We start from the raw sequence: 57671 nt of genomic DNA on the forward strand, positions 1-57671 counted from the left end.
CCTTAAAATCTCTTGCAAAATACTGTATTTCAATTAATTCAAAGAGCGATTAGTCCACTTTAACGGGACAGTAGTGACTTCAAGAGTAAAGAGGATATGTTCAAAAGTGTGGGAGACATGTTCTTCTTCAATCACATTTCTTCTTCAAGTGAAGGATCTCAATCAAAGTATTCCATTTCAGAAACACCTCTGAGAGACTTTATTGTAGAACAACTCTGTGCGATTAAGAACAGGATGGATTCCCTAAGTCAAATAAACAAAGGAGAGGCGAAGCATTTTCACTTCTATCGATTTATTCTTGAGCTCAAAGCTTTATATCCAAGTTTTGAAGATGAAATGAAAGCCTATGAGGAAAGAGAGTCCTCTTGCTGGATAAATATTATTGAATTGGCTAAGTCCAAAAAAGAGATATCGTCAAGTGAAACAAGCGAAGATATAGCTTCTTTGTTTAGGCATACTTATATAGGTCTTTCATTTAAAGACGCATTATTTTCAGGTTTGGATATTGAGCAACTGGACAAACTTTGGAATACTCTATACTCACAAATCAAAACACATTGATATGGAGAGGGGAGTACCTATACACGCTACACCGTATAAACTGAATCACTCTAACATATAGAGCAACCTAATACAGATCCTATAACACAATAAAGTTATGAAACGAATCCTATCAACCCTAACCGTACTGGTCATGCTACTCTCTTGTAGCCAAAACACTCCTGCACCTAACCAACAAGGTGATCAGAAGGGGACAGACAAAGAGCAGCAAGACCCTAACAAAAACAACGAGGGAGACCCTAGCGTAACCCCTCAAGGTGAGTATATCTGCTCTGGACATCAGATAAATCGCTACTACAAGATCAGTGACCTCTCCATCAAAGAGGATGCTCTCAAGAAAGATCAAAACGGGAGCTATACGATGACCGTGGAGTTTGTCACTAAGAACTTCTATGGCTATAGAAAGCCAGCAGCAGAGGTGAGCAAGTTTGCTCAGTGTGCCAAGAAGTTTGGAGATACCGCCTCTAGGATGACGTTTCCAGAAGCCATTGATCTAGGCTTTGCTTTATCGGCCTTTGTGAGCGATGTCACAATCACTACCGCAGAAGACTTTGACGCAACTCATTCCGCAGGCTCTTCACTATCAGACCTTGTCGAAATTGAGTATCTGACAGCCTATCCGAGTATCAAGCGTAACTATGCCCCAACAAGTCTAGAAGGGCTGATTGAGCCTAACGTGGACTACTCCGATCCTCGATATGGGGTGCAGCGCGTCAACAAGACTCTCAATAAGGTGTCGCAAGATGAGCTTGCGATGGTCTATCTAGCACCAGACAATGCAGTGATAGATCCACAGGATCCACAACACAAGAATATCCTCTATCGCCTGCGCTTCTCTAAAGCTCCTTCTAATAGCGTTCAAACAGTGACCATCAAGATCACAACGGACGAAGGTGTCTACACCGCAACAAAGAAAGTAGCCTTCTTGTAAAGGGCGAGCTACGTGTTACGCAACACATTAAAACTCGTGTAGGGGCGGATTTGTATCCGCCCCTACGTAACTCGGGTATCTTCTTGAAGTAAATATTTGACATCTCCTTTTCAAGTTGCGACTTTAAGGAGCTTTTCCTGATACACCCACTTTTGCTTTTGAATATGAGTGGAAGATTCTCGTTTGGAACAGCGCTTTTGTCTAACTGACAATCAAAAACTTGCACTTAATAATCACTTATAATACATAGAAGTATGAAAAAGAAATTACTGCTGTTTATGCTGTGTTTGAGCGTTGGAATGACTGCTCTTTCACAGAACAAGACTGATATCTATGGCCTATTGACGACCATGGATCATCCGTCAAAAGCCACTCAAGGAGCTATCCTTGCAATTATGACTGATGAAGCTTATATCCCGATACAAATTAAGGAGGGGGTGTATGCTACCGTGGCAAATCCGCAGTCCAATACACAAACACTATCGGGTAAGCCTATACAGCTAGACAGCATCTACCACTTTGTCTGTAGGCAAGATGGTGATGTCTACAGCTACGACTTCGAGCAACTCCATAAAGGGGCAAAATACGTCACTGTAGAGGAACTATTAGGGGGTAGGGTATTAGGGAGAGGATTGCGGGTAAGTAGGTGGAAATGAGAGCTGTTCGCACGATATCTCAGTGGTTTGCACTACGAGGTAAAGTGCAGAAAGCGTGGATTTGAGCAGAAGTTCCGTTACCAAATCGTTAGCCCATTCTCCGAATGGTAACGAAGAGGTAGGAGTAGGTAACTGACGGAAGTGTATTCGGTAAGGGAACTCTCTGCAATTCTGGCGCTGTTGCTCTGATATACAACGCTTTGCATAGCTGAGAACGCTTCGGTAACGGGTAACTTTGCCCATAAAAACAGAAGCGTATGCAAACAGACAAAATGAAGGTGTTGCTCTACCTCAAAAAGAGCGGATTGGACAGGTCGGGGCAAGCTCCGATTATGGGGCGGATAACCTACGGGCGAACGATAGCTCAATTCAGTTGCAAGCTGTCGTGCGACCCCAAGCTGTGGAATGCTCGTGAGAGCAGGCTGAACGGCAAGAGCCGTGAAGCTGTGGCAACGAATGGCAAGTTGGAGCGCTTGCTTCTCTCGGCGCAGTCGGCTTATCAAACCCTTTGTGAGCGAGGGATTGTCTTTACAGCGACCGACATCAAGGAGTTGCTGCAAGGCAGTATGCAAAGTCAAATCACTCTCTTGGAGCGATATGACCAAATGCTCGAAGAGATGAAGCAAAAGGTGGGGATAGAAATCAAGGGAACGACTTTAAGTAGTTACTTTACTATTCGAAAGCATCTGCGAGCCTTTATCGAGGAGAAGTTCCACACTTCAGATATTGCTTTCGGACTGATAGAGGAAGACTTCTTGGATTGCCTACAACACTACTCTGTCGGAAAGCTGGGGCATTCGCAAGGTCATTATCGTAAGATGGCATTAGCGGTGAAGAAGGTCTGCCGTCTGGCATATCGTGAAGGGTTGATAACGCGACAACTGTTTGCTCACGTAACGATCGAACGAGGGGAGAACAAACAACCTCGTGCATTGGATAGGGATTCGTTGGATAAGTTGCAGAGCCTCACCTTTGAGCCGTATGAAGTGGAGCTGGAAACTGCTCGAGACCTCTTTCTCTTCACCTGTTATACGGGTGTTGCCTACTGCGATATGGTTGCCCTTAGTCGGGAGCATCTCTTTACTGATGATGAGGGGGCATTATGGCTTAAGTTCCGCAGACAGAAGACCAATACGCTTTGTCGTGTGAAACTCTTATCTGAAGCGGTCCGTCTGATGGAGCGACATCAATCGGAAGAACGAACTACGCTCTTTGCTCCCATTGCTTATTCGGTTTACCTCTCCCAACTCAAAGCTATACAACTTCGAGCTGGCATCTCTATTCCCCTTTCGGCACACGTTGGTCGCCACACCTTTGCCACCTTGATTACGTTGGAGCGAGGAGTGCCGATCGAAACGGTGAGCCGCATGTTGGGGCATAGCAATATCCAAACGACCGAGCGATATGCTCATGTGACTCCGAAGAAGCTTTTCGATGAGTTTGAGCAATTTCTCTCTTTCACTGAAGAGCTAACCTTAACCTTGTAAGAGCTATGCGTAGTACATTCAGAATACTATTCTACATCAATAAGAGCAAGACCAAAGCAGATGGCACAACGGCAATCCTTTGCCGTATCACCATAGACGGAGAGAGCGTGGTGATAACCACAGGCGAAAGCACTACCCCTCACGATTGGAGCGTGAAGCGAGGGGAAACAAAGGAGAAGAAGACCAACCAACGCTTGCAAACCTTTCGGGAAAATGTCGAACAAGGCTACAATACCTTGCTTTACAAGTATGGAGCAGTAAGTGCCGAGTTGCTGAAGAACTACTTGCAGGGGGTCGGGAAAACTCCAACGACCCTGCTTGCTCTTAGTGCGGAAGAGCTCAAAGCCCAACGAGAGTGCAGTAGTGCGGGAACGTATAGGAACAATCGGTATGCCGATAGGCTGCTTAACTCTTTTGTTCGCAGTCGCAGTGAGCGGGATGTCCCCTTGTCGGCTCTTACGATTGAGTTCTTTGAGGATTATCGCTGCTATCTGAATATGGAGGGCTATGCACCCGCAACGATAAATAACCATCTCTGTTGGTTGAGTCGATTGATGTATCGAGCCGTCAGTCAGGGAACAATACGCTTCAATCCGTTTGAAGAGGTGAAGTATGAAGTCGTGGAGCGCAAACCTCGTTTTCTGAGTAAGGGCGATGTGGCAAAGCTCTTGGCATTCCCGTTGCAAGATGAAGGGGCAGAACTAAGCCGAAGAATGTTCCTTTTCTCCGTCTTTACAGGCTTGGCATTTGTTGATTTACAAGGGCTACGAGCTTCGCAAATCGAGACAAACAGCGAGGGGAAGCGGTATATTCGCAAGGCAAGACAGAAAACGGAGGTAGAAAGCTTGATCCCTTTGCATCCGATAGCGGAGCAGATACTCGCCCTTTACACGAAGGCGAAGAGCAGAGGAGACTACAAGATATTCCCCGATACAATGAGCGACTGGAAGCTACTTCGTCATCTCAAAGCCGTGGGGTTGGCTTGTGGCATCCGTACTCCGTTGACTTGGCACTGTGCAAGACACACGTTTGGGACGCTAACGCTAGAGGCTGGTGTGCCTATCGAGAGCATTGCTAAGATGATGGGGCATTCATCTATTGCCAGCACGCAAATCTACGCCCAAGTCACCGACAAGAAGATTTCAAAGGACATGGACAGAGTGACAAAAAAACAGTTGTCAAAGACTTCCTCTTTCTCACAAGAAAGATAGACATAGATAATAATATAGTCAATGATCCTTTTTGTAAAGGACCATTGACTATACCATCATTGGGAGACCTTTGCACAGAGGTCTCGGTCAGCTTTGAAAAGTTACTTAAAGCTGTATTTGGAATACACATCCGTGTCAGACTCTCTATGATATAGAGCCTTACAATCGTCTATGATATCCTCTGTATCAAATCCTTGAATGGCTCGGCCCATTAAGAAAGAGACCGTATAGTCGTTCCAGTCTTTGCCTAATGACGATGCTTTCACCGCTCCTTCATTGAGGTACTTCCACATTTCCGCTTCACTGATGTATTGCAACCAATAACACCATTTTGCCAAGCTCACCAGTCGGCATACGTCCCAAGCATACGTGGAGGTTGTGGTCCGGACTTGAGCCAAATCCGTTTTTAGCCCGTCTGCTATCAAAGTCTGCAGCTCAATAAGTTCCTCGGAAGAACCTCTTTGAGCAAGGACTTCGTCCAATTCCGTACTCCGCTCTAAATTAAGGAGAGCGTTTAGCGTCTCTAGAGCATCTTCCCGACCATTAATGCTCCATTGTTCTTGAAGCCCTGTCTTGTATACATTCATATTATCATCGGTGATAATACTAAGGATGTCCTCACTGCGATAACAAGACAAGATGGCTCCAAATACCAGTAACCTTTTCTTTTCCTCGGTGAGCGGTGTTTGAGGATGAGAAGCCAAAAAGGCTTTCAGGTTTTTCTTAGCAATGATGCGAGACACGATTTCAAACACGATAAAAGCAATAATCAAGACAGCGACTATTGCCACGATGATTTTCCAGATCATACAAGTATTATTTTGAAGTTGAACATAAGTCTATTATATCATATTTCCTACTTATCCACATGCTTCCCCATCATTTCTTCTACAGAAAGACAGAACCCGATCTCTTGGTAGATTTCAAGCAATAGGTCTTCGTTTAAAGATGTTTTCCCGCTAAGGCGAAGAAATCCTTTTGGCATATTGGAGGCATAATAAAATGTATCTCCGCTAAAGGAGAGCATCAAGTCATGAGTAAAGGAACAACGAAGAGCGGTAAGTTTCTTCATCATTGCCGGGGTCAAAATCATACGGGCTTCTACCTCGTCATCGGCATATACGGTAAAGAGACGTTCAAACTCGGGGTCTTCCAAATAAACAAACTTTGCTTTATGTCTCTCCCTCAGTTTTTGTATCGTCAGAGCGAAGTAGCCCAACTTATCCTCCAAATGGTCGGGAAGCAGCATAACAAATCCCCTGCAAGTTCTTGGAAGATGGCAGTAACCAAACATTCCCCTAAAGCTGAACATCGTACTCTCTACTTGTGCGCCCCACATCGGGCTGAAAATCGCCCGATAGAGGAGCCTAAAGGATCTCCATAGTTTAGTATTCTGTTCATTTGTTGCGGTTACTCCTATATCGGCTATTGTCAATGCTTGATGCTGAGTTGGGAAACTTAATGCACCGTAACTTGCCACTTGCAGAGTACCCTCCGACCTATTTGGGGTTCCGAATAGTCTGCTTGCCCGAATATCGGACACCTTTACTTCTTTTGTCGGAGAATAATTTGCATCCGGAAATAGCTGGTTGATAATTTGCCCCATTACTTTTTCCTCTTTCTGCTTCAGTACATTTAGGCATAAAGAGAACAGCGTATTGAGGACCACAAAGGCGACAAAGAATATGACGACATACGTTGCCGTTATTTGTGAGGTTTCATAATTGCCCGCATCGATGATATACCTTCCGAATATAGTGAATGCAAGCCAAAGCAGAGCCAAAGGGTAAACGGAATAAATGAGAAGCCTAACAATCTTACGCCACATAGCTATGTGGGTTAGTTGCCCACTCATTTGTTGAGCGACAATCTTGAAGTCAATCAAGTGGTCTTCTTTCATCAATTATTCGAAAATCTCCTTGATATGAATGTCGCCCAACTCACTTTCAGGAATTCGTATCAATGCTTCTTTCCCAAGATGTTTTCTTGATGCTATGTATGAAGACGGGAACATTTCTACGGCATTGTTGTAATCCGTTACGGTTGCGTTATAAGTTCGGCGTATAGCCTGCAATTCGTTCTCCATATCCGTTATCTGATATTGGAGATAGACAAACTGCTCATTGGCTTTGAGATCCGGATTACTCACAACAACGGCCTTAACTTGTTTGAGAAGAGCGGAGATTTCTGTCCCGTCCTTGATTTGTTCTGCTTCGGGGGCTCCGTCTGCTCGAGACCTTAGTTCGGCTATGCGGGTAAGGATTTCATTTTCGTGTCCCATATACGCTTTAAGAGATGCCACCAAATTGGGTATAAGGTCATTTCTCTGCTTGAGTGCCACACAAATGCCACTCCGGCATTGTTCCACCCTGTTTTTCTTGGCAATGAGATTATTAGAGGTGATTATACCCCAAATCAGTATAAGCACAGCTATTGCGATAAGGACACTCCCGGCAATTATTGATGCAGTCATACAAATTCGCTTGTCTCAATGATTATTTCTTAGTACTCTTGTCGTCTTCATAGTGGCGTCGTACTCTTTCCATACCCCCGAACGTTCTCCATCGGCATACTGTCCCTCTACAATCAAAATCGGATTTCCGTTGCGCAAAACTTCTTCTTTGTACGCCCCATGTAGCACGCCCATGCGATAAGTTCGTGTGACTTTGCTTTCAACGCCATCTCCCTGTTTCGTGAGTTTCCACTCGACCCCGTCTTTCTTCCCATTCACCCAACGGGTCTCAAGTATTTGAGCACCGTTTTGGCTGTCATACCGCTTCTCAAAGCCGTTTTCCACACTTTCCTGGTATTCTTTCTCCAAATCCAAACGACCGTCTTTGAAATAGGTTTTTACACAGCCATCGATTTTGCCCTTCTTCATAGGGGTAATCTTGCTGACAGTTTTGCCGTCTTGGTAGTACTCCGTGAACACCCCATTTCTTTTCCCCTGGTCGTACGCTCCCGTTTCTCTCAGTACACCATCCCGATAGCGGTGGTACTTGCCATCCATCAGTCCGTTAGAAAAGGAAATAGTCTCTTCGTCAAGCCCCCGCTTGATACGCCACTCTCCCTGCAAGGGTTTTCGGCTGTCCTTTTCGAAATAAACTGTCGTATTGTTTTCGCCCGATAGGGGTAAGAGTTCATCGCTTAGAATCACCTTTTGAGCCGATACCGAAAGGCTCAGCAACAGCGAGAAGAAAAAGAGAATATATCGATTCATATTATAATAGAATGCCCAATTATTTAATTGGTTACTTTTGCTTCATTGCCTGTTTAATAAACGTGAAACTATGTGCTTCGCTTCCTTTGTCCTTTGTTGCTTTAAGTTTCTCTGCTCTCGAGCATATAAGAAAATATCCTGCCTCTTTTATCAAGAGGCAAGAGCATACACAGATACTCAATGGCAAAGATAGAGTTTTTTGCGATACTCTGACCAAAACAATGGATAAAAACAAAGACCTACATCATTACCGATGAAGGTTTCTGTTGACATAGTTCTCACTCAGTATTCTGTTTATGTCTGAGAGCCGATAGAGAATCTTCCCTGCGATTTGGGTGTAAGGGATAATGCCCTTATCCCGATAGTCTTGCAGGGTACGAGGGGAAAGGAACAGTCTCTCGCAAACCTCCCGTCCTGTGAGATAGATTTCACCTTCAAAAAGAGGACGATGAGTTTGAGCGATACTTCTCACTCGATTCGTCAAACCTTTAATGCCAGAGATGAGTTTCTTCATCTCTGGTGTTTCTTTATTGATAGTTTCGTACTCCATAGTCGTTAACCTTTACGAGTGTTAGAGTTAGCGAGGAGAGCTTCCACATCCTCACGCTTGTAATAGCACTTATGTCCGATTTGGATAAAGGGCAGCACGGACGAGTCTCGATAATGCTGCAATGTTCGCTTGCTAATGTTCAGTATTCGGCATACATCCCCATTGTGTAATAAGTCAGGGAATTGAGCTGGTGGCGCAAACTGTTCATTGAAACTCTTTGTCAGCTCCTCGATGCACTCTTTCAGTTCCTCCCAAGCGGAAGTGTCAATGGCTGTAAATCTCATTTTGTTGTTGTGTTATTTGCGTTGTTATTACTTTCTGACGCAAAAGTAAGCAGGCTCTTCCATTATTCCTCCAAGCGCAGAGACAGCGGGATATACGAGGAAGTATTCGGAAGAGTGGCTCTTGCACACTCTCTAATTGTCCATACTTTATTCCATTGCGTCACTAGTTCAAGTAATCACTTCAATCCATCGAAGTAAAGCAACGCGATCCATAGCAAACAACACACTTTTCGTTAGTGCTATTTGCACACTCATAGAGCCTCTTTTCCTTCATTTGGATTGTGAAAAGGGGCTTTTCGTTGTGTCGTGTCAGAGAAAAGCGATGCACTCAGAAGCAAGAAAACCGTCCTTGTGCTTCTTGCGAAAAAACTCTTCTAACTTGGCTTTAGCTCTCGAAAAGGAGCTAATCATCAAAACAATGTAATACAAAGCAATCCGCACAATGAAAATAGAAGAAAAGGATAGCCCCTCCAAAAACGACCAAATAGAAGAGTATCTATCAGCTCTGTACGAGTTTCGGTACAACGCCGTGTTGCACCGAGCCGAGTATCGTCCACGAGGCAAGGGCGATTACACCTCCGTAGACCGCTATCGTATCAACACCCTCAAGCGAGCCTTGGACAAGGAGGCCAACATACAGACCTCAACAGATAATCTGTACAGCATTATTGAAAGCGATTTTTCCCCACGTATCAATCCCGTGCAAGACTATTTCCGAGCCTTACCGCTGACGAATGGTAATGCGGAAGCTATCACAGCTCTTGCCGACTGCGTGCAAGTAACCAATTCTGAGAAATGGGAGGAATACCTTACCAAGTGGCTCGTGGCTGTAGTAACCAATGCTATGGACGACAAGCAGTGTCGCAATCACACCTGCCTTGTGCTGACAGGCGAGCAAGGCAAGTTCAAAACGACCTTTCTAGACCTGCTCTGCCCTCCAGATCTATCCGACTACCGCTATACAGGAAAGATATATCCGCAGGAGAAAGATGTGCTGAGCCTTATCGGGCAAAACCTCATCATCAACATTGATGACCAACTCAAAGCTCTCAACAAGCGAGATGAAAACGAACTGAAGAACCTGATAACCTGTCCGCAGGTGAAGTACCGCATGCCTTACGAGAAGCACATTAAGGAGCGCCCCCACTTGGCAAGCTTCGTGGCATCGGTCAATGGCAACGACTTCCTCACAGACTCTACAGGGAGCAGGCATTTCCTCCCCTTTGGAGTATTGGCAATAGATATAGACAGTGCTAAAGCGATCCCGATGGATGCTGTTTACAGTGACGCTAAGCGACTACTGCATGAAGGCTTTCGCTATTGGTTCAATGATGAAGAGATTGTTGAGTTGCACAGAAACAGCGAAGCCTTCCAAGTCTATACAGCAGAGATGGAGCTGTTGCTCCGCTACTTCACATTTCCCTCGGAAGCTGAAATGGCTACGAAACGCTTCTATATGACCAATTCGGAGATTGTAGGGTATCTCTCCTGCTATACCCGACAACCCCTCTCTCCGAAACGAATGGGCGAAGCCCTGCGCAGGGCGGGCTATACGAGGGAGTGTCGCAGGATAAATGGCAATCCCGTATATGTCTATGCCGTCCGTAAGATTTACCCCGAGCAACCACCATAGCACTCTGTTGTTGCACTCCCTTTGTAATACCCCTTTCTCTTTTCTTTCCTATTCTCCTTACTACGTTACTACAACTAAGGATAATACAGTGAAAGAGAAAGGATTACAGAAGACATTCATCTTACGACAGATGTTACTACAATCCTTCTACGCTTCTACAGCTTGATAGAGAATAAGTGGTGTAGACAGATGGTGTAGTAGGATAAACCCCGATAAAGTGTTACACTTTTCTCTTTCACTGTCAATCACTTATCCTAGTGTAGAAAGGTAGTAAGATAAAAAGGGGAAAACTCCAAAAAGAGAAAATAGAATATGCGATGAGACTGCAAACAAAGAATACGAAGAATCCGTGAACAATGAATACGAACAATCCAAAGACAACAGCAATGAACAACGAATATTACGATCTACAACATCTTAAGGCAATACCAATAGCCGACTATCTGCATACTACCTATGGTATCGAACCTGCCAAGCGGTACAACGGTTATGCCCTTTATCATGCACCTTACCGAGAAGACTTCAATGCTAGTATGAAGGTAGACTTTCGGGAGAACTTGTGGCACGACTACGGCACAGGTCAAGGCGGAAGCCTCATAGACCTTGTGATGCGTATGCAAGGGTGTAGTGCTTATGAAGCGATGAAGCATCTTGCTGGAAAGCGAGATACAATCGTTGCACCCTCTTCCTTTCATCGTGAAGATCACATAGAGTACAGAAGAGATGAGCAGAGAGCAAATAATAGAAGGCATATCCTCTCCATTAGCGATGAGTTGCCCTCACATCTGCAACGCTATCTTCAAGAGGTTCGCAAGATAAATCTTCCAGTGGCAAGTGCTTATCTCCGTCACATTCACTACGAGGTAGGAGGACGAGAATACTCCACCATCGGATTTTCCAATCGTTCTGGCGGATATGAGCTTCGGGATGACAAAGCATTCAAGGGGACTATTGCGCCAAAGGATATATCTGTGATTGCAGGACGAGAGGAGAACGCCCCTCTCTGCATTTTTGAAGGCTTTATGGATTTCCTTTCCCTTCTTACGATAAATGGAAAAGAAACGGCTCCTTGCCTTGTATTGAACTCGGTCAGCAATATTTCGAGAGCCATCGCCTATCTCCATGAGCAAGACATTGACTTCGTTCGAGCGTTCCTCGATAATGACCCCGTAGGACGACAAGCACTCCTTACTATCCAATCATCAGGTGTGACGGTAGAGGATATGAGCAGGCACTATGCCCGATACAAAGACCTCAACGAGTTTCTTGTTGCACAACGAGAAGCGCAGAAGCCGAAAATAGCCCCTCGCAAAAAGGGGCTTAGACGATAACGCAAAAGAGAGAAATTTCAACAACAGAACCATCGGGTATTCGAAGAGACTAGAGCTGTAAAGCGTATAGATGTGAGCCTTTGTTTCAAGAGTTATGGCACCCCCTTGGAGTTGCAAGTTTGCTGGGGCAAACTTAGAAACAAAGACTCAGTGCATTCAGAGAATGCAAGCGCTTCAACGGCAGGCTGTGGGATAGGGCGGAGCGGGCATTTGGAGAAATGCCATAGCTTATTAGGGCATTTTCTTCACGCTCCACTTCGTTACCGCTAAAAAAGCCCTCCTGAGCCAAGGGGAAACAGCCCCTTTGGATACCCCTTAAAGCTATATTCAACTTATGGGCTACGCAGTATTACACATAGACAAAGCTCGGGGCAACGACTCGGCAATGAGTGCCCACATCGAGCGAACATTCGTGCCGAACAATGTCGATGCCTCTCGCACGCACCTCAATCGAGACTTGGTGCAATTCCCCGCAAATGTCACCAACCGTACAGAAGCTATTGCACATCGCATAGCAACGGCTGGTATCTACCGAAAGGTTGCGGACAATCAAGTTAAAGCACTTCGTTTCATCCTATCTGGATCACAAGAAGATATGCTCCAACTTGAAAGCGAAGGACGCTTAGAGGAGTGGTGCAATAGTACGATGCAGTGGCTTTATACCACCTTTGGCAAGGCAAACGTGGTGGCAGCCACACTTCATGCTGATGAAGAGACCCCGCACATACATGCGACAGTTGTCCCAATTGTCACGGGAGAAAGGAGAAAAGCCAAACAGGAAGCTGAGAATGGCAAGCGTAAGTACAAGACAAAGAAAAACAAGATACGGCTCTGTGCTGATGATTTGCTTACACCCAAGAAGCTCGAGGAGTATCAAACCTCCTACGCAGAGCAAATGCGACCATTTGGGCTGAGTAGAGGGGTACAAGGATCTGAAGCAAAGCATCGTACTAATATGGAGTATTACAAAGAGCTCCTCAAAGAGACCAAGCAGAAACAACTTGAGGAGGAAGAACTAATTCAAAAGGTCAGAGAGTTGGAAAAGCAGGCAGGCAAGCTCCGAGTAAAGGGTACGCTCTACTCGCTATTTGGCAACTCCGAACTTGACAAGGCGGAACGGCGTATCGAAGAGTTGGAGCAGGAAGTTGAACGGCAACGACATCTTTCGGAAAAGGAGAAAGCCGAAATCCGCAAGGAGGTCATTATCCTTCAGGACACCAATAGAGATAAGGACAAGACTATCTCTGAACAACACCGAGAAATCAAGGTGTACGAGGAGGAGCGGAGTTTTATCAAACGCTTCTTCCACAGCTTCTACCTCTTGCTCAACATTCGCTTGATGCTCCGCAAAATGGGCTTTGATGATGATACGGTGGTCAAGATGCACAAAGATCAAGAGATAGTCCGTGGTACGGCTACGGCATATTCGGGAATGTACAAACGAAACTTCACGGAGGAAAATGCCGAGCTACGCATTATAACCAACGAGAAGCGTCAGCCTATTCTTACCATCAATGGACTATCTGTTCCAGATTGGTGCGAAGAGAAGTGGAAACAGCTTGTCAATCGTAATCGCTCGCAACGACTGTAAGTGTAAAAAAAGAAGTGTATTTGCTGCAAAAGGCAAGACTGTCGTATTGGCATCGAGATTCGGCTTCGGTCATATACGATAAGTATACTCTCTTTACTTTCGTGCTTTTTCCTTTGTGTTTTATCCATTTCTAATATATTCAAAGAAGGTATCCCAAAACTTTGGGACACCTTCTTCAAAATTACATTGAAGGAGAAACTACTGTCCGTAATTCTCTTTCAACACCGTTTGCATCTTCTGCTTTTTTCTTTTTCGGAGTTCATTTAAAGATGTACTGTTAATACCATCGAAAAAATCTACTATAAATAATTTGCTCATATCCTGTTGTTTTTCACCAAACGCCAATAGTGTTGTCCTAAAGCAGTAAGTTTACAGCTTTTTGAATGCATTGCTGCAAAATACATAAACTCCTCACCAACAGGTTCCACAAAGCCAATACTTTGAAGTTTCTGCAATAGCTTAAATTGCTTTACGTGATCAGGCTTGGCAAATGGCTTTACAACCTTATGCTCAATTTTTGGAGCATTCGTATCTTCAAAAGATGGATCCAAAAAGAACTCTTCTTCAGCTGTTTTAAACAGATTTGTCAATTCGCGTATCACATCATTGGTAACCTTAGGACTTACGGTTCTGAGGGGAGAAAATTCACACACATTGGTTTTGAAGACTGGCCGTTGTTCCCAGCATCCAAAAGACCGATCAATGTAAGCATAGATGCCACCAATAGTTATATTCCCTGAAAAATCTGAAGCTCCTCCCCGTAAAGCATCACAAAGAAGTTCTGTAAAGACTCCATGACCTCCCATTTCCATTGCTAATTCATCTTTACGGCATGCGGTCAATATAGAAACACCTTCTCGTAATTCACTGTTCGCAGACTCTATATTCTCCGCAATATTACCCGCATGGCAACAGTCAAGAATTATAATCTTGTTTTTTACCTTAGACTTGTTTACTATATTCATAATGCTAGACATCTGCAACCCCGTATAATAACTACCACGATTATATCCGTCTGGTAAAACTAATTCCCCCCCCGTTGAATTAACAAAACCATGTCCGGAAAAATATAACAATGCTATTTCTTCATCTCCACTAAAGAGTTCTTCAATAGCGTGCATCGCTTCTCTAGAGGTTTGGACATTCAATAGGTCTTTGATATCAAAATTTTTAGAGCCATCCCCATTCCTTTCTAAGACGGAGTGGAGTGACTTTACATCTTCGACACATCCAGATAGAGCATCTCCACACGGATAATCGTTAATACCAATAAGTAGCGCTTTTTTCATAAGCTATTTAATTGCAAAGTTCTTAACAGCATTAGCTACAGAAGTTGCATTCCAACCAACTATAATAGTTGCAGCATCCCTTACAACTTTAGATATTTTTTCCGCTCCCCATGGTGCTACAGCAATAATTGGCTTATTGTATTTCTTGGCAATTTCAATTTCCTTGTTAATCCATTTGCTGTAAGAAGCATAAACACCTGCTAGGATAATAACACAACTACACCCTCTTACTTTAGCTTCTATTTTTTCATATAGTTCCTTGTCTGTCCCATTCGTATGAACGGGGTCATATTTGGGAACAGAGTGGTTGTAGAAAAGAACGCCTTTTCCCCTTAAAAATTCTTCGACCTTATCGTATTCTTTTGAGTAAGCCCACGAATGAGATATAAATATTCTGTACATATTAAAGCAAGCCAGTCCTTAGCTGGGGTCTTAAATTACTAATCTCTAGACATAGAGCAACAAGCATGCCAAACCACAACGAACTGTCAGATGAGACAAAATGTCTTGTAACTGTTTTTCTTGCAGACTAACTCCCTCTATTAAGAAAATACATTAGGGCAATCACATTTGAACTTTCAATAAGGCTATTTGCTTCATAGTTGTTATCTACATATGACAAAACACGTAACAACCTACGTGTTCTCTTGTAAAACATAGAGGGAAAGGACAAGAACTACACAAACATTCAAAGGCGTAAGCCATGAGAAACACACTCAAGAACGCTTACTTTTCCTCGCAAATATGTACCTTTGCAAGTGATAATAGTGAGCGTTCTTTGGCTATCCAAAACAATGTACTTCAAAGCACTCCGCTCATTTCTAAATCGTTACCTGTCTACATCGCGCCAAACGGTAACCTCTTACTTCTCAGCTAGATAACCCGAAACCGAAAAATTGTACAGGAGAAAGGGTAAAAATCAAACATCGGTGGATCCAAAGTGTACCGGCAGGCATTTTCGATGGTCGTGCTTTGTTGCGGATGTAGGTGCGAGCCGACAGAATACAAAAGAGTAGGGGGAAAACCACACACTTGGTTTTCCCCCTACTCGATCTTGTCTGATATCGTTGCTTTTTATCAGAAGCTCATGAAGGTGAGTAGCGTCACGAGCAGTGCGAGGATCGCATACAACTCTGGGAAGACAGCCATGACCATAGAGATCGCAAAGACGTTGTGCCCGTCGGCTGTTGCAGCGATACCATTGGCCAAAATCTGACCTTGCTTAAGTGCACTGGCAAGACCTACTGCACCAAGTAGAAGTCCACAGAGTAGGATAGCGGCGGCTACCTGGAAGGACATATCCGGGCTGATCAGCGTACTGGCAAAGTAGTACCCGATAAATCCATAAAGACCCTGTGACGAGGGTAGTGCGGAGAGACCGATGTACTGACCCATTTTGGAAGGGTCTTTTTTCATCGCGCCGATGGCCGCTTTTCCGCAAAAAGTAAGTCCTATGGCGCTACCGATACCTGCGGCTCCTACCATTAGAGCGACGCCCAAATAGGACATGATCATTGTTGTTTCCATAAAAATCTAGTCTTGTATACTCTTTAGTATGTTTTAGAATTGGTTTGTATGATTTCGTGATTTTTGAGGAGTCATTCATTGTCGTCCTCTACTGTGAGTTGCTTGAATGGCTCGTAGGGCTTGCCACCGCCCTCGTACTCTGAGTTGTTGAAGTACTCGACGTAAGTCAGTCGGATCGGGTGGACTAGGGCACTGATGATGGTGAGCCCAAAGTTGATGGTATGGCCTATCAGCAGGATGAGGAGCCCGACCGGTACGGCGATGTACCAAGCGACACCGTCGGTTACTTGAAGTGCCAGGCTATTGAATACTTGCCCCAAGATAGCTCCAGTAAGTCCGATTGCGAAGAGTCGAATGTAGGAGAGCGTGTCGCCGAGCAATCCGGACGCCACACTGTAGGTGTTCCACAGCCCGGTGCCGATGTTGGTGAATATATTTTTTCCGGGGCTGTTCCACGCTAGTGCGATGAGGATGCATACTCCAGCGATTCCCCACAGTACGTACTTAGCCCAAACGGGGACCGTGACTTGAACCATCGGAAGCCCGACCAGCAATAGCAACATCACGATGAGCGTGGGCCAAGCAAAGGTGGAGAGAGACTTGCTCAGTCCCTGCTGGGCTTTTAGCTTGAAAGCGGAGACGTATTTGGCAAAGACGATTTGGACCATCCCTAACGCCAAGGAGATGACCATCATGTTGTTGGAGTCTATGAAAAACGAGCGTATGGATGCCAAGAAGTGAACTTTCACTAGCTCAATCCCGAAGAATGATCCTGAGAAGAAGCCGATGATGGTGCCGGAGAGTCCGAGGTACTGCACGAGCTCGATAAGCGACTTTAGAGTGGGCTTTGCTTTTGCCTTGAAAATAGTGGACCCGATAAGCAAAAGGAGTCCGTATCCTGCATCGCCAAAACAGATTCCGAAGAAGAGCATGAAAAATGGCGCAATGAAGGGAGTCGGGTCAAACTCATTGTAGTTTGGCAGTGAAAACATCTTTACCAATGGCTCAAATGCACGGGTAAAGCGGTTGTTTTTTAGCTCAATGGGGACATCGTCCGTGTCGGAAAACTCAAGCTCGGTATAGGCAATGTCCAATTTGTCCAAGGTCTCTTCCAGAAGTTTGGCTTTTGGCTCGGGGATCCATCCTTCCAGGATTACCAGCTTGTCGTTGTACAATCTTTGCCCTTGATAGTAGGCGTTGTCGAGGTTGTACTCATTTTTGAGCCGTATCTCCTCCTCGTCCACTATATGGGATTGGAATGCAAGGTAGGCCAGCTTGTCCTGCTCTTTTTTGATCAGCGAGGTAGAGGTCTCAAGTGCTTCGTTGAGGGCCCCAAGGCTAATGGCCGGTATGGTGACCGCTTCGGCGAATTCCGGCACCGGTGCGACTCCGTCATTGTCAATGGTGACGAAGTAAATGGATCGTCCGACTGTGGTGATGACCAGTAAATCCTCACGTTGCTCCAGGTCTGCGGAAAATTGTGACTTGAGAGCCGTCCAAAAGCGGATGGTATGCCCGGACTCTGAAAGAGCCTTCAGTAACTCTGGGTCAAAGTCGCCCCATGCCAAAAGGTCTCTGTACTCTTGTTGCTGGTGCGTGTGCCTTTTTTGGAGGTCTCTGATATGGCTGTCAATCTCCCCTATGGTGGCGACAAACTTGTCGTAGTCCCGATAGGCGGATTGATCAATACCCTCATGCGGAATAGCCTCAAACGTCTGCTCGCGCTCCATCGGATAGTTGCTCCTGATTGTGGACAGCCGTGACTTTAGGCGCGTGAGGTCGCTCAGCTCTTCCCCAATGGTGCGTATTCGCTCGATCTCCTTGGGGTCAGTGTTGTTTTTGATATGCACGACCCCAAGGGCTTTTAGCTTTTGGAGAAAGGCTGTGTACTCGGGTTCAAAGATGAAGAACGAGTATTTTCGCATCTTTTCTATCATAGCTCTTGTACCTTAGTGGCCTTTTTTTCTAGGTTTTCTCTCATTATTTTTTGGGATGCCTTAGAGAGCGACTCTTCATCCTCGAGGTAGCGCTTGATCTTCCGGATAGCTTCTTGGAACCCGGGTATCTGTACTTTCTCAAAAAGGTTGACCTTTTGGGTCGTCTTTCGTCTTGCGTGATCCAGTATCTCTAGCTCCAGCCTACCTACTTCTGCGCGGATGCCTAGTGTGGCCATGTCGCGGATGAGCTGTGTTCCCTCCATGAACCATGAGGGGTTGGCCATCAGACTGAATGGCTTAACCTCAAACTCAATGTTTTTGAGCTCCGGTACAGGGGTCCCTGCTATTTTTCTCACCTCCATATGGACGTTGGTGACGCGAACCAAAGTGGGGTCAAATTCACTCCACAGAGCGACCAGACTGTCGTAGCTCTGTAGGCTTCTCTCCAGCTCATTTTCCAGCTCATCAACCTCCTTTCGGACTCGCTTTACCTCCATCCGAAGCGCACTTTCTTTGCTCTTGATGGTCGGTAAAGCTCGCTCTCGCATCCGCAGGGCTTTTTGTTGTTGCTGGAGCGAAGTCTTATTGTATTGAAACTTTATACCCATTCTATCTTTAGGATAAGACGGTTAGGCGTTGTTGGGCTCTGTCTTTGGAGCTTCTTGGGTTCCGACTTTTTTCGTCTCTTTCGGCCAGTATTTGTCGACAAATTCTTGGCGGATGTTTACCTCTGTGGGAGTGAAGTGGCGTGCGAACAACTTCCAGGCAGTATCCAGCATCTCCGTGGTATTGATGTTTACGTCAATAGCGAGTAGGTCGTTGGTGTACTCTTCTGCAAAGTCAAGGGCTCTTTGATCATAGTCCGTCAGATCAAAACCATTTTCCATCTTTGTCTGTGCATTTGCCGCATCGGCATAGAGACGCACTGCTGCATTCATCACCTGTGGGTGGTCTTCTCTGGTCTTTTTCCCAATGACTTGTTGCTTCAGACGAGATAGCGAGCGGAAGGGGTCGACAATGACTTTGCCAACATTGCTGTCGTGCCGGAGGTATAGCTGACCCTCTGTGATATACCCCGTATTGTCCGGTACTGCATGCGTGATATCCCCACCGGAGAGGGTAGTTACTGCAATGATGGTGATAGAACCTCCATCGGGGAACTGTACCGCCTTTTCGTAAATCTTGGCAAGATCGGAGTATAGGGATCCAGGCATCGAGTCCTTGGATGGGATCTGGTCCATCTTGTTGGACACAATGGCTAGGGCATCGGCATAGTTGGTCATGTCCGTAAGTAGCACTAGTACTTTTTCGTGCTTTTCGGTTGCAAAATACTCTGCCGCGGTGAGTGCCATATCTGGGATCAAGACGCGCTCAACTGAAGGGTCCTCTGTAGTGTTGATAAAGCTGATGATGCGACTAAGCGCTCCGGCGTTTGAGAAGGTTTTCTTGAAATAGAGGTAGTCATCGTTGGTCATACCCATACCTCCTAGGATAATCTTGTCGGACTCGGCTCGGAGAGCCACTGTCGCCATCACTTCATTGAAAGGCTGATCCGGGTCGGCGAAAAAGGGGATTTTCTGCCCGGTTACGAGGGTGTTGTTGAGGTCAATTCCGGAAATTCCGGTTGCGATGAGTTCTGATGGTTGCTCACGGCGAACTGGGTTAACGGATGGTCCGCCAATCTCCACCTCTTTTCCCTCTATGGCCGGCCCATTGTCTATGGGCTCGCCATAAGCATTCATGAACCGTCCGGCTAGACTTTCGCTGACTTTGAGACTAGGGGCTTTCCCCAAGAATACCACTTCGGCATTAGTGGGGATATTTTCGGTTCCACTAAACACTTGCAGGGTGATTTCGTCCCCAAAGATGCGGACAACTTGAGCCATTCGGCCGTCAATGATGGCCAGTTCTTCGTTACCCACACCTTGAGCATGGAGAGTGCAGGTAGCTTTCGTTATCTTGGAGATACGCGTATATATTTTTTGGAATGCTTTTGTCGTCATGGTCTAAATACTCTTATGCCTCTGATTTTGTACGCTTGCGTTCTTGGAGTTGGTTCTCCAGTTGCTTCTCATAGCCCTTGTATTGGTCACTTTCAAATTCAGAGTAGTTCATCTGCTTCATGGTGTTGATGATGTCCTTGAAAAACACTGATACTTCTGTAAAGTCGGCAAAGTCAAAGCTCTTGTTGCAGACATCCAGTACTTTTGTGAGCATCACCTGTTGCCGTTTCAGTGGGCAAAGCTGGTCTATTTTGTCAAAAGCATCTTGCTGGAAGATAATAAAATCAAGTAGCTCTGACTTCCAGAAGATCTCATGGTACTCTATCGGAACTCCGTCATCACCAAGAATGTTGATCTGCTCGGAAATCTCCTTGCCTTGTATCATTCTTCGTTTGGCCTCATTGACCATATCTAGCCAGCCCGGCTTGGTGATACCAGTGATGTACTCTTCAAACTCCGGGTACTCTAGGTATTTGGAGTAGCTCTCTATAGGGTTCACAGCTGGGTATCTCTTCCGATCTGCTCGATCTTGTTCAAGTGCATAAAAGCAACGTGCCACCTTTTGAGTATTTTCAGTCACAGGCTCTTTTAGGTTACCACCTGCAGGTGATACTGTTCCGATGAATGTGACAGATCCGGTTTTTCCATTCTTGAGATGGACGTACCCGGCACGTGCATAAAAATTGGCAATAATGGCTGATAGGTCCATCGGAAATGCATCAGGTCCTGGAAGCTCCTCCAATCGGTTGGACATTTCTCTCAATGCTTGTGCCCACCGTGATGTGGAGTCGGCCATGAGTAGCACTTTGAGCCCCATGCTCCTGTAATACTCTGCAATGGTCATTGCTGTATATACAGATGCTTCGCGAGCGGCAACGGGCATGTTGGAAGTATTGGCGATGATGATGGTTCGCTCCATCAATTTGCGTCCCGAGTGTGGGTCTTCCAGCTCTGGAAAGTCCTTGAATATCTCAACCACCTCATTGGCGCGTTCACCACATGCAGCCATAATCACGATATCTGCCTCTGCTTGTTTGGAGATAGCGTGTTGGAGGACAGTTTTGCCCGTTCCGAAGGCACCGGGGATAAATCCCGTCCCGCCCTCGACAATGGGATTCATGGTGTCGATGCACCGTACTCCGGTCTCTAGGATCTTGTAGGGTCGAGGTTTGTCTGCGTAGCACTTGATGGCTCGTTTCACAGGCCACTTTTGTACCATTGTCACTGAGTGATCGTTTCCCTGAGCGTCAGTTAGCGTGGCTATTTCATGATCAACTGTGTACGCACCGGCTTTTGCCAATGATTTTAGGATGTACTGTCCTTCAAAAACAAAGGGAACCATGATCCGGTGGGGCTGACCATTTTCATTCACTTCACCTAGCCAACTTCCGGCCTCTACAGTTTCGCCTTCCTGTGCTAGTGGGTGAAAATCCCATAATACACTACGATCAAGTGGGTCTGTGTACTGTCCGCGACTCAAAAAAACGCCTTCCATCTTGTCAAGGTCGTTTTGGAGACCATCGTAGTTTTTGGAGAGCATGCCTGGGCCTAACTGCACCTCAAGCATGTGTTGTTCAAAAACAGCCGTGTCTCCCACTTTCATACCGCGAGTGCTCTCAAAGACTTGAGCGTTGGCGTATTTACCATCTACTTTGATTACCTCGGCCATCAAACTCTTGCCTTGCACAGCAACGTAGCATATTTCATTTTGTGCTACCGGGCCATCGACCTCGATAGTGACGAGGTTTGATACGACACCTACTACTTTTCCCGTTGTTTTCATTATGTATATGTGTTGTCTTATCTGTCTTGCTTATTTCCTAAACCTGCTCTTTTTGCTTTTTGTCATCTCTTTGAAGGCCTCCAGGTCATTTTTCCCCTCCTTGTTTAGCTCTTCTATAATTGAGCGAAACGTCTTTTCACCTTGTTCCTTGTCTAGTTGGCTCCATCTGTGCAGTATCCGTAGCTTAAGGTAGTAGGCCATCATTGCGTTGATAGAGAAAGAGTCTGCAAATGTAAGGCTATCCAGAAAAGTCCACTTGAAGAGATCAATCTTACGCTCCTTGAGAGAAAGATCCTGCTCCTCACTGATCTGACTGATGGATTTGACCACATCCCCCTCCTCTAGATAGCTGACATCCCCCCAGCTCCCCGACCGAAGTAGCTTGACAAGCTCGCTCTCTCCTATGATCATTTTTTTTGCATCTAGGTCAAAGCGTTTCGCGGTAATAGCTGCAAGAATCAACGTGATATTCCTATCCAGAGTTGTCCACACTCTAAGAAAATCATTGCCCACTTTTTGTACGTGACGGTAGTACATGTATTGGAGCAGGTCTTCATAGAAAAAATCGGAGGGGTGATCTGTGGCCTGATCCATTAGGTATTCGTGAGCGAAATCAATCATGTATGCCGGGAAATCGCTCTTCCTGATACCCTCTTGCCCTTCAAATGGGTTAGGGGTATCTAGTTCTTTTTCTCGCAATAGTTTTACCAATGCCAATATCTTGTCCTTACCAATCGCCAAAGGTTCGTCAACACGATAGGCCTCCTTCCCGCCTAGTGCCGCAAGAAGTACCGCATTGTCGTGAGGTAACAAGAGTAGATTTATCTGTCTGGCATCCTCTCTTGTCGTTTGCCTCAGTACTTCACTCACGAAAGTTGAGGCAGTGTATTCAGTACCTTTGTGATCGTCTATTTTGAGTGTGGGTAGGGACGCACCAAGTGTATAGTACTGGGCCATATAGTGTTGGTCGTTCTTATCCCTCTTGCGAGGAGGTGTTGTCAAAAAGAAGTTTCCTCAGAGAGGGCCGCAAAAACTCCCTAAAATAGCTCAGAAAAGCCTCCTTGCTGATGCTGATCTTGTAGTTTCCGGATTTGGGTGCTATTTCAAATTCAGTCGGACATCCTTGGACCTCTTTTATGTTAATCCCTTTTTCTAACAAGTGACTTGCTTTGCTTTGAAAATATGCTGTGAGTTGTTGGGCATCCGAGGTGCTGATCGTAAGGCCATTGCTATTTTGCTCAATCATCTGCTCACTCATTCTTAGCACGATATCATAAAAGGCTTCTGCCGATGAAAAAGCCTCGTTGACTCCATCAGTAACAGCTTGATTTGCCAAGAGGTCTGTCAATTCTGTCTCCAGAGCTTCTCTTGCAGATGAAACACTCATCCTTATTTCTCCTTCTGCCTGCGCTTTTACTTTTTCTGCTTCCGCTTTAGCTTGAGCAATAATCTCCTTTGCTTTATCCTGGGCCTCGGCTATGATTTCTTTTTTTTCGGCTTGGGCAGATGAGATAATGCTTTCAGCCTCACTGGTTGCCTTCTCAACCCCATCTTTGTAAATTTTTTCAGCAAGTGCTTGGATTTTGTCGTTCATACTATGGTGTGTTGTTATGCTTATTCCTGATAAAGGCTCAGTTTGTTAGGTATATCTTTGGATGTAAGAAGTGGTTATGCAAACTTACAGAAAAATGAATGAACTTATGTGTCGGTTACGCTCCACGTTTGGCTTAATACCCTTTATAGGGCAGACGATATTTTTCCTCTCGATCTTCTTGAAGGATGTTGAGATAGCTTTGGAATCTAGACCAAGCTATTTCTCCTTTTTCCAAGGCTTCTTGGACTGAACACCCAGGCTCGTGAGTATGGGTACAGTTGTGAAACTTACACATCTTGCTTTTCTTAAAAATCTCGGGAAAGTAATGGCTGATATTCTCTTCATCAAAATCCAGTGTTCCAAATCCACGAATCCCAGGTGTGTCAATGATATAAGCATTGGGAGAGTAGGGTACCGGCATCATTTCAGAGTATGTGGTCGTGTGTACACCGGTATTGTGTGCATCAGAGATTGACCTAGTCGGAAGAGCTGCTCCGGGAATTAACCTATTGATGATAGTGGACTTGCCCACACCGGAGTGTCCGGTGAACAGAGATACACCATCCTTTAGGAATGTTTTGAGTTGCTCCATGCCGATGCCTTTCTTGGCTGAGATTTGAAAGCACGGGTAGCCGATCGCTGTATAGGTCTTGGTTAGGCTTTGAAGTTCTTCGGACTCGTCTGCTTTATATCTGTCAACTTTGTTGAAAACAATAGTGGCTTTGACATTGTAGGCCTCACAGGTAGCCAAAAAGCGATCAATGAAGGTCGTTGAGGTTACGGGATAATTAATTGTCGCAATGATCAGTGCTCGATCCAAATTGGCAGCTATCACGTGGGCTTGCCTAGATAGATTAGTGGCACGTCTGATGATATAGTTCTTTCTAGGCAGAATCTCAACGATCCAGTGATAGTCATTCTCACTGTGTCGCTCAATAGCTACGTGATCACCTATGACTACAGGGTTGGTGGTCCGAGTATTGTTTTGTTTGAAGTTCCCCTTCAGCTTTCCTTGCAGTGCACCTATGGTCGTTTGTACGACATAAATGTTGCCGGACGTATGTGTTACTAGCCCTTCAATGTGGCTTTTTTCATCATCGCTTGTCACGCCGGATCTGAATATATGTTTGGGTTGTAGTGACCTAGGACCAAAAACACACGGGGCAAAAGGGCTAGATTACCCTTGGCCTCGTGTGTTCGGTCTGTTTTTTATGTTGATTTTGAGGTGCCCATCACTCGTCTTATGAGTTTTAGACGGTCATGATTTCCTTTTCTTTCACATTGTAGACTTCGTCAACTTTTTTGATAAAGTCATCATGAATCTTTTGGATCTCTTTTTCTGTATCACGCGCTTGGTCTTCGGACAGTCCGTCCTCCTGAGCCTTTTTTATCCTGTCATTGGCATCACGACGGGCGTTGCGTATCGACACCTTGGCGGATTCACTTTCGGCCTTAACTTGTTTTGCAAGTTGCTTCCGTCGTTCTTCTGTCAGTGGAGGAAGGGTGATTCGGATGATCTCTCCATTGTTTTCCGGGGTAATCCCCAGCTCTGAGTCCATGATCGCTTTTTCGATATCGCGTAGGATCTTTTTTTCCCAGGGTGTGACAATGATTGTCTTGGCATCCGGTACCACTACGTTCGCAACATTGCTCAGTGGAGTAAGATTCCCATAGTACATTATGCGAATATCATCCAACAACTTCGGATTGGCTTTGCCTGCTCGGATCTTGCTTAGCTTCTCTTCGAGAAAGCTAATAGTGTCTTTCATGGCTGACTGAGTCGCCTTTAGTATCTGACTTATTTCATTCATGTTTTGAGCTGTGATTCTGTGAATGTCATCTATACAAGTAAAAATGGAGTCTTCCTATCTTACTTATCCCAAAGATAGATATATTCCCATCGTTCTCCAAATAGTACTCGGAAAAGCGTGAATAGTGCCGCTTTGGCCCCTCTGGCTTCCTCATTTACCGGGCTATATTTCTCCAGTCCTCATAATCAGACTTTTGTGTCTGCGTTGTTGTCAAGAAGACGCAGAAAAATTGATGCCCTTTCTTTCTTACCCTTTTTCTTTAGGAATCAATGAATTAGACTTACTGTATTCGGGCCTTTCGTGATTGCTCGCAAATGGCAGAGAATCAGCCTGTTTGTATGAGGCCTTTTTTGACGGATAATAGCAATCTGTTTCACGGATAGAAGCAAAAGTTTTCACGTATAGAAGCAAAAGTTTTCACGTATAGAAGTAAAAACGATATGAGACTAGTACGTTCGTGGTTGCTTTGCTTAGAGTAAACTAAAGTCGGTGATGCTAAGGTATTTGTGGCGTTGAAGTGGCATCCAGCTCTTTGACACTCCTTATGAGCTCTTGATAAATAGGAGATCTATACTCCGTTTGCAAGAGGTATGGTAAATCCGCTCCATCTCTCAGTAGGGCTCGGATTTTGGTTGATGAAATGTCAAAATAGGGAGTGTCTTTCAAAAAAATCACTTGTTTGTATTTTGATCGTTCTTTCGGTGTCGAATATCCCGGTCTGGCACAAACGTATATGGTCGTCATGGATAGTAGCTCGTTTGCCCGGTGCCATTTGGGAAAACTGATCCAGCTATCCATACCCATCAGAAGAGAAAAGCGATGGGCCGGGTATTTTTTTATCAGGTATTCGAGGGTATTAACCGTATAGTTGGGCTTGGGCAACTCTTGCTCGATAAGTGAAAGTTTTAGCTTAGGGTGCCTGCCAAGCACTTGTTGTGCCCATCTGATGCGAAGCTCATCAGGGAGTAGATAAGCATCATGTTTGAATGGACTTTTTGGAGTCAGGGTCATCCACAGTTCGTCCACTTCCGATCGTGTCTCTATGAGATAGTTGGCTAGACACAAGTGCCCAACATGCATCGGGTTAAAGGAGCCAGGGAAGAGGAGAATGTGTTGAGCTTTGCCCGCAAGAAAACTTTGCACAATGCTGTATGCTACTTGGCAGGCCTCCTCTAGGTCGTCGTTGATGACACGATGGTCAAACTTATCGGCAAAACTCAGCTCGTAGCTCGCTTTGTCGAGCCGCTCCTCAATTTTGTGTAGATCATCGGTATTCCTTTTTATCAGCCTATCCCTCAGAGCCTCAATGCTTGGTGGCTGTATGAAAAGTGTGCAAGCACGATCGCCATAGGTCTTTTTTACATTGAGAGCTCCCACCACATCTATATCCAGCAGGACATTCTGGCCATTGGCCAGTGCACGGTCTACTTCACTCCGCAGTGTGCCGTAATATATGCCTGGATAGACTTCTTCGTACTCTAGAAAATCTCCTTTTCGAATACGTTCTTGAAAATCATCTGTTGATAAAAAATAGTAATGGACTCCATCTTCCTCATTTCCTCTTGGTGGACGAGATGTGGCTGATATGGAAAAGGTTCCTTGGACTCCATAGTCATTTGTGAGTCGATCAATGATTGTACTTTTTCCTGATCCGCTGGGGGCCGAAAAAATGATTAGTTTGCCAGATTGACTCATAAGACGTTGAGGACTTGCTCTTTTATTTGTTCTAGGTGGTCCTTCATTTTTACCACGATTTTTTGGAGCTTTGCGTGGTTGCTCTTTGAGCCTAGAGTATTGATCTCTCTACCCATCTCTTGTGCAATAAATCCCAGCTTTCTACCTTGACCCGGTGTAGAAATGTCGAGTGTTTCGCAAAAATAGTGGAGGTGGTTGGCAAGGCGTGTCTTTTCTTCATTCACATCCAGCTTTTCTATGTAGTAGATCATCTCTTGCTCAAGTCTTCCATTGTCATAGTCGGTGTCCAGATATTTTTTTAGCCCATCTTGCAGACGTTGCTTGATATCAGATATCCTTTCTTCTTCGTACGGCTTGGTCTGCTCAAGGAGTTCCGAGATGGCATCAATATTTGCTCTAAATACCTTTTCGAGGGCCTTACCTTCTTGAATTCTAAATTCATTGAGGTTTTTAATTGCCTCATCTAGTGCGTTGAGTACCAGCTCCTCTATTGATCTTGTCTCTTCTTCCGAAGGATTGGGCACGGCTGTGGCCCCCGGCAATGACATTATTAGCCTAAAGGGGTCACTGGGGCAAGGAACACCAGACTCTTGACTTACCTTTTGAATTTCGGACCAATAGTTTTGGAATATGCTTGGGTTGAACTGTATGTGTGGGGTTTCTGAGAGTTCTTCAATGTTAATAGAGACGTCTAGTTTGCCACGCTCAAGTTCTTCAGCAAGCTTTTTTCGGATAAGCATCTCAACGTGCCTCAACTCATTGGGCATCCTAAGACTGATGTCGGCTTGTTTACTGTTTAGAGAACGAATCTCTATGCTGATTTTTCGAGATTCTGTTTTGGCTTCTGCTTTACCAAAGCCGGTCATCGAGTGTATCATAATATTTTGGGGCAGGGAGTATTAAGTGGTAGTTTTTACAGAGTTTGTGTCAGGTGATCATTTGATTTTGATACCAAAATCGGGAGGGTGTGTCAAAACTTTGATTTGACACACCCTCCTACTTTCAGTTTAGAGGTAGCGACCGTGGCAGTTTTTGAACTTTTTTCCACTACCGCAAGGGCAAGGGTCATTTCTACCAATCTTTTGTTCTGCCACATAGGGCTGTTGCTTTTGTTGAGGTCGCGAGGCATTTTGGCCTGCTTCATATCTAGCTTGTTGGGCTTCTTGGTATTCGTCCTTTTGTTCGTGATAACGGTGGCGATTTCTTGAGCTTGGATTATCACGTTGTTCACTCACTTGAAGGTTCTTTTGTCCTTCTTCTTGAGCCGGAGCTATATTTAGGTGCCCACGCATGATGATTTCGCACGCTTTTTGGTTCATTTCTTCCACCATTTCGCGGAATAGTTCGTAGGACTCGACCTTGAATATCACCAGCGGGTCTTTGTTCTCGTAGGATACATTCCGGACAGCTTGTTGGAGCTCGTCCATATTGAGGAGGTGTTTCTCCCATGCCTCATCAATAGTGTAGAGCAAGATCGTTTTTTGGAAGGCTTTGCCAAGGCTTTTTGAGTGTGAGTCTACCGCTTCTTTCAGGTTAACCGATATATTGTACATCAACTTCCCGTCTGATATGGGGACATAGATGTTCTCAACTTGGTTTCCATGTTGTTGGTAGAATGATTGGAGTATAGGATCTGCTAGTTCTGCCAATCGACTCATGCGTCGATCTAGGGCCTTAATGGCTTCCTCCAGTACAAGGGTAGTTATTTCTGCGGGAGACTTTGCTTTAAATACCTCTTTCGCTTCGTCCGGAAGCTCCATGGCAAAAGTCTTGTAGATATCTAGCGTGAAGTCTTCGTATGATCCACCTTGGTGTTTTTGGACAATGCACTCAGCGGTTTGGTAGAGGGTGTTTATTACGTCCATCCCTATACGTTCACCCATGAGGGCATGGTTGCGACGTGTGTAGATTACTTTTCTTTGTGCGTTTTTCACATCATCGTATTCAAGAAGATGCTTGCGGACACCAAAGTTGTTTTCCTCTACTTTTTTCTGCGCATTTTCAACAGTTTTGCTAAGTTGTCTGCTCTCCAGCATATCGTCGTCCTTGAACCCCATAGTGGATAGCCACTTGGCCATTCTGTCTGATCCAAAGAGTCGCATCAAACGGTCTTCCATGCTGATGAAGAATACGGAGCTACCCGGATCTCCTTGTCGACCGGCACGACCTCGTAGCTGACGGTCTACTCGCCTAGACTCATGCCGCTCGGTACCGATAATGGCCAAACCTCCGGCATCACGGACTTCTTTTGACAGCTTGATATCTGTACCACGACCCGCCATGTTTGTTGCAATCGTAACCGTACCTTTTTGTCCCGCCTGTGCTACAATCTCTGCCTCCTTTTGATGCAGTTTGGCATTCAGTACATTGTGGGGGATCTTTCTGAGGTTAAGCATCTTGCTAAGCAATTCGGAGATCTCGACCGAGGTGGTGCCGACAAGTACCGGACGTCCTTCGCCTATAAGCTTTTCAATCTCATCAATCACTGCCGCATATTTGGCTCGACTGGTCTTGTAGATACGGTCATTTTCATCAATACGCTTGATCGGTCGGTTGGTGGGGATGACGACTACATCGAGCTTGTAGATATCCCAAAACTCTTTGGCCTCTGTTTCGGCCGTTCCAGTCATTCCGGAGAGTTTGTGGTACATTCGGAAGTAGTTTTGTAGCGTGATGGTCGCTTTTGTCTGTGAGGCTTTTTCGACCTTGACATGCTCTTTCGCCTCAATCGCTTGATGGAGGCCATCAGAGTAGCGTCGCCCGTCCATAATACGTCCTGTCTGTTCATCAACAATCAGGACTTTGTTGTCCATGACTACATATTGGTCATCGATTTCAAAGAGCGTGTATGCTTTTAGAAGCTGTTGGATCGTATGTACTCGCTCACTTTTGATGGAGTATGCTGTCAGCATCTCATCTTTTTTTGCGGCTTTTTCCTCGGGCGAGAGATTTTGGTTCTCAAGATCCGACATTTCCGATGCGATGTCCGGCAATATGAAAAAATTAGGATCATCAGAGTTCCCCGTCAGTAGATCTATCCCTTTGTCAGTTAGTTCGATCTGGTTATTCTTTTCATCAATGACAAAGTAGAGTACATCTGTAGCGGTATGCATTTCACGGTTGTTGTCAGCCATGAAATACGCTTCTGTCTCCAGAAGTCTTTTCTTGATACCCTCTTCGCTTAAAAACTTGATTAGAGCCTTGTTTTTGGGCAATCCTTTGTAGCTCCTAAAGAGTTGTACATAGCCCTCATCCTGTATGGCTTTGTCATCACTTGCAATTTTTTGTCGTGCCTCTGTGAGAAGCTTGGCGGCTAATGTCTTTTGAGCATTGACTACAAGCTCCACATTCCCGCGAAATTCTTCAAACATCTGGTCACCTGTGCTTTCTACCGGACCAGATATGATAAGCGGGGTACGAGCATCATCTATCAAGACGGAGTCCACCTCATCCACAATGGCATAGTTGTGCTTGCGCTGGACAAGATCTGCAGGGCGTCTAGCCATATTGTCACGTAGATAGTCAAAACCGAACTCGTTATTTGTACCAAAAGTAATGTCGCAATTGTACGCAGCACGACGTTCGGGTGAGTTGGGCTCGGTCTTGTCAATGCATGCCACACTTAGCCCGTGGAACATGTATAGAGGACCCATCCATTCGGAGTCACGTTTTGCCAAATAGTCATTTACTGTGACCATGTGTACCCCATTCCCAGTTAGGGCATTTAGGAATACAGGTAAGGTAGCCACAAGTGTCTTTCCTTCTCCCGTGGCCATTTCTGCTATTTTCCCTTGGTGCAAGACCACACCACCGATGAGTTGCACATCGTAGTGGATCATGTCCCATACAATGGGGTTTCCTCCGGCTTCCCACGAGTTTTTGTAAATAGCTTTGTCGCCTTCAATGCGGACAAAGTCTTTTGTCACAGCTAGATCCTTGTCAAAATCTGTGGCTGTAACCTCGATGGTCTCATTTTCACAAAAACGACGTGCCGTATCTTTGACGATTGCAAAGGCCTCTGGTAGAAATTCATCAAGCTTGACTTCCATCTTGTCCATGATGGTGTTTTCCAGCCGATCTACTTCCTCCCAGATCTTTTCTCGATCTGCAAGGTCCTTGTCATCTACCGATGCTTTCAATTCGGCAATCTTATTGCGTTCTTCTTTTACATAGTCTTGGATCTCCTGACGCATTGCAACTGTGCGTGCACGAAGCTCGTCGTTGCTTAGTTGGCGGATCCGATCAAACTCATTGTTGATCTTTGTGACATAGGGCCTTAGCTCCTTGAGATCTCGCTGTGATTTGTTTCCAAAAAGTTTGGTGAGGATGTCGTTTAATCCCATTGTATATCAAGTGTATTTAAGTGTTCGTGTTCGTCTTGTCGTTTAATCTCTTGCGTTGGCTCATTGAACCAATATCCAGTAAGACTTTTAGGGAGTAGGGGGGCGGATGCGTAGTGTGTGACAGATCGTATTGGACACCAGCCTTAGGTCAAGTGGAGCTTCCTCCTTTCCTCCTGCAATCGTCTTTCCCCAAATCATCAGTGGACTAACCACCGGGGCATAGCGTCGACTAGTTGTTTGTGAAACGTTGTCCTTCGATGAGATAGCCCATCCCGGAAGAATCCCAAAGACGACATTTCCACGGTGCTTATGCGACGAGATATTGAGGCTGGTTTGCCAAGCTCTGTTGGACTCCTCGGTTAGGGATCTCCGTTTTAATTCGGTGTTGGTTAGCGCATACTGAACTCCACTAAACTCAAGTAGGAAGTTTGCTACTTTAGTCTCAAGTTCTTCCGTATTTACACCATCTACTTGATTCAAAAAGAGCTGACCATCTTCTGTGATTTCCTTTACGATCCCTTTTTGAGCGTATTCGGCGGCTAGATACATGTTTGTGAGAGCGAGGCAGCGATCGGTGTAAAAAGTTCGTTGCGCTTTCACTTCGTCCATGCGTTCCGAGGCCATGGCATCTCCACTGATGATTAAGACAGCTCCCTCAGGCATGTGTTCTTTCAGTTTTTCGATCTCTCTGTATAGCCGATAGTAGCTATCCACCACTTCCGGTGATAGGTCACTTTTACCTTTGGCTGGGTCGACAGTATAATGAAGGGCGAGAAAGTCTGTGCTTTTGTCATTACCAAGACTGGCACTCTTGATGACAGCAATGGCTAGTTTGGTCACCTCTTCATTGATGAGTGGCGTTTGCTTAAACTCGAGTATTCCGCCAAATTGTCGATTGAGAGGATAGGAAAAAGGTTGCTTGGTAGGGTATGGAGCGAGCGTTTCGTATTGTGCCGAGTAGTTTGCCTCATATAGAGGCGCCCAAATCAGACCCTTGTCCAGCATAGCTATCGGACTGACTAGCTTGTCCACATACCAGGGCTTACCACTCTTGTAGTAGTAGGCCGAGCTTGCCCATTTTCCGGAATTGTTGTCGATCCAGAACACTCCGTCTGCATTTTGCCCTCCGCCTACTATCGCTTCTTCTGCATTTGGTGCAATACTAAAGACCAAACCTAGACCAAGTGTGGTTGATTTTATTTTATCACTAATCGTTGCGGAGGTAAGTGTGAGTGGTGATAGGCGATCAGCCGTAGCGTAACCAATATAGTCGGGGTCTGAAAAAACTGACTGATGACTGCTTATACGTCCTTGAGCATCACGGATTACTGGGTTGCGAGCCGGTATACCATTTTGTGCGGCGGTTGTCCCGGTGTGAAGTATAGCGACAGAGGAGACTGCATCGGCTTTTAGAAGAGGATGCTGTATATTTGTGTACAGTAGAGTGTGATCTTTTTCCAGCACCTTTGACAGATGCTCCTCAGCAGTAGCTTCCAAAAGATCGGTCCTAAAGCCTTCTACTGTCAGCATTACGACAAGTCGCGGTGCCTGGGCAGATATTTTGGCTGCTGGGCATGCCACCATCAGTGCTACCAGTGGCACCAGAAGTCTATTCATATATTGGTCCTCTTCCTCTCTGCTAGGATTTGTAACAAAAGATCAACGCCCACCAATAGAGCCAATATCGGCACTCCCTGTGGCAACACTTGCTTGTATCCGAGCATTAGATAAATCACTATTGCGACAAAGTTAATCAAATACAACCAATAATTCATGTGTACATATTTTTGAGTCTTACACCATACCGATGCGGACAAAACGTACCACATAGGATGTAGTAGGAGCATATTTGCATTGGGGTAGGTATGCGGATGTGCACTTACTAGAGAAAGAAACCAAATGATCACTCCACCGGTTCCAAGGACAAAATATATCAGTGACCGTAGGGTGGTCAAGCCTACCTTGTGTTTGTCGCCAAAAAAGAAAAGTAACGCATATCCCAGTGCTAGAAGCATGAACGTCAGCATAGGCCATGCAATGGGAGAAATATCTCGATTGATGTCACGGGTTTGGGGCGCATGCTCTATTTTTGCCAAGATGATAGCTTCACCGTTGTCCTTGCGGTATGCATGGTCTAGCTCTTGTAGTAGTAGGTTTGGCAAAAATGCCGCGTCCTTGATGGTCATCCTTTGATCAGACTTCCATCCCAAGCAAAGATCAGTCCCTACGGTGTACCACTGCGCTGGACGGCTCTGGTTGCGGATTGCTTCTCTGAAAGTTGGGATTTTACCGGAATCAATGTTGTACACTAAGCCGTTTGCCGTCTGTTCTATGAGATCGCGTGGTCTTGTGGCGCAGTTGTCAAAGTAAAAATTGTATCTATAGTCTCTGTTTTCCGGAAGAGCATTCTTTTTGAGTTTGTTTTCCAGCTTGGCACACTCTTCTTCAGAAAAATTGAGTACCTGCTCGGTTACACTACGCCCTTGCAGAACATACTCCAATAGAAAGTCCTCAAAGGAGGTAACTCCAAGCGAATACATTGGCTTACCCAGCATAAAGTTTAGGAAAAAGTTGTCCTGTTGCATGGAGAAGTAGCCGTAGTTGTATACCAGATCTTGTGTCTCGGTCCTGACTCTGAGTGCAGTATGTCCATATAGCAAAAACACATATTCATCAGTTGGACCTGCAGTGAGTAGACTGATTTGGGTCTTTGCGTAGCAACTTAGCCCAATGGCTGAAAGCAGGAAGAGAAAAAAAATCCGTTTCATACACGGTTGAATAGATAAACGGTGTCGGGAATATCATCAACGGTTAGGTTGTTATTGACTATTGCCCACTCTTTTGGAAAAAGTGTGTTGACTCGGTTCCCAATGTTTTTTACGATACAAAAAGGGTACCCCTCATAGGTCAGCAGATGGTAGCCTCTCTCGTGCCACGGGGTAATGGAGTGTCTTTTTAGTATGGCTATTGCCTCTTTTTTGCCTATACGGAGGTTAGGGTAGGGAAGCTTGGATGAAATAGATCGACTACAAACCCAACCTTGATGAGGAACAAAATCGTTTCCTTTTTGAGCACCCAATGGAACACCGGCAAGCAATAGATGTATGTTTTTGCTTTGCAGGTGTCGTACAAGGTCTTGACCGCGTTCGCTAAGTTGGTGCCAGCAGTCTGCATATGCACATAGCGGCGTATCTTTTCCCAAGGCTTCTTTTAGAAAAGCCGGTTCCCCCATCTGAATCGGCTTTTTGTGGGTAAGGTGCATCTGTTGATGTTCACCCCCTAGTTTTCGTATGCCAAAGATCGTGAATCCTTCGCTTCTCGTGGTGCCCGGTGAGAATCGATAGCCCTCTTCTGATCTTCCCTCTGGAAAGTTGGCAACATCAGGCAATACGATCTCTGCTTCAGGATGGTGCGCTTTTAGCCAGTGGATTTGGCCCTCATTTTCCTCCTGGTTTAGTGTACAGGTGCTGTAGATCAGCATACCCTCGTCCTCTAGCATATCCCATGCGGCGTCAAGGATGATTCGTTGTCTGTCCACACACATCCGAACATTTCCCGGCGACCACTCCCTTATCGCATCTGGGTCTTTCCGAAACATTCCTTCACCCGAACAAGGTGCGTCCACAAGTATTAGGTCAGCTTTCAGACCGGCCGCCTTAAGTGCTTCTGGACTAGCACATGTGACAATGCACTCGTCTGCGCCCCAGCGCAGTAGATTTTCTCTAAGGATGCGAGCGCGCTTGATATCCGGCTCATTGCATATTAGTAGTGTGTCAAGTCCAAAGGTATCTCTCAAGAGTGTTGACTTCCCTCCAGGTGCTGCACATAGATCTACGACGATTTTGGAATGCCTGTTCGCCAAGTATTGGCCCAAAAACATTGATCCTGCTTCTTGTACATAGTACACGCCTGTATGCCAAAGGGGATCTGCCGCAAATACCGGTCGTCGGTCAAGGTATATCCCTTCATCGCACCACAATACTTTGTCAAGTGCAAGGTCACTGAATGTGGCTTTGGCTCTGTTAATTCGGATAGATACTGGCTGTGGAGCGGATAGTCCCTCTTGGAGAATCGCTAGTTTGTCTACTCCATAGACGTCAGCATACTGGCGCACAAAGGCTACTGGGAGGTCTATCATCGGATTCTCTGGTATGGGAGGAGGGTTTTAGAGCCTATAGGTTAGCCCAAAGCTAAACAGCTCATTGTACTGTAGCAGGTTTTTGAATGTCTTGGGTTGATTTTTCAATATCACGCTGTCATCGTACCTGAGGCTTAGGTTGATTTTGGTCGCAAGATATTTATTGAAGGAGTAGCTGATTGAGTTCTCAAACTCAGTCTCAATATGTTTGTACGAGGTGATGTATAGCACCCTAGATGTCCAGGTGAGGTAGCTTGTAAAGTCCCAGGACAAGTTCATTCGGGCAGAAGAACCAAGCCTAAATCTCATTTTTTGATCCTGTTTGAGGCCGATCCTATTTTTGTCAATGTTGTTGCACCATGTATACACTAGTTGTATAGATGCCGGTGCCATGTTTGCCGAAAAACGAAACCGGCTGAATGGACTCTCCAAGAATCGACGTTTGTCGACATCAAACTTGATACCCACACCAGCGTCTAGCATCATAGGGGCAAAGGCTTTGGTGGTGAGTGTCTGATTGGGAGAGTAGTTGTCCATAAGCTGTGACCGAAGACCAACGTCCAACGTATAGTACCAATTTTTCCACGCTTTTAGTCCGAGGTTGCTCCCTGCTCTAAATATGTCTTCACCAATCTGAAACTTCATACGATCTTGTTCCGTTTGGGTGAATACCCCCAATTTGTACTCTATGGTGTTGACCCACTTCACTTTTGAATGGTTGTAGGTGAGACTGTAATATGCTCTGCTGTTTAGATTTAGACTGCTGTGTCCTCCCTTATGCCAGTTGGACGAAATCTGATTTTGTGCGAAGTGGATGTCGGCCTGAATGTCATTGAACCAGTACTTTGGTGCCACTTCTTTTTTCGCAATGCCGACGTTACTCAAGATCCGGCTGTCATCCGTCTGTATCTGAAACTCACCATGATACTCACGTCTACTAATGCTCGTCGCCTCTTCTTTCTGAGGAAGGCCTAATGTTGTGCCTATGACAAGATCTGGCTGGGTCCGAAAAATATGTTCACGTAGAGCCATGCCGGCCCTGTACATCTCTTGGCTTTTTTCAAAAGGCGTGTTCTTTTGCCAATCTTTTGTCAACTCTTTTAGGGTGTCAATAGGTTTGGCTTGGTTGAATAGTGTCCGATTTTGCATCAAAACAATGCTACGGATCGTGTCTTCAGGTGCAGTCAGGCTCAGAAGTTTTTCAACATCAAAGACCAATGGAGCAAAGGTGGTGGCATTGAATGGACTATATCCAGCACGTTGGCCATATGCAAGTGGCATATGAGGTGCCGTATAGATTGAACGAAACTCAGGGGAAATCGTGTTTAGTATGGTGTCATTTTTGAACACTCGCCATGCAAAGTCTGCTTCTAGTGGTATTCCTGGTGTTATATTTTGTTGAGCTATGGACGGGGTCATCAGTGTGGCTCCAGCTAAAACAAAAATAACGGAAAGCTTTGCGAAAATAGTTGTTTTCATCCTGATTTCGTCAATCTTTTGGTCTAATGTTCAATTTATGGTCTCTATCCACAAAGGTACCGATTTTTTGCTCAATCATTCACCTTTCTTTTTTATCGGAAACAGTCTACATCCTAAAAAGTCCACTCAATAAGGAGAGAAATGTAGGTCAAATCGCGTAGGAACCCAGGTCGTGATTTGAGGAATAAGCTACTTGTATGTTGTGAAAGTTTTATGGGTAGCGGCATGTCGAGCTCTGGCTATGAGTGTTTGTCGCCACATCTACACGAAATCAAAAAAAAGTTGTTGTTTTTGATCTTTTTTCCTCTATTTTGGACGGCATTTTTCAAAAAGAATCTGTAGATTTGCACCAGAAATGCTCCTCTTTGTTTCGTGTGTTATCGAGGTTTTTAAAAGGAGGTTTCTTTTTCAAGGTGAAAATTATATTTTATCACAACCGAAGCAATATCGGAATATCATGTACTGCTCGCGATGAGAGTGCAGGAGTGTTTTTGCTTCGCCAATAAGAGCTATGTGCGAGAAACCGATAAACATACAGCGTCACATTGAGTGCGCAATGTATGCGGGCGACAAGTGCCCTGTGTTTAGTGACGAACTGTCCTATGGTGAAGTCTACCGGATCAGCAGTGGAGACAACTACATGCTTATTTTTGTGAATGGGCCTTCAGAGTATGTCTTTGAGGATTCTGTGCCGGTGGAGATGACTGAGCCTTATTTCCTATTTTTAGGGGTGGGGGAAAGCATCAACATAACGATAAAAGCAAACCACGTTCGCCTCAGCTCCATTTACTTTGACAAGCCTGCAAAACTTTGTTCAACGTTTGCTATCAGCAACCTAAAGCCCTATGTGCCGGCGGAGTATAAGTTTACATCACTCCCGATCAATGAACCGTTGAGGCGGACACTTGAGTCTGTGGTCGCTTTGTATGAAGATCGTTTGTGGTGTAAAAATATTATGGAGATGAAGCTCAAGGAGATCTTCTTCGTCATATCGGCATACTATGCACCAGAGGATATCAGTCAGTTGTTATCTCCTTTGTTACGCCGAGAGATTGACTTCAAGGAGTTTGTCCACCAAAACTTTTTGAGCTGTGACACTGTCCAAGAGCTTGCTGATCTTAGAGGACAGAATGTCCGGAAGTTTAAGAAAGAATTCATGGATGTTTTTGGCATGCCGCCGTACTCCTGGATGTTAATTGAGAAGGCGAAGTTCATCGATGAACGCTTGTCGGATCCGACTGTTTCTTTTGCGGAAATAATCAAGGACTTTCGATTTTCCTCTTCCAGCCATTTCACTGTCTTTTGTCGTCGGCAATTCGATATGACTCCTACGCAGCGTCGTAGGATGTTGATCAAGGATGAGGCCGAGAAGCGTGCTGCTGCCCGAAGGGCAAAATACGCTCACCTCATGGATACCCAGCAGGAAAAGAAGTAGTTTGTTACGGGAGCTTTCTGCTTAGTACTCACAAACCGGGAGTAGGGGTAAACTATTGCTGATAGCTTAGGCAGAAAAGTGGAGATACTTCTCGCCTTTTCAGCACGACAAGCTTGAGGTCTTCTCCTATCCGGACCCCTCTCTGTTCAAGTCTGTCACTCATCGTCTTTAGGGCCAGTGTTGGGTTGTTGTTTTCAGCCGACAGGTGACACATTGCCAAAAACTTTAGACCGGGGTGATAGTTCTGAGCGATGGTTTCAGCGGATACTTGGTTGCTGATATGCCCCAATTCCCCTGAGATCCTGTTTTTTAGTTCCAATGGGTATGGACCAGAGCGGAGCATCTCCTCATCGTAGTTACTCTCAAAAATCAAAAAGTTGCTACCCTTGATAGCTTCAATTACACGCTCTGTAACAGTCCCGATGTCGGTAATGAGAGAGAATATGCCGTCGGGAGTACTGATCGTATAACCAACATTCCGGATTGCATCGTGTGGAACATCAAATGCTTTGACCTCCATCTCACCGATCATGAAAGGTTTTTCGGCTTCTATGGGGCGTAGGTATGCTGTGATATCTCCATGGACTCTGCGACTTTCCCGAATAACTTGACACACTTCTGGGGTGGCGTATATAGGGATGCAATATTTTTGCGCTATGTGTGGGGCGGCTCTGAGGTGATCTGCGTGGTTGTGGGTGATCAGCAATCCTGTGAATTGTTGTGGGGATATACCTAGGTTCTTCACCTCTCGTTGGAACAATCGAACCCCAAGACCGGCATCTAGAATGAGGTACTTCCCTTTGTAGCCGAGAATACTACAGTTGCCACAGCTTCCACTTGTGAGACTCCTAAAGTGGAGGCTCTGTGGAGCTGTCGTATTCCCGACAAAAAGTGGGCCAAAATCTATCATGTCGGATGGATTGATCAATTGCTTAGCTCGCCACGAATGTTTTGCTCTAAATAATTGCAGATCTCTTGGTTGGAAAGCCCTGTGCCAAGCAAATACATTAACTTGGTGATAGCGGCTTCAAGTGTAAGGTCATGACCGCTAACCACTCCGGCCGCATCCAGTTTGATTCCGGTAGAGTAACGATTCATCACGACCGTTCCCACTTGGCATTGGGTCACATTTAGGACGATGATATTGTTTTTCACCGCTCTCCGAATTGTGGACAAGAATGTTTCGCTGAGAGGGGCATTTCCACTCCCAAATGTCTGCATGACTACAGCACGAAGCCCCGGAGTGTCAAATGCAGATGTTAGGACGGAGTCTGGGATTCCCGGAAAGATGGTCACGACTTCAATGTTTGTGTCTAGCCCTTTGTGTACTCTCAGCGGTGAGGATTTGGCGCTTCTCCACATCACTGACTGATCGAAATGAATCTGGATACCCACGTGTGCAAGTTTGGGATAATTGGGGGATGTGAACGCATCAAAGTGGTCTACACTAGATTTGGTACACCGATTTCCTCTTAGGAGAAGGTTGTTGAAGTATATACAAACCTCCTGAATCGCAGGCGTGCCATCATTCCTCCTAGCTGCGGCAATTTCGATGGAGGTAAGTAGGTTCTCTTTGCCATCTGTACGCATCATACCGATAGGGAGTTGTGAGCCGGTCAGCAGTACAGGCTTGCTCAGATTCTCAAGCATAAAGCTCAGTGCTGATGCAGTATAGGCCATTGTGTCTGTCCCGTGCAAAACTACGAAGCCATCGTAGCGGTCATAGTTCTTCTCGATTACTTCAACGATTCTAATCCAGTGCTTGGGCCCCATATCACTAGAGTCTATGACTGGGTCAAAGGAGTAGGATTCGATGCTGTAGTCAAAACGTTTTATCTCTGGTAAGTGCTCTTCTATATAGGTGAAGTCAATGGCTTCCAAGGCATTGGTCACGGGGTTCGCAATCATACCTATTGTTCCTCCGGTGTAGATTAGGAGGATTCTTGTATGTGGAGTTTTGAAGTCGGTCGTTGCGGTCATAGTCAAACGTGTAGGTGCTATTTCTGTTTCTGCCAAGTTACCCATAATTATTTTTGCAGAACTGGTATTTGCCTCTTATCTTTTCTCATGCCATTCATTGTAGAGACGACAGTCTAGCAACATCAGGGTTGCCCTGTGTCGTTTTTGTCAGTGGTATGCTTCAGAAAGCAATGTCTACAGAGAGGCTCATACTCTTTTTTTTCGCCCAGTACGATTTGTTCCTTGCCTGGAAGCAGACGATGGGAATACATGGCAGGAGCACCGCATGACACGCAGACCGCATGGACTTTGGTCACGGTGTCAGCAATAGCCATCAGTGCAGGCATGGGACCAAATGGCACTCTCTGAAAGTCCATATCCAATCCTGAAACAATGACTCGAATGCCGGTGTCGGCGAGCTCTTGGACAACTTTTATGATACTTTCGTCAAAAAACTGCGCCTCGTCTATGGCCACCACCTGTGCATCTGATGCCAAAAGGAGAATGTTTACCGACCCTTCTACCGGAGTGGCCGATATATTGTTTTGGTCATGGCTAACCACATTGTCGACAGAATACCGTATATCAATAGCCGGCTTGAACACCTCAACCCGTAGTTTTGCAAAAAGTGCTCGCCGAACACGTCGCAGAAGTTCTTCCGTTTTCCCGGAAAACATGGATCCCACAATGACTTCGATACTACCACGGTTTTTGAATCCGTTGTCATATCTACTGTGTTCTATCGTATATTCGTGATCAGTCATCTTGTTTTGGAGCTTCGGTCCAGTCGTTATTTTGTTTGATTAGTTCTACAAGGCTTTTTACCGCTTGTTCTTGCGGAATGTTTTTTGCGACTCGTTCTTTTGATTTGTAGAGGTCTACCTTACCGGGCGACGAACCCACATAACCATAGTCAGCATCAGCCATTTCTCCGGGACCGTTGACAATACATCCCATGATGCCTATCTTGAGACCATTCAGATGCCATGTAGCTGCCTTTACCCGTGCCACGGTGTCTTGCAGATCGAATAGTGTCCGGCCACATCCTGGGCACGAAATAAACTCCGTCTTGGATATTCGTCGTCTTGAGGCTTGGAGTATGCCGAAAGATATGTGTGCCAATTCTCTAGGCGTAAGCACATTGCTTTTTATCCAAATGCCGCTCGCTTGTCCGCGAAGCAATGCCCCTCCCAGGGAATACCCTAGGCGAACGGAGGCTTCAGAATGTGGTGCATTGCAGATTAGTTGGAGAATGTAGGGGGCGGTCATGTGTTCATCAAGTGCTTTGAGCATAATGGGGGTGGCAGGGTGCGTGAGACAAACTACAATGCGCTTATCCGTCGGGAAATCACTCATCCTGATAGCTTGCTCATCGCTTACTATAAAAAGCTCCTCCTCACAAAGTATCGGAAGGCCTGATTTGCCACCATTGGTTATCACGTAATCCGGCTGCTCCTCTCTACGCAGGTTGCTTAGCTCTGGAGCATCATCAAGAAGCACAAGTGGTGTCTCTGTACTGCGTATAGGGGTGCGATACGGGCCGGGGACTCTGATTTCAGGAGCCATTGATAGTCCTTCCGTCAGTTGCACCAAAAGTTTGGCCACCGGTATCTCCTCCTCCGGTGGTTCACTCAGAGACACACGTATCGTGTCACCGAGCCCATCAGCTAGTAATGATCCGATCCCCACGGCACTTTTTAGACGTCCATCCTCACCATCACCTGCCTCAGTAACCCCTAGGTGAAGCGGATAGGACATTCCTCTTTTGTCCATTTCTTCAACCAATAGCCGTACAGTATTCGTCATAGTGACGGTATTGGATGATTTGATTGAAAGGACCACATCTGAAAAGTTTTTAGCCTGACACACCTCGAGATATTCCAAGCAACTGGCCACCATACCCTCCGGAGTATCCCCATAGTGGCTCATGATCCGATCAGACAATGATCCATGGTTGACCCCGATGCGAATAGCTGTCTGGTGGGCTATACAGTGATCAAGAAAGTCGCCAAAGCTTTGTTGTAGGGCATCTACCTCTTTGGCATATTCACTGTCGGTGTAGTTGAGGTGCTGAAAGGTATGTTTTGGATCGTAAAAGTTGCCCGGGTTGATACGAACCTTTTCCACATACTTGGCTGCTTCATAGGCTGCTTTGGGATTGAAGTGGACATCAGCAACAAGAGGGAAGTGGTAGCCCTCGTCGCTCAGTCTGCTCCTAGTTGTGCCAAGGGCCTTGGCTTCGCGTACCCCTTGAGTTGTAAACCGAACCAATTCTCCACCAACGTTGGCAATTGATATTGCTTGTCGCACACTTTGATCAATATCATTGGTGTCCACATTTGCCATGGATTGCACAACTATGTGATGTGGGCCACCAATAGTCACCGGTCCTACGTGTACCGGAGTGGTTTGACGCCTGCTGTAGGAGTAAGTTTTGTAATTCATCGGTTACATGTCATACCTCGAGAAAATTCGGTCTAAAAATCCGGCAACCATCCATAGGGCAAGAGGTTCCCCCGATTGCTCATATTGGGCTCTACCCATGCCTGTGACGGAATCTTGAATTTCTCTACAATGTCTGTTTCTAATCAAAGAAAAGTGTGTCGCACTCACTTTTGATTGTGTAAAGATACTCATTTCTCTCATCCAATTTCTCTTCAGTGATACCCCTTGCGGAAAATTTCACAACGACCATTCGGGACTTCTGCCGAAATGAGGATAACACCGAAGCGGTAAGCACAATCAAAGCCGGTTGTACTTCATTATGGGTGACTATGGGCCGAAAATACCGACATCTCTCTCAACAACCTAGCCTCTCGGTTTTTCCCCGGTCCGTCCTCTGTGCATCAAATTCGCTGATAAAAAGGCCTGCAAACCCTACTGTTGCCACATAGGAGGATACCTCTTCATAAAAGACTAAAAAGGTGATTTTGTGGCTGAAAAAACACCCCTCTTGGACATTTTGATAATCAGGTGGTTATAGGTTGGGCTGAGTTTCACGGATAGAAACGTTCGCTTTCACGGATAGAAGCAAAACCTTTCACGGATAGAAGCGATCGCTTAGACGGATCAAGGATTTTTTGCCTGCGCAATCAGGGGGTAAAGTGATCGTTTGTGGGGGGCTTGGTTTTCAGGTCTGTTGATTTGGCTTGAGTCCGATTTGATCATATTGCCCAAGCCTTGTTTCTATGGGACTGTAGGGCTTTTTTAGAGGGGCTCGTGACCGGCTACTGGGAAGGTCTGTTTCTTGCAAGTATTTGTTATGGGTTTGATAGTAATCGAGTTATGTCAAAAGTATTTGGTACCTTTGCAGTCGCTTTCTAGATTTTGGAAGTCGTGTTTTTGGAGAATCGTACGTCCAAAGTTTAGTGAGTAGGTCACCCACAGAGGTGGGTGGGGCAAAAGGTTCCGAGACTCGGACGCCCGGGGCTGTGGACTCCATTACTTGGAGATCGGCTCAGGGAGATTGTCAACTAAATACATATTTATGAGATCAAGCACTTTCGTCCTTGGAATGCTTACTCTTGCTATTGCTTTGCCCCTGATGTCGGGAAAAGTGGTTTCTACTGCTGATGCTGACTATGGCTATGACAAAGGAGAGTTGCTTCCAAGTATTGAAGTAGGTGGTGTTAGGTGGCTCAATGATCTAAAAAACGAAGAACAAAGTATTGTCGTTTTTTGGTCGAGTGATGACCCGGAGTCCAGGGCGGTGAATGCCTGGGTTAGCCGGAGTGCCACAGACGATCAGGTGGTATACTCTGTGTGTACAGACCTGAGCACGAGCGAAGCCAGCCTCTTATTGGAGCTAGATAATGTTAATCCAAGAGTAGAGCTTATCGGGGGCCTTGGCTATAAGTCTAAAAAGGACAACCTGTGGTCACAAACAAATGGTTGGGCACACACTGTCTTTTATGCCCAGCGAGGTGTGATCCTAGATAAGGTGACTGCCAATGCACTCTGGCGATGTATAAGCTCAGGTGACTACCGATGGAAATGAATGGTCAGTCTTTTTTGAAATGAAGACCAATGACACTGACTTCACAACATGATGTGAAGTGTAGTGACCTAGATTAGAGAGGGTGGGTGTTGCTCATGCAACACCCACCCTCTCTAGGTATGTAGTAGGCTTTTTTTGGTACTTTTGTGTACGATATGGGCAGAGTAAATCTGCATAGGAATACAACTACCACATTCTGATAGTTTTAAGCAGTATGGAATATAACTTTACCGAAATAGAAAAAAAGTGGCAAAAGAAGTGGGAAGAAGAGGGAACCTATAAGGTCGTGGAGGACTCTTCACGCCCCAAGTTCTACGTTTTGGACATGTTCCCATATCCCTCCGGTGCCGGATTGCATGTGGGGCATCCACTGGGTTATATTGCATCTGACATCCTTAGTCGATATATGCGACACAAGGGCTACAATGTCCTGCACCCTATGGGGTATGATGCGTTTGGCCTACCGGCTGAGCAGTATGCCATCCAGACCGGACAACACCCTGGGGTTACGACGGATGAAAACACCAGACGATACACGAATCAACTCAAAAATATCGGATTTAGCTATGATTGGAGCCGGACGTTCAGAACGTCTGACCCCGATTACTTCAAGTGGACCCAGTGGGCATTCATCAAAATGTTTCACTCCTACTACAACAATTCGACCTCCAAGGCCGAACCGATAGAAAACCTAGTCGGGCACTTTGAGAAAAATGGAACAGCCCAACTGAATGTGGCCCAGACCGAACCGCTCTCATTTACTGCTGATGAGTGGAATAATTATTCGGAAGAGAAGAGGCAGGCCGTCTTGATGAACTATAGAATTGCCTACCTCGGTGAAACAATGGTCAATTGGTGTGCAGAGCTCGGTACTGTGCTTGCCAATGATGAGGTGAGTGAGGGGTTGTCTATACGTGGCGGATATCCTGTGACACAGCGTATGATGAAGCAATGGTGCTTGCGTGTGTCAGCCTACGCCGAGCGCTTGCTGGATGGACTGAAAAAACTTGAGTGGACCAATGCGCTAAAGGAAACCCAGCGTAACTGGATAGGACGATCAAGTGGAGCGGAGGTGAATTTTAGGATCAAAGGAGGAGAGGAGAGTGTAACCGTATTTACCACTCGTGCAGACACTTTGTATGGTGTTACATTCATGGTGTTGGCGCCGGAGAGTGAGTATGTCCAGCTTTTGACCTCTGAAGAGCAAAAAGATGCGGTGGATGATTATCTCCGTAGAACAACCCTCCGCACCGAGCGGGAGCGAATGATTGATCACTCGGTCAGTGGCGTCTTTTCCGGTGGGTATGTGATTCACCCTCTTACAGGAGAGGAAATACCGGTGTGGATCAGCGACTATGTGCTTATTGGCTATGGAACCGGAGCTGTGATGGCTGTGCCGGCACATGATGGTCGTGACTTTGCTTTTGCTCGCCACTTTGGCTTGCCTATACGGCAGGTTGTACAACCGAATAGTGGAGAGGTCGATCCGGATCCGGCTCAATGGCAACAAGCGGTGGACTCAACAGAGGGAACTGTGATAAACTCAGATTTCCTGAATGGTCTCTCTGTATCGGAAGCCATTGGCAAAATGAGACGCTACCTAGAGGAGAAAAATCTTGGAAAAACAAAGGTTAACTACCGTCTGCGTGACGCTATTTTCAGCCGTCAACGGTATTGGGGAGAGCCATTCCCGATATACTACAAAGATGGTATCCCGTATTGCCTAAGCGAGCAAGAGCTACCTCTAGAACTCCCCAAAGTAGATAAGTACCTGCCGACCGAGCAAGGAGAACCACCTCTGGGACGTGCAACCAACTGGCGGACCAAGGAGGGATATCCTCTGGAACTCAGCACCATGCCCGGGTTTGCAGGCAGCTCGGCCTACTATCTTCGCTTTATGGATCCCCATAACAACGATGTCCTCGTAGGTTCAGCCGCCAATAAGTATTGGCGTAATGTTGATCTCTATATCGGGGGAACGGAGCATGCCACAGGACACTTGATATATAGCAGGTTTTGGACCATGTTTTTATTTGACCTCGGCTATATTTGCGAGGACGAACCCTATCGCAAGCTAATCAACCAAGGTATGATCCAGGGAAGATCAAGCTTTGTATATAGGGTCAAGGGGACAGACTGCTATGTGACAGCGACAAAAAAGGATGAGTACGATGTTCAGCCAATTCACGTCAATATAGGGATTGTACACAATGATAGGTTGGATTTGGAGGCCTTCAAAAAGTCCCAGCCGGATCGTTTGAATGCTACTTTCGTACTAGATGAGGATGGAACCTATACATGTGGCTGGGCGATCGAGAAGATGAGCAAGTCGTACCACAATGTCGTCAATCCGGATGATATTATTCGGGACTATGGTGCTGATACACTGAGGATATATGAGATGTTTTTGGGCCCTCTGGAACAATCCAAACCATGGGATACGAATGGCATTGATGGTGTCTTCCGCTTCCTACGGAAAGTATTTGGCCTGTTTTATAACCAAGATGATCAATTTGAGGTCTTGGAGGAAAACCCAAGTAACGAGGAGTACAAGGTGTTGCACACGATGCTGAAAAAGGTAACCCAAAGTATTGAGACTGCGTCATTCAATACCAGTGTTAGTGGTTACATGGTATGTGTCAATGATTTGCAAGGCCTGAAGTGCAATAAGAGAAAAATCCTTGAACCATTGCTTGTCGCATTGTCTCCCTTTGCTCCACACCTTGCAGAGGAGCTTTGGAACAAGCTTGGACACAACACAAGTATCACCACGGAGCCATTTCCGGAGTATAATGAAGCTTTCCTTAAAGAGAGTGTGATCAACTATCCCGTCTCTTTTAATGGAAAAGTCAGACTTCAAATAAAGCTGGAGGCGAACCTTTCAAAAGAGGCCATTGAAGAGCGGGTGCTGGGAGATGAAAATGTCCAAAAGCAACTGGAGGGAAAGAGTGTGCTAAAAGTGATAGTGGTCCCGGGAAGAATTGTGAACATTGTTACATCCAAATAAAGAAAGGATTGCAGTACTTAATCTAAATAGAAAACCACCATGCTGAGCTTGAATGTCAACAAACAAATGCTTCGAAACGAAGTCAAAGACTACTTCATGATTATAGTAGGCATTACGCTTTATTCGTTTTGCTTTAGAGGGTTTATATATCCTCACAATATTACGACCGGAGGTTTAGCTGGTGTGGCTTCTGTGATAGGATGGGCACTCAATATTGATATGGCTATCCCATACAATATCATCAACCTGACCCTACTTATCCTCGCCATCATAATCCTAGGCTGGAGGTTTACGATACGTACCACATTTGGGGTGGTGATCGTTGGTGCTATGATTAAAGTAGTGGGTAACTTCTTTCCTGAGCCTTTGTTGCCACATGATCCTGCACTTGCTGTAGTCCTAGGGGCAATAGGTGTGGGTTGCTCGTTGGGTATTGTTTTTTCGGCCAATGGCTCCACCGGTGGTACTGATATCCTAGCCATGATTATCAACAAGTATCGTCCTATAACTATCGGACGAGCTCTGATGCTGATGGATGGAGTCATTTTGGCATCTTCATATTTCTTGTTTAGGGATCCGGATAAGTTACTCTACTCTATACTTCAGGTGGCGGTGGCCAATCTCACAGTCGATTTTTATCTAAATGGATACCGTCAATGCATGCAGTTCTTTATCATATCTGCATTGCATGATAAGATAAGCAAAAGGATACTTACTGAGGTAAATCGTGGATGTACCTTGCTCAATGGAGAGGGCGCATATACCAAGAATGAGGTGAAAATCATGATGGTCATTGCCAGACGGACGGAGGCCAACCAGATTTTCCGGATTGTCAAGGAAACTGATCCCAATGCCTTTATTACTCAGACGTTGGTGCGTGGCGTGTTCGGTCAGGGGTTTGATATAATCAAGGTAAACAACAATAAGCAAAAGATCAAAATAGAATCTCCTGATGGAGTGCCATCAAAGTCAAATATGACTACGACTGCGAAGGATTTGCCTACAAAAATAATGGATACTCATGAGGGATCAGAAGTAGAGGCCCCCGAAAATCATGGAAAATAATCTCCTTCTTGCTACGCATAATGAACACAAAGTTCATGAGATAAGTCTGCTTTTTTCTGAAGCATGCCTCCCGTATCATGTGCAATCTCTTTGTGACATTGACGACAGTGTGCCCATCCCGGAGGATGGAGCGACACTGGAGGAAAATGCGATTTTCAAGGCAAGGGAAGGGTATAAGCGCCATGGAGGTAATGTTTTGGCAGATGATACCGGCCTAGAGGTGCGTGCTCTTGGGGGGCGTCCTGGGGTCTATACAGCTCGGTATGCCGGTGAACAATGTACAGCAGACGAAAATATTACGAAACTTCTCCACGAACTACGTGATAGCAATGATCGTGATGCTACATTCAAGACGGTTCTTGCGCTTATTTTGAATGGGCAAGAGTACTTGTTTGTCGGTGAGGTACACGGACAAATCACATCATCCAGAAGGGGTGAACGAGGATTTGGGTACGATCCAATATTTCAACCAGAAGGCACTGACAAAACGTTTGCAGAGCTGTCGGAGCATGATAAAAACCAGATTAGTCACCGTGGACGTGCTATTATGAAACTCATTGCTTTTCTGCGTGAAAGGAGCAATATATGAGTCTTTTAGCGTCCAATATCTATACTGAACAGGTAAATGCCATACGCCTCAGTGATCTGCTAACCTATGTTCGCAACACTATCAAGGGGGCTTTCGGTGGTAGTTATTGGATAGTGGCTGAAGTAACAGGCCTTAGCATCAGGCGTCATTATTACTTCGATCTGGCAGAAGTGCAAAACGGCCAAGTAGTGGCCAAGGTAAGGGGAAATCTTTGGGAAAGCATCGCCGGTCGTATTATCCCAAAATTTGTCGAGGCCACGGGGCAAGCTCCTGATATTGGCATGGAGTTAATGCTCCTAGTGCAAGTAGAGATGCACCTACAGTATGGGATTAGCCTGACCATTTATGACATAAATGCTGACTACACGCTTGGAAACCTAGAGCGGAAGCGAAAAGAGACCATCCAAAAACTTCAGGCGGATGGGGTCATGGATCTAAATAAGCACAACCACTTACCTCTTTTGCTACAAAGGATTGCCGTCATAACATCAGAAAGTGCGGCAGGGTGGGGTGACTTTCAGAACCAGGTGTCTCAGAGTGGTCTTGGGTCCTTGTTTCAAATTGACCTATATCCCGCATTGATGCAAGGCGAAAAAACGACAGCATCAATCTATCAGGCAATGTTGCAAATCCTCAATCGAATATCCGATTACGATGCTTTGTTCATACTTCGAGGTGGCGGTAGCAAAATGGACTTGGCGGCTTTTGACGACTATGAGCTGTGTTCGTATATCGCCAATTTCCCTATCCCTGTCCTTACGGCAATAGGACACGAACAGGACACCTCCATTGCCGACATGGTGGCTCATACTAGGCTGAAAACCCCCACTGCCCTGGCAGAGTTTTTAGTGCAACGCATGTTGCTACAGTTGGGCAAGATCATCACTATTCAGAAACAAGTAAAGGCCCTCCTCTCTGACCAACTAAGAACTGTGGCACAAAGACAAGCCTATGCGGTTTCTCGCTTACAGCAACACCTATATCATTTGGAGCGAAGCGAAACTGGGCGCCTCAACAATCTTTGCCAAAGCTCATTGAGGCTGTTGCATAGCGCGTATACCAATGCCATAAATCGTATAGAATATCTCTCCTTTCATTTCCAAACTGTACTGAGGGAAAATGATAGGCACATGTGGCAACGGCTAAGGGATAGTCTCAAGGATTATGAAACACTATTGCACAGAGCGAAAGCAAGTTTGAGCAATCAAACTCTTCTGGTATCACACATCAAGACAAGGGCTTTAGCACTCCTTACTAGTCTTGTTCCTAGTCGGGAGGAGCAATTGCAACACATGGATCGTGTCGCAAACCTATACAATCCAACAATGATTATGCAACGAGGTTTTATACCTGTGTTGAAAGATGGGACCTCAATTACTAGCATTGGTCAAATAGATCCTGATGACAAAATACGACTATTGCTTATGGATGGTGAGGCAGAAGCAACCATAGTGAGAATTCAAGAAACACAAGACCCAAATAGAGATGAATAATTCAGAAGAGATCCAAGAGTTGAGTTACGATGCGGCAATCACTGAGGCTGAGACAATTCTGAGACAGTTGGAGAGCGAAAAGATGCCAATAGATGAAGTCCTTGAAAAAAGCCGACAGGTAACAGCACTAATCAAACACTGTCGAGAGAAAATAAAAGAGGTCGGGGCAGAGGTTGATAAGATACTGGAGGAATTGAAAAATGTTGCTTCAAATGAGGAGGAGAACTAATATTTTTGTAACTTTGTGCCGTAACCGAAAACACAGTGAAATATAAAAGTAAGTATCCACTACGTATATGCCTAATCTAGATAGGATTGACCTAAGCCTACTCCGAATGGTGATGCAGGATGCAAGGATCCCGCACAAAGATATCGGAGAGAAATTAGGAATATCAAGGGCATCGGTGCATTGGCGGATGCAACGACTTATAGATCAGGGTGTGATTATAGGATCTGGATATAAGATTGACTATAAGAAACTTGGTTACAAAACGTTTACCTATATAGGTATTATATTGGAGCGTGGATCGCTCTATGATGCTGTTAGGAAGCGGATAGAGCAGATCTCTGAAGTGACAGAGTGTCATTACACTACAGGACCATATTCCATGTTGATCAAGCTTTTTGCAAGAGACAACGATCATCTGATGGAGATCCTGCGCTCGAAGATACAAGCTATTGACGGAGTTGTCTCTACGGAGACAATGATCTCGCTTGAAGAAAGTATCAATAGGCCCTTCCTTATGGGCTTGGATGCACCCTTATTGGAGATGGAGCAATAGCTTAATAATCGGGATATAGCACAGTTGGTAGCGCGCCACGTTCGGGACGTGGAGGCCGGCAGTTCGAGTCTGCCTATCCCGACCAGCTTAAAAAACTAGTTACTTTTATTAAGAAAGAGGGATGTCCGTAATCATGGACATCCCTCTTTCCTTTCTCGCGTGCGACAGGCACTTTCCATAAGTCTTTAGGTGATGATATGGGCGTATTGACGAATCGTCGTGTACGCCCCTTATGAGGTGATTGACGAAAACAAAAGTAGGAAGAAAATATATCAATGTTTTCCTCCTACTTGATTGTCCTGACCAATTGGCCTGTATAGTGGCTATCTGTCTATTTTTTTAGTGATGCAAAATCATGGCAGTTACTTTTTGATATTGGGCTTTTCTAGTCCGTAGCCTTTACTTTTATCATAGGCTTTGAGCACAACACTTATAATCAGTGCCAGTACCCCAAACCCGGTAAATACCAGCATAGCCGGAGTGTAGTTGAGTGCTTGTCCGGCTTTGACATCGGGGTTTGTTGCATCAAGTATGGTACCAATGGCGATAGGTGTCAGCAGGAGTCCTATATTTTGGATAAAAAATATCGCAGAATATGCTGAGCCAAGAATCTTTTCGTCCAGCAACTTTGGAACTGATGGCCATAACGCACCTGGTACCAGAGAAAATGATATGCCTAGTACAATAATGGCGCATAGGGCAACTATGATGGAGGTGGTGGAGCTATCGAATGGATAGATAGCAAAGGTAAGGTGGCAGATGATCATGAGTATGGCTCCGAGCATCAGCATTGTCGCTCCCTTTCCCACTCTATCCAAGAATAGTCCTAGAAATGGTGTGATAATAATGGCTCCAACCGGGAAGAGACTAAATATGCTTGCGGCAGTGGCGTTTTCTAGCCCAAGATTGCTCTCTAGCATATTCGTCGCAAATCGTTGGAAGGGAAAGATGGCGGAGTAGTAGAGTACGCAAAGAAGTGCAACGAGCCAGAATATTTTACTACCAAAGACGTACTTTAGGTCTGAAAATTTGAATGGCTCCTCTTCCTCTTGATCCATTGCTATACGTTGTGCAACTTCTTGCTCTTCGAGCTTCTTGTCAAAAACTCCATAAATGAGGTACATAAGTAATCCTATGCAAAGCAGGATAAAGACAAAAAATACCGGAGCTTGGATGGCACGAAGAGCGTCCATTCCTTGGGCTGAGTCGAGTCGTCCCAGCATCCACTCGTGTATCCGTGGGGTGGTATTGAGTACAGCAAATACTCCAAGGCGTGCCACAGCCATCTCTATCCCCATTGCCATGGCCATCTCTTTACCCTTGAACCACTTGACAATGGCTCGTGATACAGCCACACCGGCCATCTCACAGCCCATGCCGAATATGGCGAAGCCAAAGCAGGAGAGCTTGGCTGAAACAGGGAATCCTGTAAAGAAGCTATTCAGAAGGTCGTAAATGAACGTACCACCCTCGTTGAGTGCAGGGCTGAGCGCATAGACCTTGATTCCGGCACCAAGGACCATGAGTGATCCGGAAAGGATGGCCGTAAATCGTACCCCCATCTTGTCCAAGATGATACCTGCAAAAATAAGAAAGAGTAAAAAGACGTTTGCAAAAAACTCGCTACCTGCGTATGCTCCAAAAATCTTGCCATCCCAGCCTAGGTGCTCCGCAAGCTGACTCTGTAACGGGGAGAGGACGTCTACAAACATGTATGCGAAAAGCATGGTCAAGGCAATGAGTATTAGCATGGTCCATCGGACAAAGACATTGTCGCGAAGTGTCTGACCGCTGTGGGCTTTGGAAAGTGTGGTGGTATTTGACATTTTAGTTGTGGTTGTATGATTTAATAAGAATCTTTTGGTGACAAATATACTTTATTCTAGGGAATGCTTTGGCTTATAAGGTAATGGATCGCTATCAAATTGATGTTATTTATTTGGAAAACAAAAGGTCCGTCAAAGTAAGTACTTTGACGGACCTTGTTCCCAGCCTTAGTTTACTAGACGTGTTAGAGGGCTTACTTTGTTTAGAGGTTTAGTTCAGCGAGTTTTTCGTCAATTTCTTTGGGGCTGTGCGTGCGGGCAACAATTTCACCTTCCGGAGAGATGAGGAGCAGAGTTGGGATGCCCTGTATACCATAGATCTCAGCAGCTTTGCTATCCTTGTCGAACAGAGTCTCCCAGGTCATGTTCAGCTCTTGCTTTGCTTTCTCGTTGTCTTCGATTTTCTCTTCCCACACACCAATGCTCAGGACACGTAGTTTGCTGGCTTTGTCTTTGTTTAGTTGTGCAAGGTGAGACATGGCGTTGCGACATGGACCACACCATGATGCCCAGAAGTCAACAAGTAGGTAGCGACCGTCCTTGAGGTAGTCGCTCAGCTGTGCGCTATTACCGAGTCCATCCTCTATCGTGTAGTCTTTGTACTGCATACCCACCATAGTCTCTGATGCGGACTTCAGCTTGTTGTACTGTGATTGGTATTTTTTGTTGTTCTTGATGTTATCTCCTGCGGCTTCGTAAGCTTCCATCCACTCCTTGTCTCCATCAAAGTTGATTTCGCCAAATACGACTTCACCAACTATGTTGTCTTTGTTGGCCTCGTAGTATTTGCGAGTGATGCTGTTACTTATTTCGCCATAGCGCTTGCCGATCTCCTTGACACGCTCCTCGATCTTGTTGAGTTCCTCCTCCGGAGTCTCTTCGTTGAGTTGCATCTCGTTGTTGAGTTTGGCAACCTCTGCATACTCTTTTTGGATTGGTACGAGTGCCTCGTTCATTTCCTTGGAGAAAGCTTGGAGCTGGCTGTTTAGGCTCTTAGCATTATCTGTTTGCACCTCGTAGGACATGCCCTCAACGTCAGATTTTACGAGACGGATGTGTGCATTTTCAGGAATAAGCTTTACGAAATCATCGCCGATCTTTGCGTAGATGATGTGGTCAGGAGTAGGATCTGCAAAAGTTTTTTCAAACTTGCCATCCATGATCGTCACAGAGTCAAAAGGCTCCGGATCAGTCTCCATCATGAAGTACACGACCCGGTTGTTCAGCTCTTCAGGAAGGTTTTCCGCAGTCAGTTTGAACTCATTTTTGCTACAGCCCACCAATGCAAATGCGACGACTGTGGCAAGCGCTAAAATCTTTTTCATATGTTCAAAAAAGGATTTAAGATTGTTGTTGTTTTGTACGCCCTCTAAGGGTGACACAAAGGTATATCAAAAAATGGATTTGACAAAGGGCATGACTACTCTATGCCACTAAGATATTGGTGGATACCGGCGGCTGCTTTTCGGCCGTCCCCCATGGCTAGTATCACTGTTGCTCCACCTCGGACAATATCTCCGCCAGCAAAGACATCGGGGAGATCGCTTTGGTTGGTTTCTTCGTTGACGCTGATTGTCCCTTTTGGCGTGATGTTAAGCCCTTTGAATGCACGAGGAACTATAGGGTTGGGCGAGACACCGACACTGACGATTACCTCATCCACCTCTATTTCCACCACGTCTCCCTCTATCGGGACCGGCTTGCGTCGACCGCTCGCATCGGGCTCTCCCAGTTCCATCTTTTGGAGAAGCATGGCTCGGATCTTTCCTTTCCCATCATCGAGGTACTCAATCGGGTTGTGCAGGGTCAGAAATTCCACCCCTTCTTCTTTCGCATGGTGGACCTCTTCCAGTCGTGCAGGCATCTCTTCTTCACTTCGTCTATAGACGATCATTGCCCTTTCGGCACCGAGTCTCAGTGCTGTTCGAACGGAGTCCATGGCGGTGTTGCCACCACCGATTACGGCCACACGCTTGCCTTTGGCTATTGGGGTGTCTGAAGCCGGGTTGTTGGCTTGCATGAGGTTTACGCGGGTGAGGTACTCATTGCTGGACATCACACCGACCAAGTTTTCGCCGGGAATATGCATGAAGCGTGGCAATCCGGCACCGCTCCCGACAAAAATTGCCTTGTACCCCTCGTCCTTTAGGTCCTGGTAGGACATCGTTTTGCCCACGATTGTGTTGGTCTCAAATTTCACCCCACGGTTTTTCATTTGATCCAACTCAAAGTCCACTATATTATTTGGCAGGCGAAACTCGGGGATCCCATACCGGAGTACTCCGCCCAATTCGTGTAGAGCCTCAAAGACGGTGACATCGTACCCTAGATTGGCTAGGTCTCCGGCACAGGAGAGCCCGGCCGGTCCACTTCCGATGATGGCCACTTTCTTGCCGTTTGGTGCAGGGGGGGCACTTGTCTTGGGGGCTTTCCCTTTCTCTACAGCTTGGCGTTCGTAGTCTGCGACAAAGCGTTCAAGGTAACCTATGGCTACGGCCTGTTTTTTGAGCTGAACCGTATAGATACAATGCTTTTCGCACTGTTTTTCTTGCGGGCAGACACGCCCACACACACCGGGTAGGGAACTGGTCTCGCGGATGATTCTTGCCGCTTCCAAAAATTCCTTGCGCTCTATATTTTTGATAAATGTTGGGATGTGAATACTTACCGGGCAACCAGTCATGCAGGTAGGATCCGGGCAGTCGAGACAACGATGAGACTCCTCTACCGCCATTTCCGGGGTGAGCCCTTGGTTAACCTCTTCGTGGTTATGCGCTCTATATGCACCGTCAAGTGCCGGCATGCTTACCCGCTCCATTCCCATGCGATCTTTGGCCTTAATGCTTTTCCGGAGGTCCGCACGCCACGCCTCCGTTCTTCTTGCTTTGATTAGCTCTGTATCGACCATGGCACTTTTATTTCTTTTGGTTAGTGAGTAGTTCTTGATCTCGGAAGGCGCTCATGCGGAGCAACATTTCATTAAAGTCCACTTGGTGAGCATCAAACTCCGGACCATCCACGCATACAAATTTTGTTTCTCCACCTACGGTTACGCGGCAGGCACCACACATTCCTGTCCCATCAACCATGATGGTATTCAGGCTCGCCATTGTCCGGACACCATATTTTTTGGTCAGGTCAGCTACAAACTTCATCATGATAGCAGGTCCGATTGTCACCACCAAGTCTACCGGCTCGCGCTTTAGGACCTCTTCTATACCAACCGTAACAACGCCTTGCTTACCGTAGGAGCCGTCATCGGTCATGATTACGACCTCGTCGGCTGTTGCTTTCATCTCTTCTTCTAGAATGAGGAGATCTTTGGTGCGCGCCGCCAGTACGACGATGACACGATTACCGGCATTGTGCATGGCTTGCACGATCGGGTAGATAGGGGCTACCCCCACACCTCCACCGGCGCAGACGACTGTGCCATACTTGCGGACGTCAGTGGCTTGTCCCAAAGGACCTACCACGTCGGTGACGTACTCACCTTCCTCCAGAGCACAAAGCTTACTGGAGCTGCGTCCCACGTTTTGTACGACAATGGTGATCGTCCCTTTCTCTAGGTCCGAATTGGCAATCGTGAGCGGTATCCGCTCGCCTAGTTTGCCCACACGGACTATCACAAAGTGCCCCGCGCGCCTAGACTTGGCGATGCGCGGAGCCTCAATCTCCATTTGTACCACTTTTTCCGAAAGGTACTTTTTGCTTACGATTTTATTCATGTGACCTGAGTGTTAAACAACTTGTTTTTAGTCCCACAAATCTACAGAAAAGGGATGGAAACTTCTCTTTTTCGTACTATTTGGCACTAAAGGTGTCCCTTTTAGTGGTAAGTTTGTAAACAGATTATTCAAAAATCATTTGTTAGATCAAGTTATTTTACAGAAATACAAGCCTATGAGTAAGTCAGATATTGGAATGATTGGCCTTGCCGTCATGGGAAGCAATCTAGCCTTGAACATGGAGCGAAATGGATTCAAGGTCTCGGTCTACAACCATCGCCCGGAGCGGGTTGACTACTTTATGAACGAGCTTGCACCCGGCAAGCACTTTGAGGGATACAAGGAGATTCAGTCTTTTGTCGAGTCTCTGGAGTGTCCTAGGCGCATCATGCTGATGGTCAAGGCCGGCAATCCGGTTGACGAGGTTATTGACCAGCTTTTGCCCTACCTTAGCCCAGGAGACATTGTGATCGATGGGGGCAACTCCAACTACCTTGATACCGAGCGTCGCGTCCGAGACCTTTACGCGCGAGGTGTTTACTTTGTCGGATCCGGTGTCAGCGGAGGTGAGGAGGGCGCGCTCAACGGTCCTTCGATCATGCCCGGTGGTGCAGTGGAGGCGCGCGAGTATGTCCTGCCGATCTTGCAAAAGATTGCGGCCAAGGCACCGGATGGCACGTCTTGCTGTGAGTGGGTAGGGGGCGGGGGCTCCGGACACTTTGTCAAGATGATCCAC

49 protein-coding genes, 1 tRNA gene and 1 pseudogene (1 of these 51 running past the window's edge) are annotated in these 57671 nt (G+C 45.8%); 18 read left to right on the forward strand and 33 right to left on the reverse strand.

Features of this window, described 5'->3' with window-relative positions; translation table 11 throughout:
* Positions 1 to 96: 96 nt before the first annotated feature.
* The 5 genes from AC1EK1_RS07770 (at position 97) to AC1EK1_RS07790 (ending at position 4846) form a co-directional block, all read left to right on the forward strand.
* Positions 97 to 561, forward strand: coding sequence for a hypothetical protein (locus AC1EK1_RS07770; RefSeq protein ID WP_480306870.1), 465 nt, complete (start codon positions 97 to 99; stop codon positions 559 to 561).
* A gap of 97 nt (positions 562 to 658) precedes the next feature.
* Positions 659 to 1492, forward strand: coding sequence for a hypothetical protein (locus AC1EK1_RS07775; RefSeq protein WP_480306872.1), 834 nt, complete (start codon positions 659 to 661; stop codon positions 1490 to 1492).
* Between the two features lie 254 nt (positions 1493 to 1746).
* Complete coding sequence (locus AC1EK1_RS07780; protein ID WP_480306874.1) at positions 1747 to 2148, forward strand: hypothetical protein; 402 nt, start codon at positions 1747 to 1749, stop codon at positions 2146 to 2148.
* A 257-nt stretch (positions 2149 to 2405) separates the two neighbouring features.
* On the forward strand, positions 2406 to 3635 hold the full coding sequence (locus AC1EK1_RS07785) for a site-specific integrase (RefSeq protein ID WP_480306876.1): 1230 nt from the start codon (positions 2406 to 2408) through the stop codon (positions 3633 to 3635).
* A gap of 5 nt (positions 3636 to 3640) precedes the next feature.
* On the forward strand, positions 3641 to 4846 hold the full coding sequence (locus tag AC1EK1_RS07790; RefSeq protein WP_480306878.1) for a tyrosine-type recombinase/integrase: 1206 nt from the start codon (positions 3641 to 3643) through the stop codon (positions 4844 to 4846).
* 101 nt (positions 4847 to 4947) lie between these two features.
* Here AC1EK1_RS07790 and AC1EK1_RS07795 read toward each other — a convergent pair whose 3' ends face one another.
* From AC1EK1_RS07795 to AC1EK1_RS07820, 6 genes are all read right to left on the reverse strand, one after another.
* The gene (locus tag AC1EK1_RS07795) at positions 4948 to 5655 is read right to left on the reverse strand and encodes a DUF1266 domain-containing protein (RefSeq protein WP_480306880.1); all 708 of its coding nucleotides are present in this window, start codon (positions 5653 to 5655) and stop codon (positions 4948 to 4950) included.
* Positions 5656 to 5702: 47 nt separating this feature from the next.
* Positions 5703 to 6746, reverse strand: coding sequence for a DUF3137 domain-containing protein (locus tag AC1EK1_RS07800; RefSeq protein ID WP_480306983.1), 1044 nt, complete (start codon positions 6744 to 6746; stop codon positions 5703 to 5705).
* Positions 6747 to 6749: 3 nt separating this feature from the next.
* The gene (locus AC1EK1_RS07805; RefSeq protein ID WP_480306882.1) at positions 6750 to 7319 is read right to left on the reverse strand and encodes a LemA family protein; all 570 of its coding nucleotides are present in this window, start codon (positions 7317 to 7319) and stop codon (positions 6750 to 6752) included.
* A 15-nt stretch (positions 7320 to 7334) separates the two neighbouring features.
* Positions 7335 to 8066, reverse strand: coding sequence for a toxin-antitoxin system YwqK family antitoxin (locus AC1EK1_RS07810; protein ID WP_480306884.1), 732 nt, complete (start codon positions 8064 to 8066; stop codon positions 7335 to 7337).
* Positions 8067 to 8313: 247 nt separating this feature from the next.
* Positions 8314 to 8616: a helix-turn-helix domain-containing protein gene (locus AC1EK1_RS07815; RefSeq protein ID WP_480306886.1), complete on the reverse strand. Its 303-nt coding sequence runs from the start codon at positions 8614 to 8616 to the stop codon at positions 8314 to 8316.
* Between the two features lie 5 nt (positions 8617 to 8621).
* Positions 8622 to 8900: a helix-turn-helix domain-containing protein gene (locus AC1EK1_RS07820; RefSeq protein ID WP_039865857.1), complete on the reverse strand. Its 279-nt coding sequence runs from the start codon at positions 8898 to 8900 to the stop codon at positions 8622 to 8624.
* Positions 8901 to 9342: 442 nt separating this feature from the next.
* On the opposite strand from AC1EK1_RS07820, the gene AC1EK1_RS07825 reads away from it, so the two are divergent.
* From AC1EK1_RS07825 to mobV, 3 genes are all read left to right on the forward strand, one after another.
* Positions 9343 to 10533 carry a VapE domain-containing protein gene (locus AC1EK1_RS07825; RefSeq protein WP_480306888.1) on the forward strand — a complete coding sequence of 397 codons (1191 nt, stop codon included), beginning with the start codon at positions 9343 to 9345 and terminating at the stop codon, positions 10531 to 10533.
* A gap of 386 nt (positions 10534 to 10919) precedes the next feature.
* Positions 10920 to 11864, forward strand: coding sequence for a toprim domain-containing protein (locus tag AC1EK1_RS07830; RefSeq protein WP_480306985.1), 945 nt, complete (start codon positions 10920 to 10922; stop codon positions 11862 to 11864).
* Positions 11865 to 12198: 334 nt separating this feature from the next.
* Entirely contained in the window at positions 12199 to 13455 is a 1257-nt protein-coding gene (mobV, locus tag AC1EK1_RS07835) for a MobV family relaxase (protein ID WP_480306890.1), read from the forward strand.
* Positions 13456 to 13769: 314 nt separating this feature from the next.
* On the opposite strand, the gene AC1EK1_RS07840 is transcribed toward mobV, so the two are convergent.
* The 19 genes and pseudogenes from AC1EK1_RS07840 to AC1EK1_RS07930 all read right to left on the reverse strand — a co-directional run bounded on the left by AC1EK1_RS07840 (position 13770) and on the right by AC1EK1_RS07930 (position 36856).
* Positions 13770 to 14744, reverse strand: a complete 975-nt coding sequence (locus AC1EK1_RS07840; RefSeq protein WP_480306892.1) for a caspase family protein — start codon at positions 14742 to 14744, stop codon at positions 13770 to 13772.
* Between the two features lie 3 nt (positions 14745 to 14747).
* Positions 14748 to 15146 (reverse strand): TIR domain-containing protein, encoded by a 399-nt coding sequence (locus AC1EK1_RS07845; protein ID WP_480306894.1) that lies wholly within the window; start codon positions 15144 to 15146, stop codon positions 14748 to 14750.
* Positions 15147 to 15821: 675 nt separating this feature from the next.
* Positions 15822 to 16271 (reverse strand): ATPase, encoded by a 450-nt coding sequence (locus tag AC1EK1_RS07850; protein ID WP_480306895.1) that lies wholly within the window; start codon positions 16269 to 16271, stop codon positions 15822 to 15824.
* A gap of 71 nt (positions 16272 to 16342) precedes the next feature.
* Positions 16343 to 18208: a V-type ATP synthase subunit I gene (locus AC1EK1_RS07855; RefSeq protein WP_480306897.1), complete on the reverse strand. Its 1866-nt coding sequence runs from the start codon at positions 18206 to 18208 to the stop codon at positions 16343 to 16345.
* Positions 18205 to 18816: a V-type ATP synthase subunit D gene (locus AC1EK1_RS07860; RefSeq protein WP_480306899.1), complete on the reverse strand. Its 612-nt coding sequence runs from the start codon at positions 18814 to 18816 to the stop codon at positions 18205 to 18207. The genes AC1EK1_RS07855 and AC1EK1_RS07860 overlap by 4 nt, the downstream gene beginning before the upstream one ends.
* Before the next feature lie 21 nt (positions 18817 to 18837).
* Complete coding sequence (locus AC1EK1_RS07865; protein ID WP_480306901.1) at positions 18838 to 20211, reverse strand: V-type ATP synthase subunit B; 1374 nt, start codon at positions 20209 to 20211, stop codon at positions 18838 to 18840.
* A gap of 13 nt (positions 20212 to 20224) precedes the next feature.
* Positions 20225 to 21994: a V-type ATP synthase subunit A gene (locus AC1EK1_RS07870; protein ID WP_480306903.1), complete on the reverse strand. Its 1770-nt coding sequence runs from the start codon at positions 21992 to 21994 to the stop codon at positions 20225 to 20227.
* Positions 21995 to 22024: 30 nt separating this feature from the next.
* A complete protein-coding gene (locus AC1EK1_RS07875; protein WP_480306905.1) occupies positions 22025 to 22951 on the reverse strand; it encodes a DUF2764 family protein in 927 nt (308 codons plus the stop codon).
* 16 nt (positions 22952 to 22967) lie between these two features.
* Positions 22968 to 23588 (reverse strand): hypothetical protein, encoded by a 621-nt coding sequence (locus AC1EK1_RS07880; protein ID WP_480306907.1) that lies wholly within the window; start codon positions 23586 to 23588, stop codon positions 22968 to 22970.
* Between the two features lie 133 nt (positions 23589 to 23721).
* A complete protein-coding gene (gene rsgA, locus AC1EK1_RS07885) occupies positions 23722 to 24669 on the reverse strand; it encodes a ribosome small subunit-dependent GTPase A (protein ID WP_480306986.1) in 948 nt (315 codons plus the stop codon).
* Between the two features lie 169 nt (positions 24670 to 24838).
* Positions 24839 to 25399 carry a ribosome recycling factor gene (gene frr, locus AC1EK1_RS07890; protein ID WP_480306909.1) on the reverse strand — a complete coding sequence of 187 codons (561 nt, stop codon included), beginning with the start codon at positions 25397 to 25399 and terminating at the stop codon, positions 24839 to 24841.
* Positions 25400 to 25894: 495 nt separating this feature from the next.
* Positions 25895 to 26542, reverse strand: a complete 648-nt coding sequence (gene nadD, locus AC1EK1_RS07895) for a nicotinate (nicotinamide) nucleotide adenylyltransferase (RefSeq protein WP_480306988.1) — start codon at positions 26540 to 26542, stop codon at positions 25895 to 25897.
* Positions 26528 to 27094, reverse strand: a pseudogene (gene gmk / locus AC1EK1_RS07900) (guanylate kinase); the annotation flags it as partial. The gene nadD and the pseudogene gmk, both read right to left, overlap by 15 nt.
* Entirely contained in the window at positions 27091 to 27972 is an 882-nt protein-coding gene (locus AC1EK1_RS07905) for a YicC/YloC family endoribonuclease (RefSeq protein ID WP_480306911.1), read from the reverse strand. The pseudogene gmk and the gene AC1EK1_RS07905, both read right to left, overlap by 4 nt.
* Before the next feature lie 129 nt (positions 27973 to 28101).
* Complete coding sequence (gene secA, locus AC1EK1_RS07910) at positions 28102 to 31437, reverse strand: preprotein translocase subunit SecA (RefSeq protein ID WP_480306913.1); 3336 nt, start codon at positions 31435 to 31437, stop codon at positions 28102 to 28104.
* Positions 31438 to 31524: 87 nt separating this feature from the next.
* The gene (locus AC1EK1_RS07915; RefSeq protein WP_480306915.1) at positions 31525 to 33054 is read right to left on the reverse strand and encodes an alkaline phosphatase family protein; all 1530 of its coding nucleotides are present in this window, start codon (positions 33052 to 33054) and stop codon (positions 31525 to 31527) included.
* Positions 33051 to 34205, reverse strand: a complete 1155-nt coding sequence (locus AC1EK1_RS07920) for a lipoprotein N-acyltransferase Lnb domain-containing protein (protein WP_480306916.1) — start codon at positions 34203 to 34205, stop codon at positions 33051 to 33053. The genes AC1EK1_RS07915 and AC1EK1_RS07920 overlap by 4 nt, the downstream gene beginning before the upstream one ends.
* Positions 34202 to 35575, reverse strand: coding sequence for a methyltransferase RsmF C-terminal domain-like protein (locus tag AC1EK1_RS07925; protein ID WP_480306917.1), 1374 nt, complete (start codon positions 35573 to 35575; stop codon positions 34202 to 34204). The genes AC1EK1_RS07920 and AC1EK1_RS07925 overlap by 4 nt, the downstream gene beginning before the upstream one ends.
* Before the next feature lie 27 nt (positions 35576 to 35602).
* Positions 35603 to 36856 carry a DUF3078 domain-containing protein gene (locus AC1EK1_RS07930; protein WP_480307284.1) on the reverse strand — a complete coding sequence of 418 codons (1254 nt, stop codon included), beginning with the start codon at positions 36854 to 36856 and terminating at the stop codon, positions 35603 to 35605.
* Positions 36857 to 37565: 709 nt separating this feature from the next.
* On the opposite strand from AC1EK1_RS07930, the gene AC1EK1_RS07935 reads away from it, so the two are divergent.
* Positions 37566 to 38489 carry a helix-turn-helix domain-containing protein gene (locus tag AC1EK1_RS07935; protein ID WP_480306921.1) on the forward strand — a complete coding sequence of 308 codons (924 nt, stop codon included), beginning with the start codon at positions 37566 to 37568 and terminating at the stop codon, positions 38487 to 38489.
* Positions 38490 to 38541: 52 nt separating this feature from the next.
* Here AC1EK1_RS07935 and AC1EK1_RS07940 read toward each other — a convergent pair whose 3' ends face one another.
* The 4 genes from AC1EK1_RS07940 to ispG form a co-directional block, all read right to left on the reverse strand.
* Positions 38542 to 39399 (reverse strand): MBL fold metallo-hydrolase, encoded by an 858-nt coding sequence (locus AC1EK1_RS07940; RefSeq protein ID WP_480306923.1) that lies wholly within the window; start codon positions 39397 to 39399, stop codon positions 38542 to 38544.
* A 14-nt stretch (positions 39400 to 39413) separates the two neighbouring features.
* On the reverse strand, positions 39414 to 40469 hold the full coding sequence (locus AC1EK1_RS07945) for an asparaginase (RefSeq protein ID WP_480306925.1): 1056 nt from the start codon (positions 40467 to 40469) through the stop codon (positions 39414 to 39416).
* Between the two features lie 122 nt (positions 40470 to 40591).
* Complete coding sequence (locus AC1EK1_RS07950; protein WP_480306927.1) at positions 40592 to 41212, reverse strand: thymidine kinase; 621 nt, start codon at positions 41210 to 41212, stop codon at positions 40592 to 40594.
* Positions 41205 to 42893: a (E)-4-hydroxy-3-methylbut-2-enyl-diphosphate synthase gene (ispG, locus tag AC1EK1_RS07955; RefSeq protein WP_480306929.1), complete on the reverse strand. Its 1689-nt coding sequence runs from the start codon at positions 42891 to 42893 to the stop codon at positions 41205 to 41207. Before ispG ends, AC1EK1_RS07950 begins: the two co-directional genes overlap by 8 nt.
* Positions 42894 to 43935: 1042 nt before the next feature.
* On the opposite strand from ispG, the gene AC1EK1_RS07960 reads away from it, so the two are divergent.
* From AC1EK1_RS07960 to AC1EK1_RS07995, 8 genes are all read left to right on the forward strand, one after another.
* Complete coding sequence (locus tag AC1EK1_RS07960; protein ID WP_480306931.1) at positions 43936 to 44445, forward strand: hypothetical protein; 510 nt, start codon at positions 43936 to 43938, stop codon at positions 44443 to 44445.
* Positions 44446 to 44659: 214 nt separating this feature from the next.
* Complete coding sequence (gene leuS, locus AC1EK1_RS07965) at positions 44660 to 47452, forward strand: leucine--tRNA ligase (protein WP_480306933.1); 2793 nt, start codon at positions 44660 to 44662, stop codon at positions 47450 to 47452.
* Positions 47453 to 47518: 66 nt separating this feature from the next.
* Positions 47519 to 48517, forward strand: coding sequence for a YitT family protein (locus AC1EK1_RS07970; RefSeq protein WP_480309172.1), 999 nt, complete (start codon positions 47519 to 47521; stop codon positions 48515 to 48517).
* On the forward strand, positions 48507 to 49106 hold the full coding sequence (rdgB, locus tag AC1EK1_RS07975; protein ID WP_480306937.1) for an RdgB/HAM1 family non-canonical purine NTP pyrophosphatase: 600 nt from the start codon (positions 48507 to 48509) through the stop codon (positions 49104 to 49106). The genes AC1EK1_RS07970 and rdgB overlap by 11 nt, the downstream gene beginning before the upstream one ends.
* Entirely contained in the window at positions 49103 to 50599 is a 1497-nt protein-coding gene (gene xseA / locus AC1EK1_RS07980; protein ID WP_480306939.1) for an exodeoxyribonuclease VII large subunit, read from the forward strand. Before rdgB ends, xseA begins: the two co-directional genes overlap by 4 nt.
* The gene (gene xseB, locus AC1EK1_RS07985) at positions 50592 to 50828 is read left to right on the forward strand and encodes an exodeoxyribonuclease VII small subunit (RefSeq protein ID WP_480306941.1); all 237 of its coding nucleotides are present in this window, start codon (positions 50592 to 50594) and stop codon (positions 50826 to 50828) included. The genes xseA and xseB overlap by 8 nt, the downstream gene beginning before the upstream one ends.
* Positions 50829 to 50895: 67 nt before the next feature.
* A complete protein-coding gene (locus AC1EK1_RS07990) occupies positions 50896 to 51381 on the forward strand; it encodes an Lrp/AsnC family transcriptional regulator (protein WP_480306943.1) in 486 nt (161 codons plus the stop codon).
* 9 nt (positions 51382 to 51390) lie between these two features.
* A tRNA-Pro gene (locus tag AC1EK1_RS07995) sits at positions 51391 to 51466 on the forward strand.
* Between the two features lie 277 nt (positions 51467 to 51743).
* Here the strand turns inward: AC1EK1_RS07995 and AC1EK1_RS08000 are convergent.
* The 4 genes from AC1EK1_RS08000 to AC1EK1_RS08015 all read right to left on the reverse strand — a co-directional run bounded on the left by AC1EK1_RS08000 (position 51744) and on the right by AC1EK1_RS08015 (position 56935).
* Positions 51744 to 53207: an MFS transporter gene (locus tag AC1EK1_RS08000; protein WP_480306945.1), complete on the reverse strand. Its 1464-nt coding sequence runs from the start codon at positions 53205 to 53207 to the stop codon at positions 51744 to 51746.
* Between the two features lie 203 nt (positions 53208 to 53410).
* Entirely contained in the window at positions 53411 to 54532 is a 1122-nt protein-coding gene (locus tag AC1EK1_RS08005; RefSeq protein WP_480306946.1) for a TlpA family protein disulfide reductase, read from the reverse strand.
* 95 nt (positions 54533 to 54627) lie between these two features.
* Entirely contained in the window at positions 54628 to 56115 is a 1488-nt protein-coding gene (gltA, locus tag AC1EK1_RS08010) for an NADPH-dependent glutamate synthase (protein ID WP_480306947.1), read from the reverse strand.
* Positions 56116 to 56122: 7 nt separating this feature from the next.
* Entirely contained in the window at positions 56123 to 56935 is an 813-nt protein-coding gene (locus AC1EK1_RS08015) for a sulfide/dihydroorotate dehydrogenase-like FAD/NAD-binding protein (RefSeq protein WP_480306949.1), read from the reverse strand.
* Between the two features lie 175 nt (positions 56936 to 57110).
* Between AC1EK1_RS08015 and gnd the strand changes: the two genes are divergently transcribed.
* On the forward strand, positions 57111 to 57671 hold the 5' portion of the coding sequence (gene gnd, locus AC1EK1_RS08020; RefSeq protein ID WP_480306951.1) for a decarboxylating NADP(+)-dependent phosphogluconate dehydrogenase. The gene runs 891 nt beyond the window's last position; only the first 561 of its 1452 coding nucleotides appear in the window; it begins with the start codon at positions 57111 to 57113; the stop codon falls past the right edge of the window.

It is taken from the genome of Porphyromonas sp. C0026D3 (assembly GCF_056590775.1).

Excerpts from the sequence above, each read along its gene's own strand:
- AC1EK1_RS07850 (WP_480306895.1), bottom strand. The coding sequence starts at position 16,271 with ATGGAAACAACAATGATCATGTCCTATTTGGGCGTCGCTCTAATGGTA.
- mobV (WP_480306890.1), top strand. The coding sequence starts at position 12,199 with ATGGGCTACGCAGTATTACACATAGACAAAGCTCGGGGCAACGACTCG.
- ispG (WP_480306929.1), bottom strand. The coding sequence starts at position 42,893 with ATGAATTACAAAACTTACTCCTACAGCAGGCGTCAAACCACTCCGGTA.
- AC1EK1_RS07920 (WP_480306916.1), bottom strand. The coding sequence starts at position 34,205 with ATGAAACGGATTTTTTTTCTCTTCCTGCTTTCAGCCATTGGGCTAAGT.
- AC1EK1_RS07830 (WP_480306985.1), top strand. The coding sequence starts at position 10,920 with ATGAACAACGAATATTACGATCTACAACATCTTAAGGCAATACCAATA.
- AC1EK1_RS07785 (WP_480306876.1), top strand. The coding sequence starts at position 2,406 with ATGCAAACAGACAAAATGAAGGTGTTGCTCTACCTCAAAAAGAGCGGA.
- AC1EK1_RS07800 (WP_480306983.1), bottom strand. The coding sequence starts at position 6,746 with ATGAAAGAAGACCACTTGATTGACTTCAAGATTGTCGCTCAACAAATG.
- AC1EK1_RS07825 (WP_480306888.1), top strand. The coding sequence starts at position 9,343 with ATGAAAATAGAAGAAAAGGATAGCCCCTCCAAAAACGACCAAATAGAA.
- AC1EK1_RS07875 (WP_480306905.1), bottom strand. The coding sequence starts at position 22,951 with ATGGCCCAGTACTATACACTTGGTGCGTCCCTACCCACACTCAAAATA.
- AC1EK1_RS07880 (WP_480306907.1), bottom strand. The coding sequence starts at position 23,588 with ATGAACGACAAAATCCAAGCACTTGCTGAAAAAATTTACAAAGATGGG.
- AC1EK1_RS07865 (WP_480306901.1), bottom strand. The coding sequence starts at position 20,211 with ATGACGACAAAAGCATTCCAAAAAATATATACGCGTATCTCCAAGATA.
- AC1EK1_RS07810 (WP_480306884.1), bottom strand. The coding sequence starts at position 8,066 with ATGAATCGATATATTCTCTTTTTCTTCTCGCTGTTGCTGAGCCTTTCG.
- AC1EK1_RS07770 (WP_480306870.1), top strand. The coding sequence starts at position 97 with ATGTTCAAAAGTGTGGGAGACATGTTCTTCTTCAATCACATTTCTTCT.
- AC1EK1_RS07945 (WP_480306925.1), bottom strand. The coding sequence starts at position 40,469 with ATGACCGCAACGACCGACTTCAAAACTCCACATACAAGAATCCTCCTA.
- AC1EK1_RS08000 (WP_480306945.1), bottom strand. The coding sequence starts at position 53,207 with ATGTCAAATACCACCACACTTTCCAAAGCCCACAGCGGTCAGACACTT.
- xseA (WP_480306939.1), top strand. The coding sequence starts at position 49,103 with ATGAGTCTTTTAGCGTCCAATATCTATACTGAACAGGTAAATGCCATA.
- frr (WP_480306909.1), bottom strand. The coding sequence starts at position 25,399 with ATGAATGAAATAAGTCAGATACTAAAGGCGACTCAGTCAGCCATGAAA.
- rdgB (WP_480306937.1), top strand. The coding sequence starts at position 48,507 with ATGGAAAATAATCTCCTTCTTGCTACGCATAATGAACACAAAGTTCAT.
- AC1EK1_RS07950 (WP_480306927.1), bottom strand. The coding sequence starts at position 41,212 with ATGACTGATCACGAATATACGATAGAACACAGTAGATATGACAACGGA.
- AC1EK1_RS07915 (WP_480306915.1), bottom strand. The coding sequence starts at position 33,054 with ATGAATAGACTTCTGGTGCCACTGGTAGCACTGATGGTGGCATGCCCA.
- gltA (WP_480306947.1), bottom strand. The coding sequence starts at position 56,115 with ATGGTCGATACAGAGCTAATCAAAGCAAGAAGAACGGAGGCGTGGCGT.
- AC1EK1_RS07805 (WP_480306882.1), bottom strand. The coding sequence starts at position 7,319 with ATGACTGCATCAATAATTGCCGGGAGTGTCCTTATCGCAATAGCTGTG.
- AC1EK1_RS07970 (WP_480309172.1), top strand. The coding sequence starts at position 47,519 with ATGCTTCGAAACGAAGTCAAAGACTACTTCATGATTATAGTAGGCATT.
- xseB (WP_480306941.1), top strand. The coding sequence starts at position 50,592 with ATGAATAATTCAGAAGAGATCCAAGAGTTGAGTTACGATGCGGCAATC.
- AC1EK1_RS07925 (WP_480306917.1), bottom strand. The coding sequence starts at position 35,575 with ATGATAGACCTCCCAGTAGCCTTTGTGCGCCAGTATGCTGACGTCTAT.
- AC1EK1_RS07870 (WP_480306903.1), bottom strand. The coding sequence starts at position 21,994 with ATGAAAACAACGGGAAAAGTAGTAGGTGTCGTATCAAACCTCGTCACT.
- AC1EK1_RS07780 (WP_480306874.1), top strand. The coding sequence starts at position 1,747 with ATGAAAAAGAAATTACTGCTGTTTATGCTGTGTTTGAGCGTTGGAATG.
- AC1EK1_RS07775 (WP_480306872.1), top strand. The coding sequence starts at position 659 with ATGAAACGAATCCTATCAACCCTAACCGTACTGGTCATGCTACTCTCT.
- AC1EK1_RS07840 (WP_480306892.1), bottom strand. The coding sequence starts at position 14,744 with ATGAAAAAAGCGCTACTTATTGGTATTAACGATTATCCGTGTGGAGAT.
- AC1EK1_RS07940 (WP_480306923.1), bottom strand. The coding sequence starts at position 39,399 with ATGATAGATTTTGGCCCACTTTTTGTCGGGAATACGACAGCTCCACAG.
- AC1EK1_RS07855 (WP_480306897.1), bottom strand. The coding sequence starts at position 18,208 with ATGATAGAAAAGATGCGAAAATACTCGTTCTTCATCTTTGAACCCGAG.
- AC1EK1_RS07860 (WP_480306899.1), bottom strand. The coding sequence starts at position 18,816 with ATGGGTATAAAGTTTCAATACAATAAGACTTCGCTCCAGCAACAACAA.
- AC1EK1_RS07790 (WP_480306878.1), top strand. The coding sequence starts at position 3,641 with ATGCGTAGTACATTCAGAATACTATTCTACATCAATAAGAGCAAGACC.
- AC1EK1_RS08015 (WP_480306949.1), bottom strand. The coding sequence starts at position 56,935 with ATGAATAAAATCGTAAGCAAAAAGTACCTTTCGGAAAAAGTGGTACAA.
- AC1EK1_RS07960 (WP_480306931.1), top strand. The coding sequence starts at position 43,936 with ATGAGATCAAGCACTTTCGTCCTTGGAATGCTTACTCTTGCTATTGCT.
- AC1EK1_RS07935 (WP_480306921.1), top strand. The coding sequence starts at position 37,566 with ATGTGCGAGAAACCGATAAACATACAGCGTCACATTGAGTGCGCAATG.
- AC1EK1_RS07795 (WP_480306880.1), bottom strand. The coding sequence starts at position 5,655 with ATGATCTGGAAAATCATCGTGGCAATAGTCGCTGTCTTGATTATTGCT.
- AC1EK1_RS07815 (WP_480306886.1), bottom strand. The coding sequence starts at position 8,616 with ATGGAGTACGAAACTATCAATAAAGAAACACCAGAGATGAAGAAACTC.
- AC1EK1_RS07990 (WP_480306943.1), top strand. The coding sequence starts at position 50,896 with ATGCCTAATCTAGATAGGATTGACCTAAGCCTACTCCGAATGGTGATG.
- secA (WP_480306913.1), bottom strand. The coding sequence starts at position 31,437 with ATGGGATTAAACGACATCCTCACCAAACTTTTTGGAAACAAATCACAG.
- AC1EK1_RS07905 (WP_480306911.1), bottom strand. The coding sequence starts at position 27,972 with ATGATACACTCGATGACCGGCTTTGGTAAAGCAGAAGCCAAAACAGAA.
- leuS (WP_480306933.1), top strand. The coding sequence starts at position 44,660 with ATGGAATATAACTTTACCGAAATAGAAAAAAAGTGGCAAAAGAAGTGG.
- AC1EK1_RS07930 (WP_480307284.1), bottom strand. The coding sequence starts at position 36,856 with ATGCCACTTGCATATGGCCAACGTGCTGGATATAGTCCATTCAATGCC.
- AC1EK1_RS07845 (WP_480306894.1), bottom strand. The coding sequence starts at position 15,146 with ATGTACAGAATATTTATATCTCATTCGTGGGCTTACTCAAAAGAATAC.
- AC1EK1_RS07820 (WP_039865857.1), bottom strand. The coding sequence starts at position 8,900 with ATGAGATTTACAGCCATTGACACTTCCGCTTGGGAGGAACTGAAAGAG.
- AC1EK1_RS08005 (WP_480306946.1), bottom strand. The coding sequence starts at position 54,532 with ATGAAAAAGATTTTAGCGCTTGCCACAGTCGTCGCATTTGCATTGGTG.